55 protein-coding genes and 2 tRNA genes (1 of these 57 cut by a window edge) are annotated in these 57671 nt (G+C 35.9%); 21 read left to right on the top strand and 36 right to left on the bottom strand.

Annotation, left to right across the window (positions count from 1 at the left end):
* Positions 1-113: 113 nt before the first annotated feature.
* On the bottom strand, positions 114-1364 hold the full coding sequence (locus OMO38_RS05785; RefSeq protein WP_264749268.1) for a CinA family nicotinamide mononucleotide deamidase-related protein: 1251 nt from the start codon (positions 1362-1364) through the stop codon (positions 114-116).
* Between the two features lie 113 nt (positions 1365-1477).
* Between OMO38_RS05785 and OMO38_RS05780 the strand changes: the two genes are divergently transcribed.
* Entirely contained in the window at positions 1478-1954 is a 477-nt protein-coding gene (locus OMO38_RS05780) for a DUF7832 domain-containing protein (RefSeq protein ID WP_264749267.1), read from the top strand.
* A 102-nt stretch (positions 1955-2056) separates the two neighbouring features.
* Here the strand turns inward: OMO38_RS05780 and OMO38_RS05775 are convergent, their stop codons facing one another.
* The 3 genes from OMO38_RS05775 to OMO38_RS05765 all read right to left on the bottom strand — a co-directional run bounded on the left by OMO38_RS05775 (position 2057) and on the right by OMO38_RS05765 (position 5258).
* Positions 2057-2596: a lipocalin family protein gene (locus tag OMO38_RS05775; protein WP_264749266.1), complete on the bottom strand. Its 540-nt coding sequence runs from the start codon at positions 2594-2596 to the stop codon at positions 2057-2059.
* Positions 2597-2686: 90 nt separating this feature from the next.
* A complete protein-coding gene (locus OMO38_RS05770) occupies positions 2687-3421 on the bottom strand; it encodes a LytR/AlgR family response regulator transcription factor (RefSeq protein ID WP_264749265.1) in 735 nt (244 codons plus the stop codon).
* A 52-nt stretch (positions 3422-3473) separates the two neighbouring features.
* Positions 3474-5258: a tetratricopeptide repeat-containing sensor histidine kinase gene (locus OMO38_RS05765; protein ID WP_264749264.1), complete on the bottom strand. Its 1785-nt coding sequence runs from the start codon at positions 5256-5258 to the stop codon at positions 3474-3476.
* A gap of 346 nt (positions 5259-5604) precedes the next feature.
* On the opposite strand from OMO38_RS05765, the gene OMO38_RS05760 reads away from it, so the two are divergent.
* The 4 genes from OMO38_RS05760 (at position 5605) to OMO38_RS05745 (ending at position 10410) form a co-directional block, all read left to right on the top strand.
* A complete protein-coding gene (locus tag OMO38_RS05760; protein WP_264749263.1) occupies positions 5605-6561 on the top strand; it encodes an SIMPL domain-containing protein in 957 nt (318 codons plus the stop codon).
* A gap of 98 nt (positions 6562-6659) precedes the next feature.
* Positions 6660-7334, top strand: coding sequence for an SIMPL domain-containing protein (locus OMO38_RS05755; RefSeq protein WP_264749262.1), 675 nt, complete (start codon positions 6660-6662; stop codon positions 7332-7334).
* Between the two features lie 142 nt (positions 7335-7476).
* A complete protein-coding gene (locus OMO38_RS05750) occupies positions 7477-9099 on the top strand; it encodes a DUF4139 domain-containing protein (protein ID WP_264749261.1) in 1623 nt (540 codons plus the stop codon).
* 117 nt (positions 9100-9216) lie between these two features.
* A complete protein-coding gene (locus OMO38_RS05745; RefSeq protein ID WP_264749260.1) occupies positions 9217-10410 on the top strand; it encodes a VWA domain-containing protein in 1194 nt (397 codons plus the stop codon).
* Between the two features lie 329 nt (positions 10411-10739).
* On the opposite strand, the gene OMO38_RS05740 is transcribed toward OMO38_RS05745, so the two are convergent.
* Positions 10740-11945, bottom strand: a complete 1206-nt coding sequence (locus OMO38_RS05740; RefSeq protein ID WP_264749259.1) for an NAD(P)/FAD-dependent oxidoreductase — start codon at positions 11943-11945, stop codon at positions 10740-10742.
* A gap of 111 nt (positions 11946-12056) precedes the next feature.
* On the opposite strand from OMO38_RS05740, the gene OMO38_RS05735 reads away from it, so the two are divergent.
* Positions 12057-12437: a SpoIIAA family protein gene (locus OMO38_RS05735; RefSeq protein ID WP_264749258.1), complete on the top strand. Its 381-nt coding sequence runs from the start codon at positions 12057-12059 to the stop codon at positions 12435-12437.
* A gap of 32 nt (positions 12438-12469) precedes the next feature.
* Here OMO38_RS05735 and OMO38_RS05730 read toward each other — a convergent pair whose 3' ends face one another.
* Positions 12470-13669, bottom strand: a complete 1200-nt coding sequence (locus OMO38_RS05730) for an MFS transporter (protein WP_264749257.1) — start codon at positions 13667-13669, stop codon at positions 12470-12472.
* A gap of 130 nt (positions 13670-13799) precedes the next feature.
* Here OMO38_RS05730 and OMO38_RS05725 point away from each other — a divergent pair, with 130 nt between their 5' ends.
* Positions 13800-14654 carry an AraC family transcriptional regulator gene (locus OMO38_RS05725; RefSeq protein WP_264749256.1) on the top strand — a complete coding sequence of 285 codons (855 nt, stop codon included), beginning with the start codon at positions 13800-13802 and terminating at the stop codon, positions 14652-14654.
* A 183-nt stretch (positions 14655-14837) separates the two neighbouring features.
* Here the strand turns inward: OMO38_RS05725 and lipA are convergent, their stop codons facing one another.
* Positions 14838-15704, bottom strand: a complete 867-nt coding sequence (lipA, locus tag OMO38_RS05720; RefSeq protein ID WP_055983032.1) for a lipoyl synthase — start codon at positions 15702-15704, stop codon at positions 14838-14840.
* Positions 15705-15876: 172 nt separating this feature from the next.
* A complete protein-coding gene (locus OMO38_RS05715) occupies positions 15877-16437 on the bottom strand; it encodes an RNA polymerase sigma factor (protein ID WP_264749255.1) in 561 nt (186 codons plus the stop codon).
* Between the two features lie 150 nt (positions 16438-16587).
* Between OMO38_RS05715 and tyrS the strand changes: the two genes are divergently transcribed.
* Positions 16588-17883, top strand: a complete 1296-nt coding sequence (gene tyrS, locus OMO38_RS05710) for a tyrosine--tRNA ligase (protein ID WP_264749254.1) — start codon at positions 16588-16590, stop codon at positions 17881-17883.
* A 63-nt stretch (positions 17884-17946) separates the two neighbouring features.
* On the opposite strand, the gene OMO38_RS05705 is transcribed toward tyrS, so the two are convergent.
* Positions 17947-18381: a hypothetical protein gene (locus OMO38_RS05705; protein ID WP_264749253.1), complete on the bottom strand. Its 435-nt coding sequence runs from the start codon at positions 18379-18381 to the stop codon at positions 17947-17949.
* 279 nt (positions 18382-18660) lie between these two features.
* Between OMO38_RS05705 and OMO38_RS05700 the strand changes: the two genes are divergently transcribed.
* From OMO38_RS05700 to OMO38_RS05690, 3 genes are all read left to right on the top strand, one after another.
* Entirely contained in the window at positions 18661-19299 is a 639-nt protein-coding gene (locus tag OMO38_RS05700; RefSeq protein ID WP_264749252.1) for an alpha/beta hydrolase, read from the top strand.
* Positions 19300-19433: 134 nt separating this feature from the next.
* On the top strand, positions 19434-20714 hold the full coding sequence (locus OMO38_RS05695; protein ID WP_264749251.1) for a PDZ domain-containing protein: 1281 nt from the start codon (positions 19434-19436) through the stop codon (positions 20712-20714).
* Between the two features lies 1 nt (position 20715).
* Positions 20716-21240, top strand: coding sequence for a hypothetical protein (locus OMO38_RS05690; protein ID WP_264749250.1), 525 nt, complete (start codon positions 20716-20718; stop codon positions 21238-21240).
* On the opposite strand, the gene OMO38_RS05685 is transcribed toward OMO38_RS05690, so the two are convergent.
* The 3 genes from OMO38_RS05685 to OMO38_RS05675 form a co-directional block, all read right to left on the bottom strand.
* On the bottom strand, positions 21237-22268 hold the full coding sequence (locus OMO38_RS05685; RefSeq protein WP_264749249.1) for a L,D-transpeptidase: 1032 nt from the start codon (positions 22266-22268) through the stop codon (positions 21237-21239). The genes OMO38_RS05690 and OMO38_RS05685 overlap by 4 nt on opposite strands.
* A gap of 281 nt (positions 22269-22549) precedes the next feature.
* Positions 22550-23866, bottom strand: a complete 1317-nt coding sequence (locus tag OMO38_RS05680) for a sensor histidine kinase (RefSeq protein WP_264749248.1) — start codon at positions 23864-23866, stop codon at positions 22550-22552.
* A gap of 120 nt (positions 23867-23986) precedes the next feature.
* Positions 23987-25330 (bottom strand): sigma-54-dependent transcriptional regulator, encoded by a 1344-nt coding sequence (locus OMO38_RS05675; RefSeq protein ID WP_264749247.1) that lies wholly within the window; start codon positions 25328-25330, stop codon positions 23987-23989.
* Between the two features lie 258 nt (positions 25331-25588).
* Here OMO38_RS05675 and OMO38_RS05670 point away from each other — a divergent pair, with 258 nt between their 5' ends.
* From OMO38_RS05670 to OMO38_RS05640, 7 genes are all read left to right on the top strand, one after another.
* Positions 25589-26830 carry an efflux RND transporter periplasmic adaptor subunit gene (locus tag OMO38_RS05670; protein ID WP_264749246.1) on the top strand — a complete coding sequence of 414 codons (1242 nt, stop codon included), beginning with the start codon at positions 25589-25591 and terminating at the stop codon, positions 26828-26830.
* Positions 26831-26836: 6 nt separating this feature from the next.
* Positions 26837-27211 carry a hypothetical protein gene (locus tag OMO38_RS05665; protein WP_264749245.1) on the top strand — a complete coding sequence of 125 codons (375 nt, stop codon included), beginning with the start codon at positions 26837-26839 and terminating at the stop codon, positions 27209-27211.
* A gap of 12 nt (positions 27212-27223) precedes the next feature.
* Positions 27224-27946, top strand: a complete 723-nt coding sequence (locus tag OMO38_RS05660; protein WP_264749244.1) for an ABC transporter ATP-binding protein — start codon at positions 27224-27226, stop codon at positions 27944-27946.
* Positions 27947-28037: 91 nt separating this feature from the next.
* The gene (locus OMO38_RS05655; protein WP_264749243.1) at positions 28038-30452 is read left to right on the top strand and encodes an ABC transporter permease; all 2415 of its coding nucleotides are present in this window, start codon (positions 28038-28040) and stop codon (positions 30450-30452) included.
* Between the two features lie 111 nt (positions 30453-30563).
* The gene (locus tag OMO38_RS05650) at positions 30564-33002 is read left to right on the top strand and encodes an ABC transporter permease (protein ID WP_264749242.1); all 2439 of its coding nucleotides are present in this window, start codon (positions 30564-30566) and stop codon (positions 33000-33002) included.
* A 10-nt stretch (positions 33003-33012) separates the two neighbouring features.
* Positions 33013-33825 carry a GLPGLI family protein gene (locus tag OMO38_RS05645; RefSeq protein ID WP_264749241.1) on the top strand — a complete coding sequence of 271 codons (813 nt, stop codon included), beginning with the start codon at positions 33013-33015 and terminating at the stop codon, positions 33823-33825.
* 21 nt (positions 33826-33846) lie between these two features.
* A complete protein-coding gene (locus OMO38_RS05640; RefSeq protein WP_264749240.1) occupies positions 33847-35133 on the top strand; it encodes a TolC family protein in 1287 nt (428 codons plus the stop codon).
* 104 nt (positions 35134-35237) lie between these two features.
* Here the strand turns inward: OMO38_RS05640 and OMO38_RS05635 are convergent.
* From OMO38_RS05635 to OMO38_RS05525, 23 genes are all read right to left on the bottom strand, one after another.
* A tRNA-Asp gene (locus OMO38_RS05635) sits at positions 35238-35311 on the bottom strand.
* 38 nt (positions 35312-35349) lie between these two features.
* Positions 35350-35423 (bottom strand) — tRNA-Asp (locus OMO38_RS05630).
* 131 nt (positions 35424-35554) lie between these two features.
* A complete protein-coding gene (gene trxA / locus OMO38_RS05625) occupies positions 35555-35872 on the bottom strand; it encodes a thioredoxin (RefSeq protein ID WP_047445614.1) in 318 nt (105 codons plus the stop codon).
* A gap of 70 nt (positions 35873-35942) precedes the next feature.
* Positions 35943-37118 (bottom strand): cysteine desulfurase family protein, encoded by a 1176-nt coding sequence (locus tag OMO38_RS05620; protein WP_264749239.1) that lies wholly within the window; start codon positions 37116-37118, stop codon positions 35943-35945.
* A 3-nt stretch (positions 37119-37121) separates the two neighbouring features.
* On the bottom strand, positions 37122-37580 hold the full coding sequence (locus tag OMO38_RS05615) for a hypothetical protein (RefSeq protein ID WP_264749238.1): 459 nt from the start codon (positions 37578-37580) through the stop codon (positions 37122-37124).
* Positions 37581-37602: 22 nt separating this feature from the next.
* On the bottom strand, positions 37603-38190 hold the full coding sequence (locus OMO38_RS05610; protein WP_264749237.1) for an HAD family hydrolase: 588 nt from the start codon (positions 38188-38190) through the stop codon (positions 37603-37605).
* Positions 38191-38295: 105 nt separating this feature from the next.
* On the bottom strand, positions 38296-39021 hold the full coding sequence (locus OMO38_RS05605; protein ID WP_264749236.1) for an SDR family NAD(P)-dependent oxidoreductase: 726 nt from the start codon (positions 39019-39021) through the stop codon (positions 38296-38298).
* 1 nt (position 39022) lies between these two features.
* Positions 39023-40339, bottom strand: a complete 1317-nt coding sequence (locus OMO38_RS05600; RefSeq protein ID WP_264749235.1) for an FAD-binding oxidoreductase — start codon at positions 40337-40339, stop codon at positions 39023-39025.
* A gap of 82 nt (positions 40340-40421) precedes the next feature.
* Positions 40422-41309: a decaprenyl-phosphate phosphoribosyltransferase gene (locus tag OMO38_RS05595; RefSeq protein ID WP_264749234.1), complete on the bottom strand. Its 888-nt coding sequence runs from the start codon at positions 41307-41309 to the stop codon at positions 40422-40424.
* A gap of 113 nt (positions 41310-41422) precedes the next feature.
* Positions 41423-42112 (bottom strand): OmpA family protein, encoded by a 690-nt coding sequence (locus OMO38_RS05590; RefSeq protein WP_264749233.1) that lies wholly within the window; start codon positions 42110-42112, stop codon positions 41423-41425.
* Between the two features lie 23 nt (positions 42113-42135).
* Positions 42136-42627, bottom strand: coding sequence for a lipocalin family protein (locus tag OMO38_RS05585; protein ID WP_264749232.1), 492 nt, complete (start codon positions 42625-42627; stop codon positions 42136-42138).
* Positions 42628-42781: 154 nt separating this feature from the next.
* Positions 42782-44455: a S8 family serine peptidase gene (locus tag OMO38_RS05580; RefSeq protein ID WP_264749231.1), complete on the bottom strand. Its 1674-nt coding sequence runs from the start codon at positions 44453-44455 to the stop codon at positions 42782-42784.
* Positions 44456-44465: 10 nt separating this feature from the next.
* Positions 44466-45074 carry a WbqC family protein gene (locus OMO38_RS05575; protein WP_264749230.1) on the bottom strand — a complete coding sequence of 203 codons (609 nt, stop codon included), beginning with the start codon at positions 45072-45074 and terminating at the stop codon, positions 44466-44468.
* 66 nt (positions 45075-45140) lie between these two features.
* Positions 45141-46784 carry a signal peptidase I gene (lepB, locus tag OMO38_RS05570; RefSeq protein WP_264749229.1) on the bottom strand — a complete coding sequence of 548 codons (1644 nt, stop codon included), beginning with the start codon at positions 46782-46784 and terminating at the stop codon, positions 45141-45143.
* A 97-nt stretch (positions 46785-46881) separates the two neighbouring features.
* The gene (dapB, locus tag OMO38_RS05565) at positions 46882-47583 is read right to left on the bottom strand and encodes a 4-hydroxy-tetrahydrodipicolinate reductase (RefSeq protein ID WP_264749228.1); all 702 of its coding nucleotides are present in this window, start codon (positions 47581-47583) and stop codon (positions 46882-46884) included.
* 26 nt (positions 47584-47609) lie between these two features.
* Positions 47610-48245: a DUF5683 domain-containing protein gene (locus tag OMO38_RS05560; protein WP_264749227.1), complete on the bottom strand. Its 636-nt coding sequence runs from the start codon at positions 48243-48245 to the stop codon at positions 47610-47612.
* On the bottom strand, positions 48246-49136 hold the full coding sequence (locus tag OMO38_RS05555; protein WP_264749226.1) for a ParB/RepB/Spo0J family partition protein: 891 nt from the start codon (positions 49134-49136) through the stop codon (positions 48246-48248).
* A gap of 40 nt (positions 49137-49176) precedes the next feature.
* Positions 49177-49950, bottom strand: a complete 774-nt coding sequence (locus OMO38_RS05550; protein WP_264749225.1) for a ParA family protein — start codon at positions 49948-49950, stop codon at positions 49177-49179.
* A gap of 167 nt (positions 49951-50117) precedes the next feature.
* The gene (locus tag OMO38_RS05545) at positions 50118-50954 is read right to left on the bottom strand and encodes an energy transducer TonB (RefSeq protein ID WP_264749224.1); all 837 of its coding nucleotides are present in this window, start codon (positions 50952-50954) and stop codon (positions 50118-50120) included.
* A 431-nt stretch (positions 50955-51385) separates the two neighbouring features.
* Positions 51386-52669, bottom strand: coding sequence for a glutamate-1-semialdehyde 2,1-aminomutase (hemL, locus tag OMO38_RS05540; protein WP_264749223.1), 1284 nt, complete (start codon positions 52667-52669; stop codon positions 51386-51388).
* A gap of 84 nt (positions 52670-52753) precedes the next feature.
* Positions 52754-53806, bottom strand: coding sequence for a glucosaminidase domain-containing protein (locus OMO38_RS05535; RefSeq protein ID WP_264749222.1), 1053 nt, complete (start codon positions 53804-53806; stop codon positions 52754-52756).
* A gap of 142 nt (positions 53807-53948) precedes the next feature.
* Complete coding sequence (locus tag OMO38_RS05530; RefSeq protein WP_264749221.1) at positions 53949-54851, bottom strand: 1-aminocyclopropane-1-carboxylate deaminase/D-cysteine desulfhydrase; 903 nt, start codon at positions 54849-54851, stop codon at positions 53949-53951.
* A 72-nt stretch (positions 54852-54923) separates the two neighbouring features.
* Positions 54924-55253, bottom strand: coding sequence for a hypothetical protein (locus tag OMO38_RS05525; RefSeq protein ID WP_264749220.1), 330 nt, complete (start codon positions 55251-55253; stop codon positions 54924-54926).
* 31 nt (positions 55254-55284) lie between these two features.
* On the opposite strand from OMO38_RS05525, the gene OMO38_RS05520 reads away from it, so the two are divergent.
* Positions 55285-55467: a DUF5522 domain-containing protein gene (locus OMO38_RS05520; protein ID WP_264749219.1), complete on the top strand. Its 183-nt coding sequence runs from the start codon at positions 55285-55287 to the stop codon at positions 55465-55467.
* A 1-nt stretch (position 55468) separates the two neighbouring features.
* Positions 55469-55996, top strand: a complete 528-nt coding sequence (locus OMO38_RS05515; RefSeq protein WP_264749218.1) for a DUF4136 domain-containing protein — start codon at positions 55469-55471, stop codon at positions 55994-55996.
* Positions 55997-56072: 76 nt separating this feature from the next.
* Here OMO38_RS05515 and OMO38_RS05510 read toward each other — a convergent pair whose 3' ends face one another.
* Positions 56073-56765: a T9SS type A sorting domain-containing protein gene (locus OMO38_RS05510; RefSeq protein ID WP_264749217.1), complete on the bottom strand. Its 693-nt coding sequence runs from the start codon at positions 56763-56765 to the stop codon at positions 56073-56075.
* Between the two features lie 387 nt (positions 56766-57152).
* On the opposite strand from OMO38_RS05510, the gene OMO38_RS05505 reads away from it, so the two are divergent.
* Positions 57153-57671, top strand: partial view of an endonuclease gene (locus tag OMO38_RS05505; protein ID WP_264749216.1) — the beginning only. It continues 1275 nt past the right edge of the window; the window shows 519 of its 1794 coding nt (coding positions 1-519); the start codon lies at positions 57153-57155; its stop codon lies off the right edge, out of view.

Here is a 57671-nt window from a genome sequence, read left to right as displayed (position 1 = left end):
TCCATTTCAAAACACGACGATTTCAGTGTAACAACTATTTATACAATAAGTATATTAAATTTAAATTTTGTTACGGTAAGGTTAATTTATTTTCATTTAAAAACATAGAACCTCTATTTTGAAATTAAAATCCCCACCAAATCCTGAATAATTTTCTGTGAAACAAAATAAATAAAATCCTGTCTGTCAAGATGCGGAAGGTGAAGTTTAAAAGTTTCAGACTGATTATTCACGTTAATTGTATAGTAGACCAACCCCACTTCTTTTCCATCCTCTCCTTTTCCGGGACCGGCAACTCCGGTTGTGGAAAGAGAAATATCAGATTTAAATAAACTCTGACAACCATCAGCCATCTCACGAGAAACTTCTCTGCTCACAACAGTAAATCTTTCGATCGTCCCTTCAGACACGTGAAGAATATCTGTCTTCTTTTGAGTGGCATAAGCAACTACACCACCAATAAAATATTTTGAACTTCCAGGATTTGAGGTCAGCATTTGTGCCAAATAACCGCCAGTACAGCTCTCCGCAGTGGAAATTGTTAAATCTTTCTCATTTAAAATCTCACTTAAAATCTTTTCAATTTTATCTTCAGAAGTTGCGATAATATTCTCTCCGATTATAGGAAACAGCTTTTGAATTTCGTGCTCCAGCTGATTTTGCAATACTTCATCATCAGTTCCGGTTGCAGTCAGTCTTAGTTTTACCCGAGTTCCAACTGGAAGATAAGACAAAGCCAGATTTTCCGGTAAAGCCAATTCCCAATCTTCAATGGTATCCGCCAAAATACTTTCAGGAATTCCTACGACAGAAACAATTCTTGTGGAAATATAATTCAGATTAAATTTATCTTTTAGATAAGGAATAATCTGGTCTTTAATCAAAGGTTTTACTTCGTAAGGAACGCCAGGCAAACTGAAAGACAATTTTCCGTCCTTTTCCATCATCATACACGGAGCAGTACCATAATGATTTTGAAAAACTGTAGATTTTGTCGGCACAAACGCCTGTTCACGGTTTCTTTCCAGAATTTCTATGCGACCGCGCCTTTCCATATATCCTTTCAAATGTTCAAAAGTCACCTCATCCAAAGCAATTTCATCATCAAAAAATTCCGCCAAAGCTTTCTTGGTTTTATCATCTCTTGTTGGTCCCAAACCTCCGGTAGTAATGACTAAATCGCCCAATTCGAAAGCTGATTTCAAAGTATTTTTAATAATTTCAATCTCGTCTGAAATGGTGAAAATCTGTACGACTTTGACTCCAATGTTTTTAAGCTCTGTTGCGATAAAATTTGAATTGGTATCGACCGTATTTCCAGAAAGAATTTCGTCACCTATGGTAATAAGAACTGCGTTTTGCATGTATTTAAGTTTGAATAAATTCCTTACAAATGACGTGAAAATCTCTGTAGCGAGCAAAAGAAAATGATTTTTTATATCTTTGATTTGAACTGTCTACAACTATAATAAAGATTATGACGAAATATGATGATGCATCGTGGCATTATGGCGGAGATTTCCCGGAAGGACTTCCTGAGAAAAACGGCGCCACGCATACAGGAATGTTTTTGAACTGGTGTGTTGCCAATGATTTGGTTTCTGAAGAATTGAAAGAAGATTCTTATGATGAAATTGAAAAGCTAAAACGGAGAGAAATGACGGGAGCCGAATTTATTTTAGAATCTATGGATGGCAAATTTTCTGAGTATGATTTAAATGATATGGGAAACGCGTTCGCCAGAGATTATTATGTTGACGAAACCGATTTTGCAGATAAATTCAGTTCATTTGCCACCGATTATATCAACCTTTTTGATTCCATCGCTGAAGAAAGTGACTTTGAATACGAAACTTTTTATCATATTGAAGACACGTATGAAAACTACGATCTGATGAAACAGATTATCGGCCATCGCTTTATGGAATGGAAAGAGTATAAAAATCTTAATTAAAATTACACTTAAAAAAACCTCACAGGTTTTAAAAACCTGTGAGGTTTGAGTTTTCTTAATCTATTTCTTTTTGGAAATTTTGCCGCTCCACTGTCGCTCTGGCTAATTATGCTTTACCCAAATCAAATCATTGGTATTGTACCCCAGTTTCTCAGCCTTTGCCAAAAACCGCTCTCTGATGCTGTTAGGAATTTCTTTGTTCCGTGATAAAATCCAGATGTATTTTGTACTGTTTCCGACCACCAAGGCATTTTGGTAATCGTCGTCAATATCAATCACATTATAACCTGCCCAAATTGGTTTGAAAAATGAAACTTTCAACCTCGCTTCCGATTTATCATTAACAAATCTTGCTTCACCGACCGACTCTTTCCATTCTTTTTTAACGTAATTATATCCTCTGTTCTGAACTTTAATGGTACCGTCAGGATTTAAAGAATAATTGGCGGTTACATTATCCAAATCTCTTTCAAATTTATAATCGAAGCGGGCAATTTCATACCATTTTCCCAAATATTTATCTGACTTAAAATTGGTAACTGCCGTTGCACCTTTCGTTATCCCGACCGAACAGGAATTGAACAGTAATAATCCGATAATACCTAAAGAAACGGGAATAGCTATTTTCTGAAACGTTTTCATATCTGAAGATTTTGTTGAAATGAAAATTCAAAAATAATGCCCTAATTGGTTTTGGATTACAGCGAATAATTTTTAGCTTAAAGTAGCTATTTACGAAAAAACCTTCAAAAACTGTTCTTTAAAACTACCGGAAACTTCAATTTCAGTTTGATCAGCCAATGTTGCCGTTCCGCTTTTGTGATAAGATCTCACAAATCCGGTGTTGATAATATGCGAACGGTGAACCCTCACAAAAGGATTTTCCAGCAAGTCGTCGAAGTGTTTCAAAAACCGGCAGACCATTTTCTTCGAGCCGTCGGTAAGATAAACCTGAGTGAAATTTCCATCTGCCTGAAGTCGCACAATATCTTCAGTTTTTACCACGTCAAAGCCCTGCAAAGTCGGAAGAATCAACTGTTGCTTTTCAGGTTTTAATTTTAAATTTTCTAAAAGAATTTTATTCCGGTTGAGTTCTTCTTTGTTCTGAATGCTTTCAGCCACTTTATTCACAGCCAAAATCAGTTCCTGAATATCGATGGGTTTTAAAATATAATAACTCGCAGATTTATTCAAAGCCTGAAGCGAATATTGCGAAAATGCCGTGATGAAAATCGTTTCGTAGGAAAATGCTTTGGTCGCTTCCAACACATCAAACGCGTTCCCAAAAGGCATTTCTACATCAAGAAAAACCAGTTGAGGCTGCATTTCAGCAATCAAGGGAACGGCTTCTTTAATATTTTCCGCTTCGCCCAAAATCTCGATTTGCGGACAGTATTTGGTAAGATAGTTTCTGAGAACTTCTCTTGCAATTTTTTCGTCGTCTACGATAACGGATTTTATTTTCATGCTGACAGGTTTTGGGTTTAAGGTTTAAAGTTTAATGGAAAACAATTAAAAATCAACTTAATACTTCATAAGAAATCTCTACGGAAACACCTTGAGAATTTGGCTTGTCCGTGATTTTATATTCGATATTCTGTTTATATAAGTCATTCAATAGAGCAATTCTTTCCAAAGTATTTTTCATGCCACGGCCTTTTCGGGTTTTCTGATGCTCTGTTTTTTGCTTCTTACTTTCTTCGATACCGATGCCGTTGTCTTCGATGGTAATTTTCAGATTTTCGGATGATTTTTCAAATTTTAATTTCAAAAATCCTTTTACAGTGCGGTACCGTAAACCATGCCATACAGCGTTTTCAAGAAATGGCTGCACCAACATTCCGGGAACTTTTAAACTTTGCGTATTGAGACTTTCATCGACTTCAATTTCATAATCAAACTTATCAGCGAAACGGGTTTTTTCTAAAGCTAAATAGTTTTGGAGCAAATCTAATTCCTGCTGAAACGGAATAAAATCATCTGTAGAATTTTCCATTACGCCCCGCATCAGTTTTGAGAATTTGGTTAAATATTGATTGGCTTCCAGTTCGTTATTTGTTGCAATAAAATGATTCACAGAGTTTAAGCTGTTGAAAATAAAATGCGGATTCATCTCACGACGCAGCGACTGCAAAGCGATTTTTTTGTTTTTAATCTGAACTTTCTTTAGAGTTCTGAAAATAAATATTATTAAACCTATTAAAATAACCAAAGCAGCGATGAGGCTGTAGTTGAAAAGGTTTTTCTTCCTGATGAGCTCATCTTTCAGTTTCTTTTCCTGTTCGAGCTGAGAAATTCTCTGTTCGGTATCCTCAAGAATTTTATTGTCGACCAAACTTCGGTCTTTTGAAACCAAATCGGGAAGTTTTCCAAGAAAATCTCTGTATAATTGTACGGAAGCATCTGTGTTTTCAGAAATTGCATATAAACTGTCGAGTCTTTTCACACTTTTCTGTGCTTCTAAAGTATGACCTTTATTTAAAGCAATATCATACGCATTTCTAAGTAGAGAAATTGCTTCCTGAGGATCATTTTTTTTGATGTAAATATCTGCAAGTTCCTGAATCTGTTCAACTTTTTTCTGAGAATTTTCGTTAACAAAATCTTCCTTCAGAACCTTCTTTTTGACTTCAATCGCCTTGTCAAAATCTTTATTAACAACATATAGATCGGTCAGTTTTTGGTTGATCGCCAAAGCCTGCTGTGGAGATTCATCTTTTGAAATTTTGTATGCCGTGGTGAGGTTTTCTTCTGCTTTAGGAATATTTTTAACCTCAAGATTGGCCTCGGCCATTTGAGAATATCCCGCCGCAAGATCTTCCTTATTGTTTTCCTTTTCGCTGTTCTGAATGTTGTTTTGAATGGCTTCCATCCTCACAACCGGTGAATTGGAATTCAGCCTTGAGGCATCATTGGAATTCTGTACCTTTTTCGACCTAGAATAACCAACTTTTGAAGCGACTTCATAATTTTTTGCCGCCGCTGTCAGTTTATTCTGACTTTCCTGAGATTGTGCCAGTTTTCTGGTGACCTTTTCGAGATTCTGTTTGTCATTCAGCTTTTCGTAAATGTTTTTAGATTTTAAAAAGTATTCTTCACTTTTAGAAAAATTGGATGCATTAAAATAAGATTCACCGATTTTAAAATAAGATTCAGCTTCTGCAGATTCATCTTTTTTGTCGACGGCTTTTCGTAAAATTTTACTTTCGCTGGTCACTTCTTCAACTACTTTATTGCTTTGAGAATACATTTTATTCCCAAGAAACGTAAAGACCAGTGTGAAAAAGAAATGATAGAATTTCATAAAACAAAGATATACATATATTCAGTTCGCCAAAAACGATTCACCAAGCGAAAAGCTGTTTTTACCAAGTTGAAAATTTTATGAGCGACAACTTTTAATTAAAAAACAGAATTTTGGATGGTGATTTTTGATTATAGTTTTCCCAAAGATTTTAAGGATTGAGCAGATTAAATATTCCAAAATTTAGCATTAAGTAAAATGTTTGACAATTAATTTTATTTAAACTGACAATTCTTCTTAGTTGTCTCTTTAATTCTACCAAGCGAAAACCTCAATTGACCAAGTTGGCTTTAAATGGTTTCTCTGAGGCGGTTAAGTTTGCAGTATAATCTTAAAATTAATCATTATGAAAAACATTTTATGCCTGGCTTCGGCTGTATTTTTTCAATTCAGTTTTGCACAGGTTTCAGGAAATATTAATTATCAAAATCAGGTACGTTATCAGGAAAACAACATTAGCGTCAGTGTTCCTTTAGAGAATAATTTAGTTATAAGTATCAAAGGAATGGCAAATGTAAAAGCGGATAAGTATGTTGCAATTTTTAGCCTGACACAGGTAGCAGAAACATCAGATGAAGTGAATTCTCTGATGGATAAACGCCTAAAGAGCGCATTAGATCTGATCAGTACTCATAAAGGAATTGAAACTTATGTTGATATGGTTTCTTTTGTTCCGGTTTATCAGTATGCGGTTGAGAAAAAGACTTTCAGCAGAAAAACTTACAATGAAGTTCCTACAGGTTTTGAACTTAAAAAAAATCTGCACATTAAATTCTCAAATCCTTCTCAGTTGAACGAACTCATTACAGTTCTATCAAAAAATGAAATTTATGATCTTGTAAGAGTAGATTATTTTGCAAACAGCCTCGAAATAGTTAAAAAAGAATTGATGAATAAAGCAAAACTTGCACTTCATGAAAAAGTAAAAAACTATGAAATTTTACTTGGAGAAACTTTTGCCAACAGTAGAAAATCGATTAATGACGGCTTTCAAACCAAACTTCCGACAGAAATGTATAAATCTTATGAGGCTTACAACAGTTCTTTTTTAGCCTTGACGAAACTGGCAAATGTAAATCAGACCAATAAATCAACAACCTTGTATTATCAACCGGTTTTAGACAAAGAATTTGATTTTGTTATTAATCCTACGATTATGGAACCCGTTATTCAGGTAATGTACGAAGTAAAATTAGTAATTACTAAAGAGGAAAAGATTGAAAATAAGAACAGCAAATCTTTTATTCTGATCACGCCAAATGGAGAGATGAGAGATTTGAATGTTTCTAACTCAACTAAGTAATACGCTTACCAAGCCAAATCCCCATTTCACCAAGTCTGCAGATTTTCAGTTTTAAATCAGAGTAATTTTACTTTAGAAATTTAAAACAACAGAAACATATGAAACTGAAACACCTTTTATTAGTCGGAATTTTTGCAGCAGGAAGTCTGGTGAATGCGCAGGAAATTAAAAAAAATGCAATCGAGGTAACGGGAGTTGCCGAAATGGAAGTGGAACCGGATGAAATCATCTTCAACATCGGAATCAAAGCTGATAATAAAAATCAACTGGCTAACAACGAAAAACTTTTGTTTGAAATCCTGAAGAACGATGGAGTGAAAAATGAAGATATCAAATTCAAATCGATGTATCAGAATTTATACTCAAAAACCACGAAGTTTACGAAGAGTTTTCAGTTTAAAGTCAATGCGAAAACCAATGTGAGTAAGCTTTTTGAAGATTTGAACCAGAAATGGGTCAGCAATCTGAATATTGCAGAAATTAAAAACACAAAAATTGCAGAGTTCAGAAAAACCGTAAAGATCAATGCATTAAAAGCGGCAAAAGAAAAAGCAGATTATCTTTTGGAAAGCATCGGTAAAAAGACCGGAACGCCTTTGGAAATCACTGAAATTGAAGATTACATGAGCGATTCTGTAATGCCCGTTGCTTACCGAAGCAAAATGGCAAACGTACAGCTGGAAGCAGCCGACCAAAGTTTGGATTACTCTTTTGATAACATCGAAAATATCAAGCTCAAATTCAGCATCAAAACTAGATACGAAATTCTTTAGTGTGTGAAATGGACAGTCAGAAATGGCTGTCTTTTTTTTGATCTGAAAACTTTTACCAAGTGAAAATATGGTTTCACCAAGTCTGCTGAAAGTCAGGTTAAATTCAGGGTAATTTTACTGTAGAACTTTAAAATAATAAACAATGCGACACTCATTTTTAATAGTAATGCTCACGTTTTCTTTATTTAAATCTCAGGAAATTAAAAAAGAAATTGAAGTGAAACAAGCCACTGTATTTCTGCAGGGAGCCAAAGTTTTCGGAAGCACTAATGTCAGTCTTCAAAAAGGGAGAAACGTGGTAAAGATCATCAATCTTCCAAACGATCTGGATGAAAACACCTACAAAATCAATCTTGAAAAAAACACAACACTTTTATCCATCACTCCACAAAGCAATTATCTGAAAAATGATGAGATGTCTGAAGGCGAAAAAAAACTGGATGATGAAAAGAAAAGATTTCAGAGAGAGGTTAACTTACTGAATATTAAAATTAAAAATCTCTCGGGTGAACAGAATATCATCAATGACAATCTTAAAGTATCTACCAACGACAAATCTACTCCACAGGAACAGCTGATCAAACTGACTGAATTTTACAGAAAAAGAATGCTGGAAATCGACAATCAGGTTTTTCTTTTGAATGAACAGAAAACTATTTTGGATGAAAGTATTGCCAAAATCAATAACCAGTTTTCTGAGGAGCAGACACACAAAAATCAGAACAAAAAAGAACTGTTGCTTGAAATTCTCGCTGAAAATGAGATGAATCTGAATTTAGGCGTGAGCTACATCGTTTCCAATGCGGGTTGGGTTCCGTCTTATGATTTGAGAGCGTTGTCAACCAAAAAACCGCTGGAAATTGTGTACAAAGGAAAAATTTATCAGAAGACCGGACAGGACTGGAATAATGTGAAACTTTTAGTTTCGACTTACAGGCCTTCTGACAATCAGAACCGACCGATTTTATCACCACTTTATGTTGCAGAATATACAGCTCACAATTATGATGATGCGAAAATGGGCTACATGAAAAAAGCAGAGATGTCGGCTGTTAATTCTTATCAGATGCGTGAGGAAGTTGCGGCTCCAAGCCAGATTCCTGTGGCAACGGTTTCAGACAGCCAGATGAATGTTTTGTATGAACTGAAATTTCACCAAACCATTGTCAGTCAGGAGAAAGAGCAGTATGTGATTCTGGATAAAAAGGAGGTGGATGCAACCTATAAATACCATACCGTTCCGAAGCTGAACAATCAGGTTTTCCTGATGGCTTTCGTGAAAAACTGGCACAATTTAAATCTGATTTCCGGAGAAGGAAACATTTATTTTGAAGATAATTATATCGGAAAAACCAATATCACAAGCAATTATGTGAAAGAAGAATTCCCGATTTCGCTCGGCGTTGATGAAAGAATTGTGGTGAAAAGAATTAAACTTGAAGATAAGACATCACAGAAAACGCTTAACTCAAATAAATGGGAAACTGAATCTTATCAAATAACTGTGAGAAACAACACCAAAGAAAATATCGAACTGGAAATTCTGGACCAGCTTCCTTTAAGTGAGAATTCAAAAATCACTGTAAAATCTTTAGAAATAGGAAACGGAATTCTGGATGATAAGACCGGCAGTATTCTTTGGAACAGAAACATTTCGAGCGGAGCTTCAGATAAAATCAACTTCTCTTACGAAGTAAAATATCCAAAAGAAATGCAGATTCAGTATTACAGTCGATATGATTCAAATTCAAGATTCAAGGTTTAATATTTAAAATTAAATCAAACACGATAAAGTCCCGAAGGGACGATTTAATATAGGATAGGATGAAGTCCTATCAAAAAAAAAATATAAGATTAAATAAAATCATTAAAAACATACGATATGAACACTTTAAAATTTTTAGCATTAACAACCGGTGCAGTTGCTTTTTTAAGCGCAGGAAAAATGTCAGACATCCGTTGTAGCAGCAAAGCCAACGACAGAGAAGTGGTGGAAAGTAATATTTTTCCAGAACCGCAAATTACTGTTTCAAAGGACAATAAAATTCAGGTTGCATTGCTTTTGGACACGTCAAACAGTATGGATGGACTCATCGATCAGGCAAAATCCAGACTTTGGAATATTGTAAATACGTTGACCACTTTGAAGTACAACGGACAGGCGCCGCAAGTAGAAATTGCCCTTTATGAATACGGAAATGACGGTTTGCAGGATGAAAATTATATAAGACAGGTTACACCGCTCACTCAGGATCTGGATTTGGTTTCAGAAAAACTGTTTGCTTTGAGAACCAATGGCGGAAATGAATATTGCGGTGCAGTCATTCGGGACGCCGCAAGCAATCTGAGTTGGGACGGAAATGAGAAAAGCATGAAGCTGATCTACATTGCCGGAAACGAACCTTTTGATCAGGGAAAAATCAGTTATAAAGAGACCATTTCAGGAGCGAAGAAAAAAAATATTTACACCAACACGATTTTCTGCGGAAGCCGTGATGAGGGAATTCAGACATTCTGGCAAAACGGAGCGAGTCTTGGCGACGGAAAGTTTTTTAACATCGACAGCGACCAAAAAGTGATTTACATTGAAACTCCTTACGATGTGAAAATTGCTCAGTACAATTCGCAGTTAAATGACACCTACATTTCTTACGGCCGTAGAGGAAGCGAGATGAAAATGAAACAGACCACTCAGGATTCCAACGCCGAAATGCAGTCGGCATCAAATGCTGTTGAACGGGCCGTAAGTAAGTCGAAGAAAAACGCGTACAAAAACGATCATTGGGATCTGGTGGATAAAGTTGAAAAAGACAAAAGCTACATTTCATCCATCAGAGAAGAAGAATTACCTTCTGAACTGAAAGGGAAAAGTAAAGCTGAAATCAATAAAATTGTTGCTCAGAAATCTGCAGACCGTGATAAAATTCAGAAAGAAATCGAGGTTTTAGCCAGACAAAGACAAAACTACATCGATTCTGAAATGAAAAAGCGCGGTAATGCTGAAGGCGATGATTTGGGAAAAGCGATTGAAAAATCCATTGTTGAGCTGGCGAAAAAAAATGGGTACAGTTTTTAACTGCAGTTCTTAAGAATCATAATTTGAGATTTGAAATTCGGGAATTCGGTTTTAAGATTTGAGATTTAAGCTGCGAATTGACAAAGTCCCAACGGGACGCTTAACAGAGGACAGGATGAAATCCTATCTGCACAGAAAAAATTTGACAAAGATCACAGCTCAAGCGATAGATGCGCTAGACTCAAACTCCAGTATCGAAATATCCCATTCGGTTCAGGTACTGAGTACAAAATACCAAGTATGAAAATGCTGAGTTTATTATTTTTTGTTTCGGGGCCCGGCTTTGCCGAGCCCCGAAACTTTTAGCTATTTAAGGTTAAGTAGTAGAGTTATCTCCCAAATTTAAAGTATTCAGAAAGTTGATGTTTTTTATTTTTCATAAATGCAGATGCCATCTCCATTCCTGTAACGGAAAAAGTAATTCCATTCCCACCAAAACCTAAAACAAAATAGGAGTTTTTAAAATTATCGTGCGTTCCGATGTAAGGTAGTCCGTCTTTTGTTTCGCCAAAAGTTCCAGCCCAGACAAAATCAGTGTAAAAATGATAATCCGGCTTTATTCTTTTCAAATTCTTCAAGATTTCTTTTTCCTTTTTATTTAAAATAGAATCACGTTTTTCAGGATTGGAAAAATCTTCGTCGCCACCACCAATTAAAAGGCGCTCATCATCGGTCGAGCGCATATAAATGTAGGGATTATCAGTATTCCAGACGAGAGTGTTTTCAATATTTTTAAATGTATCAGTATCAACTTCCGAAACGATCGCATAGGTACTTTTTAAGTCAACAAACTGCTCTTTAATCATTGTTGCACATTCATAACCTACACAGTACACTATTTTTTTAGCTTTAATATTGAAACCGTCAGTGGTCAACGCAAGATTGTGATCTCTCAGATATTTCACCGACTTCATTTCAGTTTTATCAAAAACTTTTAAGCCTTTATTGACATTAAATCTCAGCAGCTCATGCGCAAATTTAAATGCATCAATACTCGCCCCCTGTTTAGACAAAATTCCACCATAAGTATTTTGGAAAGCAAACTTTTCTTCGATATCTTCAGGTCCTAACCAGGCGACATCGAATCCTGCTTTTCGCCTGGCTTCATATTCTTTTTCCAGCCAGATCGCATCTTTCTTTTTCGAAGCAAAATAGAGGGACTGTTTCCTCTTAAAACCCGACCTAGCCTTTATCTCCTTCACTATTTTTTCAAGATCATCGATAGATTTGGAACAGGCTTTATAACTTTCTACCGCACCTTTTTCACCAATCATTTCAATTAATTCATACAACGGAGTGTCGATTTCATACTGCAACATTGATGTCGTCGCCGATGTACTACCGTTGCATATTTCACGTTTATCAATTAAAATGGTTTGGTATCCGTCTTTTATCATTTGATGGGCAATAAGACTTCCTGTGATTCCGCCTCCGATGATGAGAACATCACATTCTTCATCAGATTTTAGGGAGGGATAGGAAGTGATAAGGCCATTTTTTAAAAGCCAGAAAGGTTCGTTAGATTTCAGGTCCATAGATTATTTTTCAAAACACAATCAATAACTGCGCCTTAAACGTGGTACTGCGCTATTTGTGGTTTAATTATTGATAAACTAAAATCACCAAAACCATTTAAAATATACATTATGATATCAATTATTAATGATGCTCCGGAAAATGTGGCTGCATTCAACGCCACAGGCGAAATCACCAAAGAAGATTTTGAAAACTTAGTGATCCCTCACGTAAAAACTAAAGTGGAAGAATTTGGAGAACTGAATTATCTGCTTAACCTCGACACAGATTTAGGAAATTTTACTGCAGGAGCATGGCTTCAGGATGCATTCTTAGGAATAAAAAACATTACCAAATGGAACCGTGCAGCCATTGTCACCGATAAAGAAGGAGTGCAGAATTTCACCGACATTTTCAGTGTGGTTATGCCCGGTGAGTTTAAATCTTTCCCGAAAGAAAACTTGTACAATGCTTTATACTGGTGCCAAAACGGCAATGAAGTGGAAGAGTAAAACAAAAAAGAGAAGCAATTGCTTCTCTTTTTTTATTGATCACAGGTTACACATTCTGCAATAATTTCCTTTTCTGCAACGTTTGATGATCGGTACAGATAAAAATAAATGATGCTGATCACCAAACCTATAACAGTCATACCTACACCAACAAGCGACGGATAATTATATGGTAAACCATGTTCCAGTGGAATTCCTCCTAAGAAAGCGCCCATTGCATTCGCAATATTAAAAGCAGCCTGCATAAAGGCAGCAGCCATCATTTCACTTTTTGGGGCAGCTTTCATCATCATAATATTAATAGGTGCAGCAACCGACATCGATAACGCTCCACAGATAAATGTTAAAACCAACGAAATACTCTGATATTCTGAAAGGAAAAAGACTCCTGACAAAGAGCACATCATCAGAAACAGCAATAGCACACATGTTTTTTCCGGACCTAATTTATCTGAAAGAAAACCTCCCGCTAAATTCCCGACAACCATTCCGCCGCCTGCAAGAATCATCACATACGCCATATAACTGCTTTCGATTTTTGAAACTACAGTCATCAAAGGGGTAATGTAACTGAACCAGGTAAATAATCCGCCAAAGCCGATCGCTGTGATCATTAAAACAAGCCACGACTGTCTGCCTTTCAGAAATTTTAATTCTTCAAGAAAATGACTGTCCTCCTTCTTTTCCATAGCTGGAAGCCAAAGTTTTAAAGCCAATAACGTAGCCAGACCAATCACTCCAACAATCGCAAAATACCAACGCCAGTGAAATTCATGCCCGATGTACGTCACCAAAGGAACCATCGCTAAATTGGCAACCGTCAATCCGGTAAACATCAATGAAATATACAAGGCCTCCTTCCCTTTCCCTGCCATTCTCGAAGCAACTACAGTACCTACTCCGAAAAATGCTCCGTGTGGCAGACCAGACATAAATCTGATAATCAACATCGAATTATAATCTGGAGCAATTGCTGAAAGTGCATTAAAAATGGTAAAAATGACCATGAGAACCAGCAATACTTTTTTAGGTGGAAATTTCACAGAATACCCTATCAAAATAGGCGCTCCTATCACTACTCCCAAAGCATACGCCGCAATCAGATGACCCGCCTGCGGAATGGTAATCTGCAACGTTTTTGCGATGTCGGGAAGCAGTCCCATAATCGTAAATTCCGTTGTCCCAATTGCCAAACCACCGATTGCCAAAGGCAAAATTCTTTTATCAAACATCTCTTCCTAATTTCAAAGTGCAAAATTCGAGAGAAATAATGGGTTTTAATTGTTCTGAAATGATTGATTATTGTTCTATATTGACAATTTTAAATAAATTTGTAATAATTATTAATCAAAATAGAACCTTATGAAAATCCAGAAAGAAATTATTGATTTTGAAGAAGGTAAGTCCTTCAAAATTTTCGAAGCTTCTATGAAACACCGCTTTTTCTGGCATTATCATCCTGAAATAGAATTGGTATATGTAGAAGCGTTAAGCGGAATTCGCCACGTTGGTAAAGATATTTCCGGTTTTATGGAAAGCGATCTTCTTTTGGTAGGGTCAAATGTTCCACATCTCAATTTTGATTATGGAATTAAAACTGAATACAAACAAATTGTTTTACAGCTCAAAGAAAATTTTCTGGATGAAATGATTCTTCCCGTTCCGGAATTTGATGATATTAAAAAACTTTTAGACCGCTCCTATCTCGGATTGTCATTTTCAGGAGAAACGAAAAAGATTGTCGCCAAAAAGCTTCATTTGATAAAACAGAAAAATCCATTCGAATCACTGATTGCCCTGCTGGAGGTGTTACAAATCCTGTCTCAGTCAACAGAAGTGAAAGAACTGAATAAAGAAGATACGCGCGTAAAGTGGTTTTTAAATGATAAAATCAGAATGGGAACCATCTACGATTATATTAACGAAAACTATGATAAAAATCCTAATGTGAACGTGATTGCTGAAACAGTCAGCCTCAGTACACCTGCATTTTGCCGATATTTTAAGAAACAGACGAATATGACCTTCACTGATTTTGTAAACAATTACAGAATCAATCAGGCGAAAATGTTGTTGCTGCAGAATTTATGTATTTCGGAAGTTTCTTTTCAGGTCGGTTTTGAAAGCCTGTCTTATTTCAACAAATTATTTAAAAGCCACATCGGAGAAACCCCGACCGCTTTCAAGAAAAAGCATCTGAATAAAGTCGAAGCCTAATTTTAAACTCTGACAATTCCTCTGCTTTGGAGGGTGGATAAATGTTCAAGAAAAATTTAGACGGGGTGTTTTTTAAGATGCCCAATTTTCCTATCCACCAGAAATAGAAGTTTAGAACAGTCCTGCATCACTTAATTCTAATAACAAAAAAAATCGCTTCAAAATTTGAAGCGATTTATATTTTTAATGAATATGTTTCTCAGCGTGGTAAGAACTTCTCACCAGTGGCGAACTTTCAACATGTCTGAAGCCTAAACTTCTTGCAAAATCTCCAAATTCATCGAACTCTTCGGGAGTTATGAATTTCTTCACGGGTAAATGCTTTTTAGTTGGTTGCAAATACTGTCCCATGGTAATTACATCTACATTCGCATTTCTAATATCTTCAATTGTCTGGAAAACTTCATGTTTCTCTTCTCCCAAACCAAGCATCAATCCTGTTTTGGTTCTGTTCTGTCCTGCTTCCTTTAAATATCTTAAAACTTCAAGACTTCTTTCATACTTCGCCTGAATTCTCACTTCTCTGGTCAGACGTTTTACGGTTTCCATGTTGTGAGAAATCACTTCAGGAGCAACATCCACCATTCTGTCCAAATGTTTTGTCAGTCCCTGGAAATCAGGAATCAAAGTTTCCATTGTGGTTCCCGGAGAAATTCTTCTTACGGCATTTACCGTTTCACCCCAAAGAATTGAGCCCATGTCTTTCAAATCATCACGGTCAACGGACGTTAAAACCGCATGCTTGATTTTCATTAATTTAATTGAACGTGCTACTTTTTCAGGTTCGTCCCAGTTTACATCCATCGGTTTTCCGGTTTTCACCCCGCAAAATCCACAACTTCTGGTACAGATATTTCCCAAAATCATGAATGTGGCTGTTCCTTCACCCCAACATTCTCCCATATTTGGGCAGCTTCCACTTTGGCAAATTGTATTTAATTTATATTTATCAACCAAGGTGCGTAGTTCTCGGTAATTCTTTCCGGTAGGAAGTTTTACACGAATCCATTTTGGTTTTTGAACGGTAGTATCTTGAACTAAATTCTCCATTTATTTCTAAAATTGACTTCAAAGTTAAGGAATTTTTTATCGACTGCGTCTACGATGCAAATTGATGGAAATGATAATTTACTTTCTGCCACAAATACACGAATTATTATTTGCTTCTTGCTTAAATTAAATAATTCATGCATTCGTGGCAATAAACATTGCTTTGTAAAAATTAGTTATCCTCAAACTCATTGTTTTTCAGCAACTCAGCTAAAACTTTTTTCGCACGCATCACTCTTACTTTTGTGTTGGCAACAGAAATCCCCAACTCTTCTGCAATTTCTTTGATGCTCTTTTCTTCAAAAAATCTTAACTTAATAATATCCTGATAATTACCATCCAGAGACTCGATGGTTTTAATGATTTTTTTCTGCTCTTCATCCGAAATCATAAGTTCTTCAGGAGATTTCGCATAATGATTTTTTACTTCATCTAAATTTTCTGTCGGATCTTGATTTTCTCTGCTTTTTCTCCGCCAAAAATCGATAATCGTATTTTGAGCGATCGTCAGAATCCATGTTTTAAACTGAAAATGAGGATCGTACATATCCAGTTTAGATAGCACTTTTGAGAAGACATTAACCGTAATTTCATCCGTATCATTTTCGTCATGCACTTTTTTCATTACAAAAGAGAAAACATCAACCCAGAAAACATTGATCAGTTTTGTCTGAGCTTTCTGGTCTTTTTCCTTTGCCAATTGGATGAGCGAAAATAATTGTTCGTCTTTCATTATTAACAAATTTATTAAAATTTAAAGAGTAAAGAATTAAAAAATTTAAAGAATTTAGGATTAAATAATTTAGACAAGGCTGCAGAACAGTCTTTATTTCACATTCTATATTTTACTTATCTTTGCACCTTAAAATTTAAACAAAATAGAATGAACTCTTTTATTGAAGAACTGAAATGGCGTGGCCTTTTTGCCGACATGATGCCCGGAACCGACGAACAGCTGGATAAGGAGATGACCACTGCCTATATCGGGTTCGATCCTACCGCAGATTCTTTACATATCGGAAGTCTTATTCAGATTAAAATTTTAGCGCATTTTCAGCAGCACGGTCATAAGCCGATTGCTTTGGTTGGTGGTGCGACAGGAATGATCGGTGATCCTTCGGGTAAATCTGCAGAGAGAAATCTACTGGATGAGGAAACGCTTTTGCATTATGTTGACTGTCTGCAAAACCAGCTTTCAAGATTTTTAAATTTTGAAGGAAATGAAAGCAACAAAGCAGAACTGGTGAACAATTACGATTGGATGAAGAAAATTTCATTCTTGGATTTCGCTAAAAATGTTGGAAAGAATATTACTGTCAACTATATGATGGCGAAAGATTCTGTGAAGAAAAGACTTTCAGGTGAAGCGGGTGTTGACGGAATGAGTTTTACAGAATTTACTTACCAATTAATTCAGGGATATGACTTCCTCCATTTATACCAAAACAATGGGGTAAAACTTCAGATGGGAGGCTCTGATCAGTGGGGAAATATCACTACCGGGACAGAATTGATCCGCAGAAAAGCACAGGGAGAAGCATTCGCATTAACAGTTCCTTTGATTACCAAAGCTGACGGTTCGAAGTTTGGAAAGTCTGAGAGCGGGGAAAACTACTGGTTAGATAAAAAGAAAACTTCGCCTTATAAATTCTACCAATTCTGGTTAAATGCAACTGATTCTGATGCAGAAAGATTTATAAAATTCTATACTTTTTTACCAAAAGAAGAAATCGATACTTTAATTGCAGAGCATCAAACGGCACCACACGAAAGAAAATTGCAGAAAAAACTGGCTGAAGAAGTTACCGTTTGGGTTCATGGTAGAGAGGAATATGAAAGAGCTTTGAAAGCTTCTGAAATCCTTTTCGGAAAATCTACGGCTGAAGATTTGGTAAGTCTTGATGAAGAAATTTTCTTAGAAATTTTTGAAGGCGTTCCTCAGAAAGACGTGGTTAAGACAGATGTTTTAGGAGTAAATATCGTTGAATTACTGTCAGATAAATCTGGTTTTCTAAAATCTAAAAGTGAAGCTACAAGAGAACTGAAAGGCAACGCAATTTCTGTAAACAAAGAAAAGGTGAATGAAGTGTATACTGCCAATGAAAACGATTTAATTGACGGTAAATTCTTACTGCTTCAAAAAGGAAAGAAGAATTATTTTATTGTGAAAGCAATCTAATACCAAGAAATATATCAACAAAAAAACCGCCAATCGGCGGTTTTTTTTATTTATTTAAATTTTTTAAAGCTCTAAGAAGCTGTGATCAATAGAAGCATCCTGTGTTCCCGATCCTGTAGCAGTATCTGATTTTGCTACAACTCCATCTACATAAAGAGTAACAATCAATTGAGAGTCTGCATTTGGCAGAACAGCGTTAGCATCCAAATTAAGCTGAGATTGGCTAGAATTTACAAAAAATTCATCACTTGCCCAGATTGCTCCCGGTGGATCGAAAGTAGTATTTTGGCTCACTCCTACCTGCGTAACAATCGTTTTTAAAACCGGATCTCCTGACCCTGTTCCTTTAGTTGCCTTTACTTCAAACTGTACAAGGTGATCCTGAAACTCGTCTTCTTCGTCATCTTTACAAGAATTCATAACAGATACAACTGAAAATAATGCGACTACTAAAAATGAAAGTCTATGTAATTTTTTTGATTTGTAAATTTGCTTCATTTCTCCGAATAGATTTTTAATGTTTCAAATATAGGTTTTTTATCAATATAAAAATAACTTTTATGAAAAATTTCCAATAAAGATTTGCAAACAATATCAAATCAATAAAAGATTCTGAAGTCATCATGAATCACAATTTAAATCTTCCCATATAACATTTTGAAATTAAAATAAGTCATTATTAATTATCTTTGTTCCTCAAAAATCGCTGAAGAAAACAAATCGAAACTCTTTGCAGAAGCGATTGAAAAATAATAAAAAAATTAGATTCCTAATTATATGAATTTAGATTACATCGTAAGAGAACCGGAAAACATCAGTTCAAAAACGCCCATTCTCTTTATGCTTCATGGCTACGGCAGCAATGAGCAGGATCTTTTCAGTTTCAGAGAAAGCCTTCCTGCAGACTGGATTCTGGTAAGTTTCAGAGCTCCCAAACCAACTCAATTTGACGGCTACTCGTGGTTTGATATAGATTTTAATAATCTTGAACAGTTTATAGATATTGATCAGGCAAAAGATGTCCTGAACAGTGTGCTGGAAAATATCATGGCCATCACCAACAAATATGGACTTACAGAAAACAAAACTCACCTCTGTGGATTCAGCCAGGGTGGAATTTTATGCTACAGTCTGGCTTTAAAATACCCTGATCTGTTTAATTACGTTGCCTGCCTGAGTACCTATCCGGAAGAAAAACTATTGACAGATATTGTAAAAGATAAAAAGAAACTTGAAAAACTTCGCTTCTTCGTTTCTCATGGAACTGACGATGCCATCATTCCGATGGAATGGGGACGGAAAGCTGCCGATCTTCTGTATGACCTAAGCTGCTACTTTACCTTTAGAGATTACATGAGCGGTCATGGAGTTAATCAGAAAAACTATATCGATTTAATGGAATTCTTTTCGAAATAATCGCCGTTTCATTTATCATTTTAAAACATTCCCAACCATTTGGGAATGTTTTTTTATTTCTGTATGAATTATTTCACTACTTTCATTATATGAAATCTGTTCTACTTTTATGCATTTTATTCTGCAGCATTGTTATGAATGCTCAGAATAGTTTTGAGATAAAAGATGCAAATAAAGTAGTAATTCCTTTTAAGTTAATTAATAACTTAATTTTCATTCCTATCAATGTAAATGGTGCTGAACTTACTTTCCTGCTGGATACCGGCGTTGCTGAAACTACCATTTTTAGTTTAGAAAACAAAGAACTGAGACTTTCTCCGCTGGAAAAAATGAGATTTTCGGGACTCGGTGGAAGTGCAAGCATTGAGGGTTTTAAATCTGATCATAATTTAGGAAAAATTGGTAAAAACTTTAGGAATGATTCATTCACACTGTTTATTATTCTTGATCAGGATTTTAATATTTCGTCTCATGTAGGCATTCCTGTAAACGGAATTATAGGATACCATTTTTTTAAGAATCATCCTGTTGTAATTGATTATGCTTCAAAAAAAATTACGGTATACAAAGACGGTGAGCTCTTTAGGAAAAAAATAAAAAAATTTACTGAACTCCCGATTTCAATTGAGCGGAACAAGCCTTATATTTTCGCAGATGTTGAAATGACCAACGAAAGAAAAAACTCAAAACTGTTAATAGATCTAGGAAACAGCGACGCAATTTGGCTCTTCCCTACCCTGATCAAAAATTTCGTTTATAACCGCCCCAATATTGAAGACTTTCTTGGAAGAGGTTTTAATGGAGACATCTATGGTAAAAGAAGCAGAATTCATAATTTTTATTTGGGTGATTTTAAATTTGAAAAACCGTTGACGGCAATGCCTGACGAATACTCAATTCAGCATGTAAGTTTAGTGGGAGATAGAAAAGGCTCTATCGGTGGAGATATTTTGAGAAGATTTACTGCGGCATTTGATTATTCTAACCAAAAAATATATTTAAAGAAAAACGGAAATTACAATGATCCCTTTCATTTTAATATGAGTGGTTTAGATTTTCAGCAGGATGGTATGCAGTGGGAAAAAGATATGGTAAATCTTGAAAGCAAGAAGAAAGATAATACTGGAACGGGAGTTGAAGTAATTAACAACAGTTTACAGTATAAATTTGTTTTAAAACCACTGTTTTCAATCGCGGGAGTAAGGAAAGGCTCACCAGCCGAAAAAGCAGGCTTAAAAAAGGGCGATCAGCTGATATCAATTAACGGAAGAAAAACTGCAGATATGACCCTTCAGAAAATTATGGAAATGATGAAATCTGAGGAAGGCAAAATAATAAATATGCTTATTGTGAGAAAAAATCAGGAACTTACGCTCAGTTTTACTTTAGAAGACCCAATCCCATACCAAGAATAATATGCAGACAGAAGAAACCACCTTAGATAAAATAAGAAACCGACCGAGATTCAAAATGTACACTCATTTGAGTAAAGAGACTTACGCTGAGAATCTTAAAAAATATCTCGCAGAGCACAAAGGTGAATTTTCCGGCAATGTTAATAAAGAAATGGCGACCATCTGCGTAGAAACAGAATATGAACAGTATTGGCAGCCTCAACTGGCATTGCGTACAGAGATAGAAGACAACCACACCGTAATCAGAGGTGTTTTCGGCCCCAGCTCATCAGTGTGGACTTTTTTTATGTTCCTGTATTTTCTGTTTTCAATTCTTTGGATGACGTTTTTCACGATGTATTACGTAGAGAAAAAAATAAAGAGTTTTGAATATCCATGGGCACTTAATGCTTCCTTTGTGATGCTTTTCTGTATTGCTGCAACCTATGCTGCAGCAAGAATCGGACAGATCAAAGCTAAAGACGAGATGAAAAAACTCAGAAAGTTTGCAGAAGAATCTACACTTCCGTTTGAAAAGAAAATTTAGTTAGAAGCGTCGGGTTCTGTTAAAGGTTCCTGAACTTCTAATGAAGCCTTCGCCGATTTTATAGAATCGGCAACCTTTTCTCTGTTGGTCTGCTCGGCAACCATCTTTTCAACATGTGGTTTGATCAGATTAGTCATCTCTTCTACAGAAATATTATTGGCATTAGGATCATTCAGAAGATTTCTCCAAGGTTTTCTCTTGCCCCACGGATAATCTCCGAAAACAATAACCGGTGTACCATTGGCTTTTTTCGTTGCTCCTCCCGGATTTAAAATCCACGTATCAGCATAATTATACAGCCAAATCGCATCTTTCATTAACAGTCTTAAACATGAATGTGATGCAGGATAACCCGGAAGATCATATTGATGCCAACCTATTCCTCCTGTATTGTGAATATTAAAATTATAAGGTAATTTCCATTCACTTTTAACAGTAGAAATTGCTAATTTCTTTTTCCAGTTGGCAAACATTAAACCTCTTGTTGTCTGCGCAGTCTTTTTCCCCATACTTGTCGGACCCCACTTTACCAGAGCGCCGTTGGAATAAACCGCATAGGCCTGTATCGGATAAGAGAACACTACAAACTTCTTCACATCACTCAACACATCCAACTGCATTGGAAACGGTGAATAAGCCATCAACGTAGTATCAATTTTTGCCGGAACAACCAGTGTATCAGAATTCCATTTGCTTTTTGAATCTAATCTATTGAGCGCTAATATCGCGTAACGCTCTCTCTCTGTATATTTTTTACTAAAAATCGCATACAGAGAATCTCTTAACTTCTTGTCTTTGGGGATTGGAAAAGCATTGTAAAAACCGTTTTCCTGCATCGCTGGGGGTACAGATTCTTTCACTTCAGCTTTTGTTGCTACTGAATCTGATTTTTTGTCGTCTGATAATGTTCCTGAAGATGTACCTTGCTGTTGATCATCCATTTTTTCGTTATCCTTCTTACATCCGGTAAGTAATAACGCAAAAAGCAAAGTATAAAAGAATGATTGTTTCAAAAATATTTTTTTCATAAATATATATGGGTCATTTGAGTCTGAACTAAAGATACAAATATTAGACCTAAAAACTTTTAAAATGTAAAAAATATTTCCCTACATAATGTATTTAATTGAGATTGAAAATTTTACAAAGGAGACCAATGTTCTAAGCTACCCAAAATGTTGATTTTTCTGCATAGCTAAGCATCAGCATTTTTTGGTCTGAAACTATAGAGAGAACTTTACGGTGAAATGCCACTGAAAATAATTAAAGAAATAACTCTTATTTGAGTAGAAATATTTTTCATTTAAAACTATTCCAAAAACCACATTTCAAATCTGCTTCCTTTTTCCAAAGGTTTATAATTGATATAACCTTTATGAGCCTCAACAATACTTTTGCTCAAAGTTAATCCAATTCCCGAACCGCTGATTCTGGTGGTGAAAAATGGCAGGAAAATCTTATCTTTAATTTCATTAGAGATTCCGATTCCGTTGTCTTCAACGCTTAAAAGAATTCTTTTATTGAATGTTCTTATTTCTGTTTTAATGATTCTTTCTGAATTGTCTGCAACTGCGTAAATTGCGTTTAGATAAAGATTAATCAAACATCTCTCAATCATTTTCTGGTCAGCAAAAATCACCTGGTTTTCCAGAGAATTAATGATTGTAATCTGATTTTTTTCGAATTCTGACTTGAGGAAATTCAATGCAGATTCTACAATTTGCGTCAATGAAATAGTTTTGAATACAGGTTTTGGGAGTTCTGCAACTTGGCGGTAATCGTCCACGAAATTCAACAGTTGTTTGGATTTTGAATTGATAATCATCAGACTTTCCTTCATTTCTTCCTGGTCTTCTTTTTCCACAACTTCCTGATTGGCAATATATTCAAGGTTTTGAATCAAACTGTTGACAGGTGTTAAAGTATTGAGAAGTTCGTGTGAAATGACTTTCATTAAATTATTCCAAGCCAGTTTTTCTTTTTGCTCGATAATTTTCTGAACAGATTCCAAACTGATGATGCAGAAACGGTTTTTGATATTTTGTACTTTTTTGGTACGAAGAGAAAATGACTGTTTCACATTTTCATTAATCGAAATATCAAAGAATTCCTGCGAGTTTTCGTAATTGGTTTGCTTGATGATTTTATAAAATTCTGAGGTTTTAGATTCGTACAATTCCCAGGAATTATATTTCGGAATCTGTAATATTTCCAGGAAAACAGGATTCACATAAAAAACTTCCCACTGATTATTCTTCTCGGTAAGAATCATCAACCCGATTTCCAGTTGATTCAGAATTTCTTCGTACAAAAGTTTATAGGAAGACAAAGATAAATGCTCTTCTTTGCTTTGATAATAGAGCTTTACGGCATTATCCACCAAATTATTCTCTTCAGTTTTTGGAAACAGTGAAAAATCTTTTTTCTGAATCGCCAACAATATTTTCTCACTTTTCTGAACATAACTCAGAGCTGAAATCTGCGCCAAAATAATGCATCCAATACTTACAGCAGTAAACAATCCGAAGTTAATCCACTTGCTTTGTGTGTAAAAATCAAAAGCGAAAATACCACTGACAATCGCCAGAAGAATAAATATTAGCCAGATAATTTGTTGTTTGTTCATCTACAATTCAAATTTTGATTAATAGGATTTCATCCTATTCTTGATTAAATCGTTCCTTCGCAACTGTGCTTGAATTTTAACTTCAGACTTCCTTCCTCCATCTTCCAACTTCCTGCTTTATCATAACTCAAATTTTTCCATTCTTCTGTAAAGCGCGGCACGCGACAATCCTAAATCTTCCGCCGCGAGAGAAATATTTCCTCTGTGTTTTTTCAAAGCTTTTTTGATGAGAATTTCTTCCATTTCCTCGATGTTGAGATTGACGATTGGTTTGTCAGATTCTTCGTCCTGAGGCATTAATAATTTCAAATTTTTCTCATTGGAAAGAATAACACTTCTCTCAATACAATGGTCGAGTTCACGGATATTTCCCGGCCAGGAATACGTTGTGAGTTCATTAGTCAAAGATTCATTTAAAGCTAAATCAGATTTATGATATTTCTGTTTGTACTTCTCCAAAAAATAGTTAGCTAAAGTCGGAATGTCTTCCAATCGTTCTCTCAAACTCGGAATTTGCAATTCAACCGTATTGATTCTATAATACAAATCTTTCCTGAAACGATTTTCTGAAACCGCTTTTTTTAAATTTTCATTCGTCGCAAAAATAAATCTTACGTCCAAAGTTCGTTCTTTATTTTCCCCGATTCTGGTCAATTTTCGATTTTGAATCAAGCTCAACAATTTGGTTTGAAGATGAAGCGGAAGATTTCCAATCTCATCCAAAAATACAGTTCCGTTCTGGGCATTTTCAATTTTCCCGGAATAATCCTGATTCGCATCGGTAAACGCTCCTTTTTTATAACCAAACAATTCAGCTTCAAACAAATTTTCAGACAGACTTCCCAAATCGATGTGAACGAAAGGCTGGTTTTTTCTTTCCGATAATTCGTGAATGTGCTCTGCCAAAACATATTTTCCCGTTCCGTTTTCTCCTAAAAGTAAAACGTTGGCGTCAGTCGGTGCCACTTTCGTGATTTGTTCCATCACTTCCTGCATCGCAAAAGACGCCGTTTCCAGTTGATACTGATTGGTTTTCACGCTCACATTTTCCCACTGATTCAGTTTTTTGTTTTTTCGTGAAATATCGACTGCGAGATTCACAGAAGCATATAATTTTTCATTATTCCAAGGCTTGAGAATGAAATCCGATGCGCCGTTTTTCAACGCTTCAACAGCTAATTCCACCTCGCCGTAAGCGGTCATCAGAATAATTGGAAGCTGAGGTTCCAAAGTTTTGATTTCATTCATCCAATACAATCCATCCTGCCCGTTTTCAAAACCTTTCCGGAAATTCATATCAAGAAGGACCGTGTCAACTTGCTGTTCGGCTAAAAACTTCAGAATGTTCTTTGGCTGACTCAAACAACTTACTTCGGTGAAAAATTTCTTGAGCCAGACTCTCGCCGAAAATAAAATATCCTCGTCGTCATCTACTATTAAAATATGAGCTTCTTTTTTTCGCATTTTTGAATTTAAAAAGTTAAAATGACTTAATTAAAAGGCTTCGACTCCGCTCAGCCTGACAAATCTTAATGAACCATCAACTGACAACTAAAAACCATCAACTAAAATTGTTCATTTTCGCACAAAAAGTGTCCGATAATGAACAGTCTTAAAGTTAAATAAAATATATTTAATCACATTTTCAGAGTGTTACAAACTTATAAATTTCTGGCATCTACATTGTGTAATAGTCTGTAGATAAATAAGTTATCTTAAAATATGGATACGAAAATAGTAAAAAAGAAATCTAAACTAAAATTAATATTGATTATCGTTCTGTCTGTTTTGTCCATTTCAGTTTTTGGCTGGTATTTTTTGAATCAGGAAAGAACTTATAATGTAAAGCTGGAGGATATTCAAACGGATGAAGTGACGAATGGAAAGTTTGAAGATATGTTGATGGTGACGGCGCAGACGCAATCTCTCAATTCTTCTTTGGTAAATGTTCTGGAAGGTGGCGCGGTGAAAGAAATTTTTGCGGAAGATGGTCAAATGGTAACGAAAGGACAGCCCATCGCCAGAGTTTATAATCCGAATACAGAATTCAATTATCTGAATCAGGAAACGGGAATTATGCAACAAATCAGTCAGATGAGAAGTTCGCTTTTGGAATTGAAGAATCAGGAATTCAATCAGGATAAAGAATTGCTTCAGTCTCAAAATGATTACAATACGGCTTTGCAGTCTTTCAACCTTCAAAAAAGATTGTACGATGCAGAAATCGGAAAGAAAACCGATTATGATATCGCTTTGCAAAATCTGAATTATCAAAAACAAAGAAAAGTGATTGTGGAAAAAGGTGCTTCCAGTGAAAAAGCTTCCAGAAATTCTCAGTTTTCCGCCATCAATAGTTCCATCAGTCAGATGGAAAAAAGTCTGAATATTCTTCGTTCCAACAAAAATAATTTCCTGATAATGTCGCCTGTTTCGGGAAGATTATCATCATTTAATATTTCATTAGGACAAAATTTGACGAGTGGAGAAAGCATTGGAAAAGTCGATTTGATGGGAGGTTACAAGCTGATTGCAAAAGTGGATGAGTATTATATCAACAAATTAATCAATGGCATCAAAGGTAGTCTGGAAAGCAATGCGAAACAGTTTGATGTGATTATTACCAAGATTCTTCCAGAAGTGAAAGACGGACAATTTTCTGTGGAACTTAATTTCGTTGATGCAAAACCTGAAAATCTGAAAATCGGAATGACCTTCGGAGTGAAACTGAAATTGTCTGCTGATACGCAAAGTATGATGATTCCAAAAGGAAATTTCTATAAAGACACGAACGGAAAATGGATTTTCGTAGTGAAAGGTAACAAAGCTGAAAAGCGAAGCATTAATCTAGGTAGAGAAAATCAAATGTATTACGAAGTGGTTTCCGGATTGAAACAGGGTGAAACGGTCATTACATCAGATTACACTGAACTGAAGAAATATGAGATTTTAGATATTCAAAAATAATTAATTATGAAAAATATATTCTTAATATTATTATGTTCATTTTCCGCAATGGCGTATTCACAGAAGCCAACAGAGCTGGAATGGACCATTTCATTCAAAAAGAATCACGTTATTTTTGAATGTTCCAAAGGTTGTAATTATAGCTATTTGAGTTTTGACGCTTACAAAAAAGTAGTCCTTAATGAAAATGCAATGGCGAATCTTGAGAAAAATCCCGACGAGGAAAATTCCAATTTCTTGGTTCAATATTCAAAGAAAGGAAATCAAATCAATCTTGAAGGAATCAAAGGCGTGGATTGGAAAAACATCACTTTGACCAGAGATTTAAAATCAAAATATTACATCAATCAAACTGGAGAAATCAGAAAAACAACACTTTAAAAAATTAATAAAATGATAAATATTCAAAACCTTTCAAAAGTCTATAAAACAGAAGATGTTCAAACCAACGCCCTGAACAATGTAAGCCTGCACATCAAAGAAGGCGAATTTGTAGCGATAATGGGACCTTCCGGCTGTGGGAAATCAACTTTCCTCAATATTCTTGGACTTCTGGACAGTGCTTCCTCCGGTTCATATCAATTCGAATCAACGGAAACCATCGGAACTTCTGAGAAGAAAAAATCGGACATTAGAAAGAAAAACATAGGTTTTATTTTTCAGAATTTTAATTTGATTGATGAACTCACGGTTTATGAAAATATCGAACTTCCATTAATCTACAACGGCATTTCTTCCTCAGAAAGAAAAAAACTTGTAGAGGAAATTATGGAGAAAATCAACATCGCACACAGAGCAAAACATTATCCACAGCAACTTTCCGGCGGTCAACAGCAGAGAGCGGCCGTTGCAAGAGCGTTGGTGACAAGACCAAAATTAATCCTTGCCGATGAGCCTACCGGAAACCTCGACAGCTCCAACGGAAACGAGGTGATGAACCTTTTGGCAGAACTTCACAGAGAAGGTTCCACGATTGCGATGGTAACGCACTCGTCTTACGACGCAGGTTACGCCTCAAGAATCGTGAATATGAAGGACGGAGAAATCTTCTCAGAAGAACATTCTACTCAAAGAAAAGATGTCTTCGAAAAAGCAGATGCGAAGAATTTTGAATAATCTTTTAGTGTATTGTATACGGTGCTGAGTTTTTTGCTCAATCAAATATTAAAAACTAAACACAAAATACTAGAAACCAAAAACCACAACTATGCTCAACAACTGGCTCAAAATTGCCTTCATCAATTATAAAAAAAACTGGCTCTCTACTATCATCAATCTGTTTGGATTGACTATTGGACTGACAGGATTTATGCTCATCCTGATGCATTGGAATGACGAAGAATCCTATGAAAAATGGAATCCGAAGAAGGATAATATTTATGCATTTCAGCAACATAACATCAAAGAAAATAAGTACAGCCCAAGTATTTCTTACCCACTTGCAGACCGCGCGGTGAAAATGATTCCGGAAATCAAAGATTATGTTTTGGTGAGTAGCTCTGGGATGGGTTTCAAAATGATAACCAAAAACAAAACGGCCTATCAAAAAGATGGAATGTCTGTTTCGGAAAATTTCTTTAATTTTTTCCCCTTCAAATTGATTTCGGGAAGTTACAAAGACGCTCTGAAGGGAAAAACTTCGATTGCTATTTCTACACTTACCGCGAAAAACTTATTCGGCAAAACGGATGTGGCAGGAGAAAGTATAAAATTTGATGGTGACAATTTTGTAGTCACTGCAGTGTATGAGCTTCCGAAGGGAAACAGCGTCATCAATCCAGAATTTGTAATCCTGGCCTACGAACAATTGAAAAATGACAAAGAAGGCTGGGGCAATTTCAATTATGGTTGCTTTTTTATGCTGGACAAAAATGCGGATACAGAAGTTGTACAGAAAAAACTTTATGACGACGTGTTTCTCTATCGTGCGAAAATGAATGCGAAGGGTGCTGGAGTTACGCCCCAAAAATTCTTAGAATTGTACGGACCTCAAGGAAGTTTGCTCACACCGTTGGACCAGATGAAACTCCACGGAAAGGCCTACTGGTTTGGGACTGGCGATTTGAAAACAATGATGATTCTGTTTACACTTTCTGTGTTGATTTTGATTTTGTCAGCCATTAATTTCATTAATTTAAAAACAGCTCAGGCTTCTCAGAGAGCAAAAGAAATTGGCGTAAGAAAGGCTATTGGAAGCAATAAATCCAAATTGGTTTTGCAGTTTTTATTAGAAACTTTTGTGATTTGTTTTGCCTCGTACATTCTAGCTTTAGCCTTGACTGAAATCCTCTTGCCGAGCTTCAACAAGTTTTTTGACAAGCAGATTGTAATGAACGATTGGCGCATCTACTTTTATTCATTTGCAATGGTTTTGCTAATTGCGCTGATTTCGGGATTAATTCCTGCGATTTACTTGGCCAACTTCAAAGCTATTGAAACGCTGAAAGGAAATTTTGCCAGAAGCAGACACGGGATTTGGCTCAGAAACGGAATTCTGACTTTGCAATTGATAATCTCTTCCTTCTTCATTATTGCGAGCCTGATTGTAAGTTCGCAAGTGAAACATATGATGGATAAAGACCTTGGTTTCAGTGGAAAACAGGTTATGATAGTCACCTTTAATGATAATGCACCTCAGCCTTGGCTAAAATATGAGCGCCTCAAAAACGAAATGCGAAAAATACAGGGTGTGGACGATGTATCATATGGTGAAGCCGTTGCAGGAAGCTATCGCTACAGCAATTCCAATATGGACTATATGGATAAAACAATCTATGCGCAACACGGCTCGATGGATTACAATTACCTCCAGTTTATGGATGTGAAACTGAAAAAAGGTCGTTGGCTGGATTCCAAATTAGCTTCTGACACGATTAATAATGTCTTGGTCAATGAAACATTTGTGAAGCAATTCGGTTGGAATGATGACCAGGCTTTTAAGAACGAATTCCGCCCAGGTTTTGATGAGAAACCTTACAAAATCGTCGGAATTGTAAAGGATTTTAATATTCAAAGTTTGAAAACCGAAGTTGAGCCGATGATTTTCTTCCATTACCGCGCGACCTCTTGGAAACGCTTTAACGTCTATAATATTCAGCTGAAAATAAAACCAGAAGATATGGACGGAACGGTGAAAAGAATCAAAAAATATTGGCAGGCAAATGTAGAACCCGGTTATCCTTTCGAATCTAATTTTATTGATAAGCAATTCGCAAAAACCTTTGTGAAATATCAAAAACAACAAACACTTTTCACCATCCTAAACGCAATGGTTTTAATGGTAGCCTTACTCGGATTATTCGCTTTATCATCATTAATGATAGAACAAAAATTAAAAGACGTCGCCATCAGAAAAACGCTTGGTGCTTCAGATGGAACTTTGATTGTCGGATTGACAAAACAATTCCTCTGGATTACTTTGATTGCGGTTATCATTAGTATTCCAATAAGTTATTACTTGATGAATGAATGGCTTAAAGATTTCGCGTACAGAATTGATATGCCAATTTTCCCGTTCGTTTTGAGTTTGATTTCATTATTGATTTTGACATTCGCAGTAGTTAGCGTCAAAGCATATCAAGCCACAAAAGTAAATCTTGTGAAATATCTGAAATACGAGTAGAATGGAGGTTTGAAGCTGGGAGCTGGAGGTATTTAAACAATATATTAAACTTCCATCTTCCCACACCCAACTTCCAATCCAAAATCATTTATCAATTATCATCCATCAATTATGATTAAGAACTGGCTCAAAATAGCATTCATCAATTACAGAAATAACTGGCTTTCCACCATTATCAATATTTTGGGGTTGAGTGTTGGTCTGTGTGTTTTCCTGTTGATATATATCCATTGGCAGGATGAAAAATCTTACGAACAGCACAATGCTAACAAAGACAATATCTTTCTGGTTGAAAACAAAAATGGAGATTTCGGAACGATGGTGGTTTCCAGTTTTCCGGAACTGTCGGTCTCGAAGGAAAAATTCTCTGAAATAGAAGATTACACCATCGCAAATATTTGGGGTGGTTACAAAGTCCGATTAATGACAGCTGACAAATCTGCTTTTGTAACATCCTGCCGAGCGTCAGACTCTGTATTTGATTTTTTCCCGTTTGAGAAAATAGCAGGAAGTTTTAAAAATGCCATCAGCGACAAATCAAAAATTGCAATTTCGGAAGAGACAGCCAAAACACTCTTCGGAGATGAATATAAGAACTGCGTTGGTAAAACTGTGAGTCTTGATGGTCCTAATACTGAACCAATGGTTGTTACAGCAGTTTACAAAAATCCAGATGCAAACAGCGTTTTCAAAGCGGGATTTATTATGAGAAATCAAGGTTTGGAAGGTAATGGCAATGCCAATACGCAGTGGACTAACTACAGTTATGTCGGTTACTTCAAACTGAAACAGGGAACAGATGTAAAAGATCTGGAAAAGAAATTGTCTGCCCTGATGGCGGAACAGGAAAAAATAGCAGCTGAAGGTTGGGGAGAAAAGTACGATGCGACAAAAAAAGCTGAGGTTTCTCTTACCCCAATCAGCAAGATGAAACTGGACGCAAAAAGTGAAGGCGTCAGCAAAGGAGACAAAAAATCGATAATGATTTTATTGAGTCTGTCTGCGTTGATTTTATTGCTTTCAGGAATTAATTTGATCAACCTCAAAACGGCGCAAGCCTCCCAGAGAGCAAAAGAAGTAGGAGTAAGAAAAGTCGTGGGAAGTACAAGATCGAAATTGATTCTACAGTTTCTGCTGGAAACTTTCATTATTTGCTTCGTCGCTTATATTATAGCTTTTGCAATGGTGGAACTTCTCCTACCGGGATATAACAAATTCCTTAATAAAGAAATCAAACTCAATGATCATAATCTGTTTGTTTACACAGGGTTATTACTGATTGTTTTTTCTCTGATTTCAGGACTGATTCCAGCACTTTATCTCTCAAATTTCAAACCGATCAATACATTGAAAGGTAATTTTGCAAGAAGTAAAAGCGGTGTGTGGCTGAGGAATTCTATACTCACACTGCAGTTGATTATCTCATCATTTTTCATCATCTGTTCATTGATTATCCATTTGCAGGTAAGTTATATGACAAGCAAAGATTTGGGATTCAAAGGTGATCAGGTGATTCATATCCAATTTAAAAAGACCGATTGGCAAAATGATTTTAATTCAAAAAAATACATCCGACTGAAAAATGAAGTTTCGAAGATCGCAGGCGTCGAAGATATTACAGGTTCTGTCAACACGATAGGATGGGGAATGTCGAACACGTCGAGTGTAAAAAATGCTTTGGATACCACGAAGTCTATCCCAAATGTAATAGTAGGAGCAATAGAATATAATTACTTCAAATTTTACAAAATGAGATTTGCTTCTGGCCGCGATATAGATGTTCGCTTCGCATCCGACACAATCAATGGAACGATTGCCAACGAATCATTCATAAAAAAAATGGGCTGGAACAAAGATCAGGCGATTGGGAAAGAGGTTTTTCCGGGTTGGGAAGAGAAAAAGAAATATAAGATCATAGGCGTCGTCAAAGATTTTTACATCAACGGAGTCGATAAGCCGGTGGAACCTATGCTGTTTTTCAATTACGACAGAAACTGGGCAAAGAATAATATGGCAAATCTACAGATCAAACTTTCCAAAGACGATATCAACGGAACCTTGGAGCGCATCAAAGAATTTTGGCTTACCAAAGCAGAACCTGGCTATCCTTATGAATATCAATTTATTGATAAGCAGTTCGCCAAAACATTCGAAAAATTCCAAAAGCAACAGACGCTTTTTACCATCTTAAATATCGTGGTTTTGGTGATTGCACTACTAGGATTATTCGCCTTGTCATCATTATTAATAGAACAAAAACTGAAGGATGTTGCCATTAAAAAAACTTTGGGCGCAGATGAAAGAACGATTGTCTGGGATTTGACCAAAAGATTTTTACTGATTTGTGTAATTGCTGTGGCAATCAGTTTTCCGTTCGGATATTATGCGATGAACGAATGGCTGAAAGATTTTGCCTACAGAATTGATATGCCCGTTTGGCCGTATGCTCTGAGTATGATTTCATTATTGATTTTAACCTTCGTGGTCGTGAGTTTCAAAGCTTACCGAGCCACAAAAATTAACCTTGTCAAATACCTTAAATACGAATAAAATGGAAAGAATGATTATCCTAATATTTACATTGATTATCAATTTGCTTTGCGCACAAACCAATAGATTCATTTACGAAATGCAGATAAAATCTGCCGAGCGACCAATGAAAATAAATATGGTTCTGGACATCGATAAGAATTTTACCAAATTCTACGATTACGATTTCCTCAGAAATGATTCCATCAGCAAGAAAACCGGACAAAACTGGCAGTCCAATACGCAATCTGACCAATTGATTTTAAGAAAAACCAATTCCAATGAGAACAAAGCTTTTCACGACAATATGTTCGACTATTTTGTAATTGAATCAAAAGATGAAATGAATTGGAAAATAGAAAATGAAACCAAAAATAGTGCGGAATATACTTTGCAGAAAGCAACGACTAATTTCGGCGGGAGAAAGTGGACGGCTTGGTTCTGCTCCGCGATTCCTTTTCAGGAAGGACCTTACAAATTCCGGGGTTTGCCCGGATTGATTTTCGAATTGCAGGATGATAAAGGAAATTACAGCTACACTTTGTCAAAAAGCACCAATCTTCCCGAGACTTTCGCAACCACCAATTTCCTGGAAACGCATTATGGAAATCAGCCTGTGAAAGTCAGTTTGAAACAATTTCAAAAAGTAAAACTCGATTTTTATAGCGACCCGACAGCTGAAATGAAAAAAGCGCTCAAAGGTGGCGGGACCGTTATGATTTCTGGAGAGAAAATCACGAGCCACGAACAGCTTGATCAAAAAAGAAAATTTCTGCAGAAAGATATTTTGAATAATTACAACCCGATAGAGCTAGACAAGGCAATTCCTTATCCCAAAAACTAAAATTGTCAACGACAATCTGTTATGAAAAAACTAGTCTTCATATTATTAATCAACCTTTTCCCAGCCCAGCAAACTTGGACGCTGGATGAAAGTCTTGATTACGCAGTTAAAAATCATCCACTGATCAAACAGGCCACGGTAAATATTCAGAAAACCGACCGACAGATATCTGCAGCTAAAGGCATGCTACTACCTTCCGTTGAAGCAGGTGTAAATCATAATTACAGCTTTGGCTCTACTATCGATCAGACCACCAACCAGAGAGGATCTCTTAATACGCAATATGACCAGGTTTATGCACAGGCGAACTGGGAACTGTTAAACTGGCGAAATTATCTTGCTATATCATTATCTAAAATCAATAAGGAAAGCTCAGTTTACAGATTAAAACAGGCTCAAAATGAAGTAAAACTGAATGTGATCAGCCTGTTTTTCAATTATCAGAATAACAAAAGCTGGCTAAATGTATTGGAAACTCAAATTTCAGGAATGGAAGATCAGATAAAACGCACCGAAAAAGAAGTAGAAATAGGAAACCGACCGAAAAGTGACGTTTATGACATTAAAGCCAATCTGGGAACGTTGCAGGAACAGTGGGTTTCCGCAAAAAATTCCAGAGATCTTGCTAAAATCAGTTTACTGAACGCTCTGGCAATCACAGACGATTCGTTGGACTTTAAGATAAGCAATGAAAATCTATCGGAATTTAATTTTAATGATCCAGATTTTACCACTGATCTTTTAGAAAAAAATCCTGCATACAGAACCGTGGTTACAGAAATAAAAGCTGCTGAAAAGAACATCGGCATTGCAAAAGCGACTTACCTGCCAACATTGAACGGATTGTACAACTGGTCGAGCTTTTACAGTAAAACTTTAGGAGAAACTGCAGACCGTTTTTCAGATCAGTTTAGACGGAATAAAAGTCAGCAGGTGGCATTTGGTCTGAATATTCCAGTATTTAATAAGTTTCAGATAAAAAATAACGTCGAAATTGCAAAACTGAATGTGATCAATTATAATTACGAAAAAGAAATAGTGATTAATAATCTGACACAGACAATTAAATCTATCAAAGCTCAGTATCAGAATTCTGAAGAGAAATATACTTTGTTGCAGTCTAATTTCGAAAACCAAAGATTATCGTTTCAAAAATCTGAAGAGAAATATAAAGAAGGGCTGATGGACGCCTACACTTTCTTTGTTGTAAGAAACAACTGGCTTCAGGCAAATTATAATCTGATCAGCAGTAAAAATGAAGTCCTGCAGCAGACAGAATTATTAAGAGTATTGCAATCGGAATTTTAGTGTTGCAATAGCAGAAATAAATATTTTTTGTTTGTAATCTAAATCAACCTTAAAATAAAAAAACTCCTTAAATTACTTAAGGAGTTTTTGATGAAAATCATCTGCGATCCGGACGGGACTCGAACCCGCGACCTCCGCCGTGACAGGGCGGCATTCTAACCAGCTGAACTACCGGATCAATTTTATTTTAAAAGTAAATTGAATAAAAACTTTTTGCGATCCGGACGGGACTCGAACCCGCGACCTCCGCCGTGACAGGGCGGCATTCTAACCAGCTGAACTACCGGATCTCTTACCTTAACTCAGATATTATCTTCTGTTATTGTGGTTGCAAAAATACAACTTTAAAGCGAATCTGCAAGTATTTTAATAAAAAAAATGCTTCCCGATACGGAAAGCATTCATTATCAAAGTGATTTTTTTATAAGTGTGCGCTTAATTTCTCAGCGATGATCTCTTTTGGAGTTACACCAACTAATTTATCAACTACCTCACCGTTCTTAAAAATAAGAACTGTAGGGATATTTCTGATACCGTACTGCATAGAAATTTCCTGATTGTTGTCTACATCTACTTTTCCTACGACAGCTTTTCCTTCAAAATCTGCCGCTACTTCTTCGATGATCGGTCCTAATGTTCTACAAGGTCCGCACCATACTGCCCAAAAATCTACCAAAACTGGTTTATCAGATTTTAAAACTGTTTCCTGGAACGAGCTGTCCGTAATTTCTAAAGCCATTTTTTTATTTTTAATTATTAATATTCTATTTAATTTCTGAGATCAAAATTACAATTTTTAAGCGATAAGACTATCTATGCTCAACATTTGTATTTTCTATGAGTAAGTCTTTAGAAATTTCTTTCAGTGCACTCACAAAGGTATCTATATCATCTTTTGTTGTCATATGGCTGAAAGATACGCGCAAAGGTGTACATTCTTCCATTTCATCTTCAGACAGCACCATCATCATCACCATAGAAGGTTTTGATGCACCGGAAGAGCATGCGCTCCCCTGAGAAACAGCAATTCCTTTCATATCCAGCTGCAGTCCTATCAGAGGATTTTTATAAGGCAGTAAAAGGCTGACAACCGTATATAAACTGTTATCCTTCTCAGAACTTCTTCCGTTGAATTTAACACCCGGAATCGCTTCAGAAACCTGTTCTACTGTGTATTGTTTAATGTCCCGCATGTGTTGCGTGTAGGCATCCATATTTTTTAGAGAAAGCTCCAAGGCTTTACCTAATCCAGCAATCCCGCTCACATTTTCTGTACCTGCTCTAAGACTTCTTTCTTGAGGACCACCGGTAATAATACCTTTTAATCCGCTGGCTTTTCTGATGAAAGCAAATCCAATTCCTTTTGGCCCGTGAAATTTGTGTGCACTGCACGAAGCAAAGTCAACAGGAATTTCAGATAAATCCAAATTCATGTGAGCCATAGTCTGCACAGTATCCGAATGGAATAATGCATTATTTTCTTTGCACAGCTGTGCAACTTTTTTTAGATCTATAATATTTCCGATTTCGTTATTGGCATGCATTAAACTTACCAACGTCTTTTTGTCAGAAGCTTTCAGAAGCTCCTCTAATTTATTTAAATCGATATCTCCTTTTTCATTGGGACGGATGTAAGCAACCTCAACACCTTTCCTTTTCTTCATGTCTAAAATACTCTCCGAAACACACTTATGTTCCATAGGAGAACTGATGATTCTCTCAATACCCAAATGTGATACACTTGATTTGATGATCATATTGTTCGATTCTGTACCGCAAGAAGTAAATATAATTTCTGCAGGACTCACGTGAAGATAATCTGCAACCTGCCTTCTTACATTTTCAATTAAAATTTTAGCATCCTGTCCGAAACTGTGTGTCGACGACGGGTTCCCAAAATTTAATTTCATGGTTTCTACCATGGCATCAATAACTTCTTCTGAAAGTGGCGTTGTAGCAGCGTTATCTAAATATATTTTATTCATTTTTTATTTTGAATATTTTAATTCTACTGAATTGAATTGAAAATTTGAAGGAACCGAGAAAATAAACCACGGATTTGACATCACCTGGATACCCATTCCACCAGACTGATATTCCGGAACTTCAACGTATAACACATTATCTTTAACTGAAATACTCTTAATAGTTGAAACTTTGTGATCACCCGAACTGAAAGTTCCCAAATTGTATAAAACAACTTTTTTATCGTTTGGCATCACCGGAATTTTCATCACCGGTTCCATGCCTGATTTGCTAAAATGATCTGTGATACTTTTTGTAAGCTCCGATTGATCTTTAATTATTTTAAAACCGGCCTCATCTGCTCCACCATGAGATTCAGAAGCAAGTATTTCTCCCTTCATCTGCCTATCTGGTGAGTTTGACGGTACTGCATTTGTACAGCTGATAATGAGCGCCAAAAACAATATAAGAAGTTTATTCATAATCAATATTTATCTTTCAAAATTAGTGAAAAAATTGATAATGTCCTTCATTTGCCCACTTCAGCATATATTTATCTCCGGAAGTATCTCCGAAGGCTATGATTTTATCGTATTTTGAATCTGTAATTTCTGCTTTTATCCTTTCTAATTTCTCTAAACCATTACAGTTTTTACCAATAAAATTTCCTGTAAAAACTCCGTTTTTGAACTCAGCTTTAGTGGCAACAAGATTCATTTGTAATTTTTCTGCAAAAGGCTTTGCCCAAATATCGAGAGAGGCCGTCACCATTAGACTTTCTGTATTTTCTCTGTCTATATGCCCTATAAAATCTAGAGCATTTTCTCTGACAATCTTTGGATATGTTTCCTCAAAAAACTGCTTAGATTTCTCTTCGATTTTCGTCTGAAGCTGACCTTTCAAAATAGAACCGATGAAACTTTTTTTAACCTTTTCAGTTTCAGCCAGTTTAAGTTTCAATAAAATAAATAGTGGAATATGTTTTACAAACTGCACCCGAAATTTTGATGGATTGTAAAATTTAAGATACAAAAACATCGTATCCTTATAAGTTAAAGTGCCGTCAAAATCAAAACAATACAATTTTTTCATAAAATTACAATTCACGGTTTACAATTCTGTACTTCGAATTCAAAATTAACCAATCCCAGTTAAACTCACCTCCAAAATTCCATTTGTCAACTCTCATTAAATAAATTACAGCTTAAGTTTTTTAAAAATAAACTCAGGAATATTTCGGATGATCATCATTATAACGCCCCAAACCGGTAAAACGTATGCCACATTCTTCTGTTTTTTGAATGCTTTATAAATACATTCTGCAGCCTGTTTTGGAGTAGCTGTTAATTTAGGATTTAGAGGTAAACCTTCCGTCATTTTAGTCGCCATAAATCCCGGTTTTACGGTCATGACGTGTACTTTTTTTTCAAAAAGATAGTTTCTCAATCCACTTAAATAAGCTGTGAAAGCTGCTTTTGCACTACCGTAAATAAAATTACTCTGCCTACCTCTGTCACCGGCAACCGACGAAAGCCCGATAATCGTTCCCGACCTTCTGCTTTCAAATTTCTGAGCAAAATAATTCATTACAGGAACAAGTTTCGAGTAATTAATATCAATAATACGCTGTGTATTTTTATGGTCATAAAGACCTTCTTCTGTGCCTTCACCCAAAAATCCTGTCGCACAAAATAGCAGACTGGAATTGACAGAGTCAAAACTCTGATAATTGATCTCTTTGGTAAGATCAAGCTCGATGATTTCGGATTGTTGCAGAAATTTCACGTCGATATGTCTTGCAAATCTTTCGGTGGTTTCTCTATTTGAGGTAAAAAGATAGATTCTTTCAAACTTTTCACCTTCCTGCAGAGCTCTTTCCACGAAAGCCTGCGCTACTTCGGATGTACTTCCAAGAACTATCATTCTACTTATTATTTAATATTCTTTTGTGCTGTAAAGACACAAATTTTGAGCTTTGAGCATTTTTCAGATAATTTGTCAGCGAAGATCTGCTCATGCTATCTTTGGTCAGATAGATTCTTCCACCAAACTCTTGAACGATCTGATCAAGTTGGTCAACTAATTTTTTCAGTTTTGAATTTACCTTAAAGTCTAAAGCTAAGGTATAACCTTCGAAAGGAAAAGAATTATAAGCTTCAGGATTACTTTTACCAAATAGCTTCAAAACCGCCAAAAAAGATCCATTCCCGCTGTTGGCAATGGTTTCAAGGATTTTTTTCATTCCCTCCTTCCCTCTTTCTTTCGGAATAACCATTTGATACTGTATAAATCCGGATTTACCGTAAATTTTATTCCAGTCATTGATCGCGTCCAAAGGATAAAAGAATGTCTCATAATCAGTGAAATTTTTCAGCTCTTTCTTCGCCTGCTTTTTATAATACAGAAGATTAAAAAGCTTTACCGTCAGAGAATTCAGAACGAAACTCGGAAAATAAAAAGGTACAGTAGGAGAAAATTTCTTTTTTAAAACTAAAGGACTTTTCGCGTCATTTCCATTCAGCTCATGACGGTAGGCATGCTCGCCCCGCATCAGGATACTTCTTCCTATATTTTTACCTTTCTGAAGACAGTCGATCCAGGCAACAGTGTACGTCCAGCTTTCACTTTCTTCGAACAGTCTGAAAATTTCATCTAAGTTATCAGCTTTTATACTTTCCTGACGGATGTACGCTGTTTCAATATTTTTAAGCTTAAATTTTGCCGAAAGAATAATTCCGGTCAAGCCCATTCCACCGATCGTTGCCCAAAACTTATCTGAATTTTCCTCACGGGAGCAGATGATAATATCACCATTTTCGGTCATCAGTTTAAATTCAGTGACATATTCTGAAAAACAACCCTCGGCATGATGATTTTTCCCGTGAACATCTGATGCAATCGCGCCACCAACTGAAATAAATTTAGTTCCCGGGGTCACATACAGAAAATATCCCTGAGGGACAGAAATCTCCAGAACCTCAGAAAGCAGAACACCAGATTCGCACTCAATAATACCGTTTAAGCGGTCGAAACTGATAAATTTATTTAATTTTTTAGATGAAAAAATATTTTCGCCCAAAGAAGCATCACCATAACATCTACCGTTACCACGCGCAATTACTTCATTGTGATTGAGCACAAATTCTTTTATTTTTTTAAAGCTGTCTTCAGACCTGATCTCCTTTTCCACTACAGGAAAATTGCCCCAGTTTGTAACTTTTTGTGTGAAATTTGGTTTCATCTGTAATAATTTATGCTTTTGCGTTCAGATGGAGTCACTACAAAATTCTCTTTATCTTTTGTGTTTTTCAGTTTTCGCAGTTTCATTTTTTAAAATAAATTAGAATTAAAAATGCGGCAACCCAAAGTAACAGAGTAATCTGAATGTATCGGTCTCTGTAAACTATTTTTGTGGGAGATTCGGTTCTGTTATAAACCAAAGTCTGCTGTAAATATCTTAAAAATCCGAAAACTACAAATATTACTGTGTAAAATACGGCTTTGTGCAACTTTAACTGAATTTCTGGAGACAAGGTAAACATCAAATAACAAATGATAGCCAACGTAACAGAAATCGATAATGCAATATCCGCAAACTGTACGTTATAACCATCCAGCGCTCTTCGCGTCTTCCCGGAAACCTGTGCATTGATCAGTTCACCACGTCTTTTGCCTATTGCCAAAACCAATGCAAGAACAAATGTCAACAATGTTGCCCACTGTGAAATAAAAATCCCTGTAATATATCCACCGGCTTGAACTCTTAAAACAAATCCTGTCGCAATAATGAAGATATCAATGATCGGAACATGTTTTAATTTAAAAGTGTAAGCGAGATTCATCACAAAATAAATTCCGATAATCGTTGCGAACTTCCAGAGTATTTCATCAAAATAAAACTGTGCGAAGAGTATTAAGGCAATATCGATAACCGCCAAAATGCCTAAGATTGAAAGCGCTTTTGGCTTTGAAATAGCCCCACTGGCCAAAGGTCTTCTCCGTTTTTCAGGATGCTTCCTGTCTGCCTCAATGTCGTTATAATCATTTAAAATATAAACGATACTGGCTGCTAAAGAGAATATAATGAAAGCGAAAACACTTTTACTGAGTAAATCTAAATTTTTGATATTACCTGAAAAAAATAGGGGTACAAAAACAAAAAGATTTTTTACCCATTGTTCTACGCGCAGTAGTTTTAGATATTTTTTCATTTATGTTATTTCGATTGCAAAAATAGTGAATTTAAGGCAAAAAAACATGCCGCATAAAAATACAAAAAAAACCGCCAAAGCGGTCTTTTATGATAATATTTATATGTTAATGATTACTGCCCTTGCTGAGCGTCGTTGATCATTTTTTCGTTTGCAGTAATCGCAAATTCTACTCTTCTGTTTTTTGCTCTACCCGCGTCTGTGTCGTTTGTAGCTACAGGCATTGATTCACCTTCACCTAATGCAAAGAGTCTGTTTGAAGAAATTCCCTTAGACATTAGATAAGATCTTACAGAATTTGCTCTTCTCTCAGAAAGCTTTTGATTGTAGTCATCAGCACCCTTGCTATCTGTATGTCCGTAAATATTGATGTTGGTATCCGGATTGTTGATTAAAACCTGAGTTAATTTATCTAAGTTAGTTTTTGCCAGTGATGTAAGATCAGAAGAGTCAAACGCAAAAGTTACAATACTTTCATTCATTGTAATTTTAATACCGTCTCCTACTCTTTCTACTTCCGCACCAGGTAAAGTTTCTTTAATATCTTTAGCCTGCTTATCCATTTTGTTACCGATAACGTTACCAGCAACTCCACCAATAATACCACCTAAAACTGCACCTAATGCTGCATTTTTACCTTTACCTACATTATTTCCTAAAACTCCACCAATTACCGCTCCAGAAGCAACACCTACCGCGGTACCTCTTTGCTGATGATTAGAATTCTGCACAGCCTCACAACTTGTAAGTAATAATGCTGATGATAGGAAAAATGCTGCTATATATGTTTTATTAAATTTCATTATGTTTATTTTAAGTATTTAAATTATTTCATTCCTGCTCTTTCAAAGTTGTAAACAACTCTTACTGTGCTACCATCGAATGGTACATTTTGCTCTAATGAAAATTGATCTGTTGACATGTTCACTACGTTAAGCTCGTAGCCTACTGTATTTTGCTTTGCTTTTGTTCCGTCCTGGATTTTTTTGAATAAAAATGTATTTCCTCCTTTTACCTCAAATTTAATAGGCTGAGTTAGAGATGGACATTTACCACCTCCATTTAAAGTATAAGCTCCAGTATAATTATTTGGAATAAATCTCCAGTGACTTCCTACGAAACACTGTGCATCTGCTCCTTCGTCAAAAGGTTTGATTTTATATTGCTTGTCGTAATCTATGCTTACAATTTGGAAATCTCCTTTCATTTTAAGAAATTCAGATCTATTGCTTTGTGCATCTGCGCCTTTTTTAACGGTGGAACAAGAAACTGCAAAAAGCGATGTTCCTAAAATCCCCGCAAGTAATAACTTTTTCATATGTTTTTTTTTCGTCAGATCAACCGTAAAACGCCTGATCAATTTATTATTCATAGACATAATATAAAAAACCGTGCCAAAACAAATTATTAAAAAAAAAAAAAGCCCGACGAATTCGGGCTTTTAAAACTATTTCAAAATAAGTATTTGATTATTATTTCTTTACGGTTTTTTTAGACTTCACCGGTTTTTTCACGGCAGAAGTCTTTCCATTATAGTAGTTTGTAAATGCATATTCTGCAGCCTTTCTCACATCGATTACTCCACCAGCCTGAGATTTGTCTCCAAACTCATTTTCTTTGCTGGCGTTGCTTGTTTTCACAAGAGCTTCAATGATCTGAGCAGGTTTTAGATTAGGCATATAAGCCAATAAAACTGCAGCAGCACCGGCAACTACAGGTGAAGCCATTGATGTTCCCTGCTGATAACTGTACTCATTATTTGGTACGGTAGAATAAATTTCTTCACCGGGAGCGAATACATTGACCATCGTTTTATTGTAGTTCGAGAAACTTGCTCTCAACTCATTGTTTCTGTTAGTACTTGCGCCTACAACCAAAACATTGTTTACAAAAGGTGCAGGATCTGTAATATTTTTAAAGTTGGTAGGATAAGCCAAATGTTCAGCTACATCTTCGTTTTCATTCCCTGCAGCCTTTACCAGAAGAACACCTTTATCTTCAGCATATTTGAAAGCATCCCATACAATATTTTTCCCAGGAGAAACCGGTTTTCCAAAGCTCATATTTAAAACCTTGGCTCCGTTATCAACTGCGTATCTAATTGCGTTTGCAACATCCTTGTCTCTTTCATCACCGTTTGGAACCGTTCTTACAACCATGATCTTTGCAACTTTAGAAGCCACTCCGTACTGAACTTCCTTGCCTTGAGGCAAACCTGCTATAATACCTGAAACGTGAGTTCCGTGTTCTGCATCAGGGCCTTGGTAATGGTTGTTCCCATAATTTTTCTGCGAATAATCATCGTAATTATCACCAACGATTTCAGCTCTTGGATCGTACGCCAAATCATACTGTTTTGCCATCGGCCCAAAATGATCCAGTGCAGGCTTAATTTCTTCTTTAATTTTATTACCTACCTCTGCAGCAGATTTTCCGGCAAACTCTGGATTTTTAACCAGGTTATTCAGGATTTCTAAAGCAATTGCTTCTTCCTGTTTTGTGGGTTTAATACCTTTTATATTTTCGGCAGTTAATGGCTTCCCGTTCAGTATAGTAGCAATGGTAGGGATAGATTCATTAATCGTATTATACCTCATGAAGCTTTGTCTTGCATCAATACTTTTTTTAGTAAAAAGCTCTTTAGACTTCATATACATTGCAAATTCCTCCAGCATTTTTGCCTGATTTGCTTTGTTTTTTGCAGAGTCGTCTCCTTCAAAAACAGACTTATATTTAGCTACCACTCTGGTAACTTCCATATTATCGATATCAGTATCGCCGTTTTTACCTCCGATAAAATTCCAGCCGTGAACGTCGTCAATATATCCGTTTCCATCATCATCTTTTCCGTTGTTTGGAACTTCATTTGGGTTTGACCAAATATTTTTAACCAAACCTGGATGGTCAACCTGAACACCGCTATCCAGAACCCCAACCACAACAGTTTTAGGTTTAAGACCTTTAGACTCAAGATATTTATAGGCATTTTCGGTATTGACCCCATAAACCTTTGACGTAGCAAAATCTTTATGATACCACGTCATTAAATCTTTATCTTCCTTTGGATCAACAGCAGCTTTTGTAGACTGTGCATGAGAATAACTGAATCCTGCTAAAAAGACAGCAGCTAATACTATTTTCTTCATTTTACTAGAATTATTTAATATTTTTAAGATAAGTCACAGATTCCGGTCCTTTGTTACATATAAGATCTAAAATCGATAAATCTTTTAAAAAACCAAATTTATCTGTGAATGTTTGATAATATTCTTCCATTTCAAATTCTGTTTCAATTTTTGTAGAAAATTTTTCACGAAAATTAATCTCAGATGGAATTTTGATATACTCTTCATTCAAAGACTGTGCCTTTTCTGTCTTCAGTATTTTCTGAATAATGTCTATACTTTTTAAATTAAAATCTAATAAAAACTTCTCTTTCTTCTCATAAAGTACCTGAAATTTGTCCTCATAGTACTCAAAGTATGCTGATCCCTGATAAACATTTTTTATTGATTTCCAGTGAATTTTCAACCAGTCTTCTCTGTATGAAATTTCGATATCTTTCATTTCTCTTCTTCCTGTATGATTGATTGGAATAATCAGTGAAAGCTTCCCGTTTGCTCCGTAAATATTGGTCCTGTTTCTAAATGTCTGTTTAGGAAAACTTTCGTACTGCTCAAACGTAACTTCATTTTCAGGATCTAAAAACACTGAAAACCATGAAATAGGTGGTAAGTAAAATACCGGTAATAATATATTTTGCATTATGATTATATATAAAAATGAAGTATTTTTTCAAATACTTCATCTTAATTTAGTTTACAAATTTAGTTATTCTTCTTCAGTTTTTTTCTTTCCGAAAAGTTTTACAAAATATTCCCAACCGAAGAAAAGAACAAGAATCAAAACAGCAATCCACCAGTATGAAGTCTTGTTGGCTTCGCCTGTATTGGTAGCTTTAAACATTCTGTCCCAACGGATTCTCCATCCGTCTGCCTGATATGAAGATTGGGAATCTTTAAATGCTCCTTCTACACTCATCCATGTAAACATTGGTTTTCCAACAATATTTGCTTCAGGTACAAAACCAAAGAATCTTGCATCAAGAGAAGCATCTCTATTATCTCCAACCATCATATAGTAATCCTGCTGAATGGTATATTGGTTGGTTTCCTTTCCGTTGATAAAGATTTTACCGTTTTTATTTTCTAAAGTATTGTGCTCATAATTCTTGATGATCCACTGATATTCCGGTAAAGTCTTATCATTAATGACTACAACATCCCCTTTCTTTGGGATTTTTAGTGGACCGTACTGATCCTGATTCCAACCGCTGTTGATCGGGAAAATTGAATTGGTAGTATCAATTTTCTGTCTAACCTCATCACGATAAGCCACTGCAGATTCACCTTTCGGCTGAATGTGTTCCTGCATATCAATCACCTGTGGAAGTTTTTTAATTTCAGCAGCTGTTTTTTTAGTCAGACCCTGGAAGTAATACACAAATCCACCCTGTTGGTTTTGACCTTCCTGAACTGGTAAAAATCCAAAAATTTTATACAAACCAGGAATATCAAGTTGGCTTCCCGTGTTTACAATATATCTGTGCTGAACCTCCTGATCACCTAAAAATACTTCAGGCTTTCCGTTAACAAACATTTTACCTTCACGCATTTCAAAAGTATCACCTGCAACTGCCACACATCTTTTCACGTAAGGATCGGCACGATCAAGAGAAACATGCACAGAATCTCTTGGATAATTGAAAACTACAATATCAGTTTTTTGAGGTTTGTTAAACGGGAAAATTCTTTCGTAAGGCAGCTTTACAGCTTCTACATATGATTTCGGATCATCTTTCGGGTTTCCTTTTACGCCGGTATCCAAAATTGTTCCCTGTAAAAAAGGTATTGCCAGAGGACGCATCGGTAGTCTATAACCATAGCTCCACTTATTGACGAAAAGGAAATCTCCCACTAAAAGTGTTCTTTCCATTGAACCAGTCGGAATACCAAATGGCTGTGTGAAAAATACGTGAATAATCGTGGCGAAAACCACTGCAAAAGTAATAGAACCTACAAATGTATCTTTCTTTTGAGATGCTTTTTCTTCTTCTGTAAGGTAAAGCTCATTTTCATCTTCCAACTCAACATCTTTAGAATAGTTGACTGTTGCCATGTAGATGAAAGGCAGGATCACCGTCAAAACCTGATGCTGAATGAGGCTTTTGCCAAATTTTTTCATTAAATAAATATGAAAAACAGACATCATAATCGGCCCCACAATCGGAAGGTAAGATAAGATCGCCCACCATTTCGGATGATTTGTTTCTTTTAAAACAATGAAATAATTGTAGAAAGGTACAAAGGCCAATAACGGACTATACCCCATTTTCTTGAACAGCTTCCATGTTGAAATACCCATCAATACAGATAAAATCAGAACATAAACTGTGTACGTTAAAAAATAATTCATAAATTTTCAATATGAGTAATGAGCAATTTGCAATCAATCATTGATGATGAATACAAATCTCTATGATTAGTTTACGAAAGTTCGCTTTTGTTACAAATTAAAGTCCCAAAACGTCTTTCATTGTAAAATTTCCTTTTTTATCTTTGATCCATTCTGCCGCTACAACTGCGCCTAAAGCAAAACCATTTCTGTTAAATGCAGTGTGTTTGATTTCGATCTCATCAACTTCACTTCTGTAATACACACTGTGAGTTCCCGGAACTTCATCTTTACGAATCGCAAAAATACCTAACTGCTTATTCTGAGTTTCCTCAAGTTTCCAGGCATCATATTTTGAATTGTTTTTGAATATTCCTTCTGCTAAAGAAATCGCAGTACCACTCGGCGCATCTAATTTATGAATGTGATGAATTTCCTCCAACTGGCAAGAATATTCGTCGACACTTTTCATCAAATCAGCTAATTTTTCATTTAAGGCAAAAAATAAATTCACCCCTAAGCTGAAGTTTGAGCCATATAAAAATGCTGTTCCGTTTTGAACAGCAAGATTTTCAATTTCAGATTTTTTTTCGAGCCAGCCGGTAGTTCCGCAGATGACAGGAACTTTATTTTCCAGACACGCCCTAATATTGTCATAAGCAACTTCCGGAAGAGAAAATTCGATAACCACATCCGGATTGTTCAGATTTTCAGCAGTTGGAGTTTCTTTTAGTCGGGCAACAACCTCATGGCCTCTTTTTGTGGCAATCTCATCAATGATTTTGCCCATTTTTCCATATCCAACCAGTGCTATTTTCATATTAGCTATGTATTATTATCAAAAAATTAAAATTTGAAACTTAAACTCAATCCCGTTTTTGGAGGATTGCTTCCGAAGTCATCATAGATTACCGCTGGTGCAAATGTCAAATCAGGATCCTTACGACCTTCATACAAATGCGCATCTACAACAGCATCTACAATATTTAAAATATAAATAAGTCCGGTAACTGCAATGGCATAATCTCTCTGTCTTTTAGATCTGTCCTGAGCATTCCCCAAGGCAATCTTATCTAAATAAGGTCTTTGATCCACAAACTCATTAGGAGTTCCATTGAGTTTCGCAATGTAGTATTCTCTGTATTTTTTATACTGATTCTGATTCCACACCGCAATTCCAACTCCTGCTCCTACCGCTCCCCAAACAACAGGAATTTTCCAGTATTTTTTGTTATAAAACTGTCCTAAACCGGGCAGTACAGCAGAATAAAGACCTGCTTTTGTAGGATTTAATTTGGTCACAACAACTTTAGCGGGTGCGTTTGCTTTTTCAATCGTTTCTACGATCGATGTTTCAGGAATCTTCTTCAGGATTGCACTGTCGCTCGCTACCGTTTCCACCTTTACAGAGTCATTTGGAATCACCTGCGAAAAGGCAATCGCAGATATGAATATGAAAAATGTAAAAAAGATTTTTTTCATTTATTTAATATGAGATAAAATATATTCTAGCTCATCTTCATTTTTGAAATCTAAAACAATCTTACCTTTTTTGCCGGTTCCAATTGTCTTTATTTCAACTTTTACATCAAGAATATCGGCAATTGTTTTCTGCGCTCTTTTATAATTATTAGAAAGTTCAACTTTTGCTTTTTTAGCGGCAGGAGATTTTGGATTTTTAAATGCAATTGCTGCCTGCTCTGTCTGGCGGACATTCAGTTTTTCTTTTATGATCAATTCAAACAAAGCCTGCTGATGTTCTTCATTTTCAAGACTGATAATTGCTCGGCCGTGTCCCGCAGAAATTTCACCGCTTCTGATAGCGTTTTGAATATCCGGATTTAGTCTTAACAATCTGATCGAGTTGGTAATGGTACTTCTGTCTTTTCCTACTCTTTGGCTTAAATTTTCCTGAGTCATTCCTATCTCTTCCATCAACCTTTGGTAGGTCAGTGCAATTTCTATAGAATCTAGATCCTCACGCTGAATATTTTCAACAAGAGCCATCTCCAGCAATTCCTGATCATTTACCAAACGGATGTAAGCAGGAACTGACGTTAAACCGGCAATTTTACTCGCTCTGAAACGTCTTTCCCCAGATATAATTTCAAACTTTTCACCATCTTTTCTTAAAGTAATAGGCTGTATTACCCCAAGATTTTTAATCGACTGTGCAAGTTCATTTAATGCTTTTTCATCAAAATAAGTTCGTGGCTGAGTGGGATTGGGATAAATATCGTCAATAGAAACTTCCATGATATTTCCCACAAAATTTTCTGCTCCCTCATCAGTTGCAGAATTTACCGTAGCTTTTGACTCAGCGCTCAAAATAGCACCCAAACCACGTCCCATCGCTCTTTTTTTATCTCTCATATCATGCATACAGCTATTGGCTTTTCGCTTTTAACTTTTTTTAATTTTTTACTAAATTTTCGTTTTTCAACAGCACTTCTTCAGCTAACTGAAGATATTGAATTGCTCCTTTACTCTCGGCATCGTAGTTTAAGATACTTTCACCAAAACTTGGCGCCTCACTTAATCTTACGTTTCTGCTGATAATCGTTTCAAAAACCATTTCCGGGAAATGAGCGTTTACTTCTTCCACTACCTGATTAGACAATCTCAATCTGCTGTCGTACATCGTTAACAGTAAACCTTCGATATCTAAATCTTTGTTGTGAATTTTCTGAACATTTTTGATGGTATTCAAAAGTTTTCCCAAACCTTCCAAGGCAAAATACTCGCATTGAATGGGAATAATTACAGAATCGGCTGCAGTAAGTGCATTCACGGTAATCAAACCTAAGCTCGGTGCACAGTCAATGATAATATAATCGTAATCATCTCTTACACTTTCCAATGCTTTTTTTAGCATGTACTCACGATTTACTTTGTCTACCAATTCAATCTCGGCGGCTACCAAATCAATGTGAGAAGGCACAATATCTAAGTTTGGTGTTGTTGTTTTCTGAATACAGGTTCTTGTTTCAACACTGTGTTCCAACAAGTTGTAGGTAGAATACTGCACTTCTTCAACTCCAAGACCAGATGTCGCATTAGCCTGCGGATCTGCGTCTATGATAAGTATTTTTTTCTCTAATACCCCTAATGCTGCGGCTAAGTTTACAGCGGTTGTAGTTTTTCCCACTCCCCCTTTTTGATTAGCGATACCTATGATTTTTGCCATTGCTTGAACTTTAAGTTTCAAAAATACACTTTTTTCTCTGCTTTCAAGGAATGGGTAAAACGAAAGTTGAGTTAAAATATTGTTAATAAGGATTTTAGACATTAAAAAAATTATCCACAAAAAATAGTATTTTGTGGATAAGTGTCAAGATTTGAATTTGAATATATTTAATTATCGAACTTCATTGAAATTGGAAATTTGAAATAACTTCTTACGGCATCACCATTTTTATTTTTACCTGGAATCCACTTTCCTTTTACGGCTTTAATCGTTCTCAGTGCTTCTGCGTTAAAATCTGAATCTCGCCCTTCCGCTTTTATTCCTGAGATTGTACCATCTTTTTCAACGATAAAAGTCACAGTAGTTTTCATCACGTCATCTGAAGAAAAACCGGAACCGTCAAATTTGCTCATCACCTTATTTCTGAAAGATTCGATTCCTCCTTCGAAATTTGCAGAAACGCTTAATTCTCCCGGAGTTCTAACAGAATTATCCGGACCCTGAGGCAGTGCTGGAGGATTAATTGTTGGAGGCGCAACAGTTCCAGGTCCAATATTAGGATTTACAGGAATGTACGTTGGCTTATCAATAATTTCACCATCGTGATTTTGTGTACCCGCGATAGCGCCCGTTCTGTCAATTACTGCAGGCTCAACTGCATTTCTGGTAGGTTCAGGAATCCGCGCATCGTATGTTTTCACGTCAGGTACGTCAGTTTGTGGAATAACCTTTACCGGCGGAGTTACTTCCACATAGGGATCAACAGGATCTACCATCTCGATAATGACACCCTCGGGCGGAGTAACCACATCGGTCGTTTTAAACGCTGAAATCAGCATTGGAGTCATCGAAATTGCAGCCAATAAACTTACACCCACGAAGAGTGCTTTGGTTAGAATTCTGTCTGATTCATTTCTTAAAACGTAGGCACCATATTGTTTGTTGCGGCCTTCGAAAAGGATTTCATTAAATCGGAAATCCTGGTTGGTTTGTAGGTGTTTCATCACGATAAAAATTAAAATTGTTAATATATTGCAATTATTAGTTTTCTATACTGTTTGAATTAATCTTTAAACATTATCAAAATATTTGCCAAAAATTTATCAAAACTGAAGCTTTTATCTAGAAACCATGTTAAAATAAAAATTTAACTATGTATGAAATAACATTGTCATGAACATATTAAAACAAAAAAGATGAAGCTTACACTTCATCTTTTAAACTTATCTGTCTGTCTTAGTTTTAGAAAATGCATTTTTGAAAATTGATCAAATGAAAATTCCACGCAGTCATATGGTTTACCTGACCTTAATTAAAAACTTCAGATACATCTTGCATTGAAGACTATTATTTTCAAATACATTTTTAAGTAACGGCAATACAATAAACACTATTAATTTTAGGAATAGTAGTATATATCTACACCTACTTTGCTTTAAGAATAATCAAAATTTCTTACGGCTTCCAAAGTCATATCAATTTCTCTTTCTTTAATAGCATCACTAATAAAATAGGTTTCATAACCACTTGGCGGAAGATAAATTCCGTTGGTGAGCATTTGATGGAAGAAGTTATTAAAGAGTGAATGATTTGCCTGCTGCGCCTCATCAAAATTAGAAACTCTGTTGATATGGAAGAATACAGACATCATCGAGCCTTTTCTGTTGATTTTATGAGCAATTCCTTTTTCGTTTAAAATCTTTCCGATTTCAAAATCCAAAGTTTCGGTTGTTTTATTCAGATTGCTGAAGAAATTCTCATCATACTTAATAAGTTGCAGAGTTTTCAAGCCAGCTCTCATAGCCAAAGGATTTCCACTAAGAGTACCTGCCTGATACACTGCGCCTTTCGGAGCAAGACAGTCCATAATTTCGTTTCTTCCGGCAAAAGCACCCACTGGCAAACCTCCGCCAATTACTTTTCCATAGGTTACCAAATCAGCTTTTACACTGTACAATTCCTGTGCACCACCAAACGCCAGTCTGAAACCTGTCATCACTTCATCGAAAATCAACAGAGCTCCGTTCTCATCACAGATTTTTCTTAAATTCTGCAGGAAATTATTTTCAGGTAACACACACCCCATATTTCCGGCAACCGGCTCAATAATAACGGCTGCAATTTCACCCTGGTTGTGTCTGAACAAATCCTGAACCTGCTCAAAATCATTATACCTTGCCAGCAAAGTATCTTTTGCGGTTCCTGCTGTAACACCCGGAGAATTCGGATTTCCAAAAGTAGCCGCACCACTTCCCGCTTTAATTAAAAAAGAATCTGAGTGACCATGGTAACAGCCTTCAAACTTCACAATCTTGTCTCTTCCTGTAAAACCTCTTGCCAATCTTACAGCACTCATACAGGCTTCCGTTCCTGAAGAAACCATTCTGATCTGATCAATATTCGGAACGTTTTCTGTGATGAATTTTGCAATTTCAGTTTCCAACTCTGTAGGTGCACCAAAAGAAAAACCTTTCTCAGCCTGAATTTTTAATTCTTCTAAAACCTCAGGATGCGTGTGACCTAAAATTGCCGGTCCCCAAGAATTGATGTAGTCGATGTAGGTATTGTCATCAGCATCTGTTAGATATGCTCCTTTTGCAGATTTCATAAATACGGGCACTCCGCCTACAGACTTAAATGCACGCACAGGAGAATTTACTCCTCCCGGAATATATTTGTAAGCTTCTTCAAATAAAGCTGAACTTCTTTGGTATTTCATTATCGTAAATAGTTGATGGCTGACAGTTTTTTGCTGATCATTCTTGGAAAGGCAGGATTCTCAACTAAAACCTAACAGCCAATTTTAGTTTCTTGGTTTTTTGTCGATCAGATAGATGAGCTGTCCTGCAGCTGGCTTTTGCCCTTCATCCATTCTGTTTTTTGCGTATAACTTATTGAGTTTTACTCCGAATTTCTGAGCGATGTCATGCATATCTTCACCAAATTCGGCTTTGTAAGTCGGCGTATTTCCTTCAGAATTTTTTGCTTCCAGGAAAACAATATCATCTTTTCTAAGAATATCAGACTGCAGATCATTCCACTTGGTCAGTTTGCTGTCACTTATTTTGAATTTATTGGCGATAAACTGAACGTTGGTATCTTCTGGAATTACAACATATTTTAAACCACCATTCGGATGACTTTTAATTAAAATAGAGTTCAGAACTTCTGCTTTAGATTTTATTCTCTCCACTCTTTTTTGCTGCTGAGCATAAGAGGTAGCTTTGTAAGGAACTTTCACCGTTACCGGCTCAGCTTTCTTTTTCTTGGCTGGTTCTAATTGAGCCATAAATGAGCGGTCATCTTTCAGATCCGGATATTTTTTCAGAACTGCGTAAAGAACTTCTTTAGAGTTAACCTCATCAAATTCGTATAATTTATATCTTTCAATTTTACCAATCAGAATGGAAGCATAACGTGGATTGGTTGCATAACCGGCTTTTTTAAGACCATGAGCCCAGGCCTTATAATCTTTCATATCCAGATTAAAAAGATTGGTGTAGTATTTTCTGGTCGCTAAAAATATCGAGTGATCTTCATAAGACTGTTTGGGATCATCATATACACGAAAACACTCATTGGGAGCATCATCAGTGTGCTTCATAGTTTTTCCCGTCCAGTCTTCCTTACATTTTATTCCGAAATGATTTTTTCCTTCCTGCGCCAAACGACTCTGCCCGCCACCGGTTTCCAAAAGTCCCTGCGCAAGCGTAATCGAAGCCGGAATCTTGTACTTTTCCATTTCTTCAACTGCATACTGTGCAAATTTCTGGATGTATTGATCTTCAGTAGCCCAGGTCTGAGCTGAGAATTTTGATAAAACTAAAAGGCTAACGAGTAAGAATAGTCTTTTCATGTTTTTTTTGATTTTATAAAATGATAAAAAATGTGAATAAGATTAGTGTATTAATTAATAATCCTATTGTCTATAAATAAAAATATAACTTTTAAAATATTGCTGATGTCATCTGATGATTCTTTATATCCATATAAATAGATCAGATAATTAACTGCCTTTTCTGTTTGTCAAGTAAAATATTGGCGCCATTAATTCCCTGCAGTCCCCCTGTATGAAAACAGAGAATTTTACTTCCCTCAGGAAAATAATTTTCATCGATCATCTCAAAAACCTTCTGCATCATTTTCCCAGTGTAAATCGGCTCCAGAGGAATATTATATTTCGCTTTAAAATCATTAATAAAACGAACGTTGACATCATTTATTTTCCCGTAACCTCCAAAAGCAGCATCAGTTAGATGAAAATTTCTTTTTGAGGTTAATTCTGAAATCCTGTTGAGTAAAGAATTATCGTCAACGACTTTAAAACCTATAACTTTCTGATTTTCTTCACAAAACTCTGAAATCCCAGCAACTGTACCTCCGGTTCCAACTGCGGAGCAAAGATAATCAAAATCTTTTGTATCGTTATTCAGCATCATTTTGATCCCCTGAATGGCATTTTCATTTGTTCCGCCTTCCGGAATGATCAAAGAATCAGGAAATTCCTGTTGCAGAAACTGGGTCAGCTTTTCTTTGTGACGATATTCTTCACGCGTGACGAACTTCAGATTCATCCCGTTATTTTTAGCGAAAACCAATGTTGCATTTTCACTCCACTTCTTTTCAAGTTCTTCACCTCTGATAATTCCCAAAGTCTGAATATCAGATAATTTCCCAAGTGCAGAAACTGCGGAAATATGATTAGAGTAAGCCCCGCCAAATGTAATAATTAAAGGTTTTTCTGGTCTGCTTTTAAGATAATTATTGATATTAAAAAAAAGTTTCCAGTATTTATTCCCGGAGATTTCGGGATGAATAAGATCTTCTCTTTTGATAAAAAGTTTTACATTTCTTTTTATTGGAATTTCTACAATCGGAATATGAATTTCTGGAATTTTCATTAGTGCAAATTTCCTGAATTTATTTTTAAACCCATTCAGCTGGAAACAAATAATAAGAATTTTAAGAATAAATTATTTTAAATACTTCCAAAAACCCCACATCTTTCTTTTTTTCAGGTATTCTAAATCAAGTTCATGGGCAAAAGCTTCTCTTTCAAAGGAGATTGCGAGATAGGCTTGATGACCATTTTTTAATTTTATTAAATGATAATAATATTCTATTACATATGCGAGGTAAAAAAAGATAATCAACAACTCCAACTGTTGCTTCAGATGAATTTTTTCGTGGTTAATGAGCACGCTATTATTCTTATCTTCAGGATTTTTGATGAAAATAAAAGGATAAAGCGTAATGCCGTTTATTTTTGTATTTTTGAGGAGATTTTGGCACACAATTATCATAATAACAAATATAAAAGTTTTGATTTAACTTATGGCGCATTTTGACATCAAAGAGCATGAAGACTTTTACTACAACGAGCAAGGCTACAAGGTTTTTACAGAAAAATTCCATCTCAAACGTGGATACTGCTGCAAAAGCGGATGCAGACACTGCCCGTACGGATATGATAAAAAGACAGATACATTTATAAAAATCACTAAAAAAAATAAATAAAATGAAGAAATATATTTTTATTTTGCTGGCAGCAACTTTAGGTTTATCTTCCTGCAGTCCCTTTAAAGTTAGGTCAGATTATGCAGAAACGGCGAACTTCACTTCTTATAAAACATATAAAATAAGAATAGATGATTTGAAACTGAATGACATTGATAAAGACAGAGTATTAAACGAATTATCAAGACAGTTGCAGTCAAAAGGCTTACAGTCTGGCGAAAACCCAGATTTGATCGTGAATGTGAAAGCTAACCATAAGAAAGTAACAGATATCACTACCTCTAATCCTGGCGGAATGTGGGGATGGGGCGGCGGTTTTGGCTGGGGAATCGGCATGAACAGAACGTGGTCTAGCAACTATAACGAAGGAGCAATCATTGTCGATCTAATTGATTCTAAAACAAACAAGTTAGTTTGGCAGGGTATCGGAAGCGGAATTTCTGTGGACAGACCACAAGCTAAACAAAAACAGATCCCTCAGATTGTAGCCGAAATTATGGCAAACTATCCTCCGGGAATGAAAAAATAAAAATCTCTCCAGATTTAAAATAAAAAAGATCAATACAGCTGTATTGATCTTTTTTTATCGATTTGCTAATGATTATTTACTCCTTAATAACTTTTAATGCCTGCACTTTCCCGTCTTTAGCTTCAATTGTCATCATGTAGACGCCGGATTTCAAATCGTTTAAATTTACTTCCGACGTAGGTTTTACAAGAGTTTTCAGAATTCGCCCTGAAACATCGCTTACATTTAATCGTTCTGCATTTTTTATACCTGAAATATGAATGACATCTTTAAAAGGATTTGGATAAATCTTGAATTCTTTTCTTTTGTTACTTTCATCTGTTCCCAGTATTGACTTTGATTCCCAGACAGCATCATCCCAGTAATGCCCTGCCCAGGTTGTTCCCGGGTTTCTTATGGCCAATCTTGCGTTTGCAGGAATGGTTGTAGGAACATCTAAAGTTCTTTCTGCTGTGCTGTCATACGTACTGTTAGTAATTGTTATTGGTTGCAACACGACAAAAGTAGCCATATCACTGATGTCGGTCATATATCCGAATTCTAAAAGTCCCGGCCCGGAATTGGCTCTCGCCTTGAATCTGAAATGATGCGTTCCTGCATTAACATTGTTGAGCGGCGGCAGAATAACAATTGAAACTTTTTGATAACCGTTTTGATACACGTTACTTACTCCAGATGCAGGAGTTGTAGAGGAGATAATCTGATTACCGCCTAGAGTAACAATACTGTTCCAACATGTTGGAACAACGCCCATATTACAACACGACAACGTGTCGAAATTTTCTGAAAACTCACTGACTGGAGTACACTGTCCAGAGATTGAAATACACCCTGCGATTGATAAGCCTAAAAAAAACCTAGTTGATAAATTTTTAATCATTCTAAATAAAAATAATAATCCTCAAAAGTAAAGCTTTCGGACATTATTATTTCATAAATATTTATGACATTTATCAATTAATTATTATTTAATAATCTATCTAATTTGAATTTAAATTAAAAATAAGTAAATAAAATTATTGATTCATTGTTTCAAAATAAATCATTGAGAATGCTTTTTTGTTTTAATAAAAATTCATACAAGATTTTGAAATTTTTGATGATCATGTTATTTTATATTCTTAAAATTGTAATCACCATACATCAATTTATTTTTATGAAAAAACTATTCCTATTCACAGTATTGGCACAACTTGCCCATGCACAGGCGCCGTCAGGATATTATTCGTCGGCAAACGGACTTACTGGTGCACCTCTGAAAACTGCGCTCAGCAATATTATTACCAGCGGACATCAGGACAAAGGCTATGGCGGACTTTGGACCGCCTACCAAACGACAGACATCGATAAAAATTACGAAAACGATGGCAGTATTTTAGATATTTATTCTGAAAGACCCACATCATCTGACCCTTATAATTACACGCCCGGGGGCAACCAGTGTGGCACGTATTCTACTGAGGGAAACTGCTACAACCGTGAGCATATCGTTCCTCAAAGTTTTTTTAATGAAGCTTCACCGATGAAAAATGACATCCATTTCATCAGAGCAACCGACGGAAAGGTAAATGGAATGCGCTCTAACTATCCGTTCGGAAAAGTGGGCAGTACGAGTTTCACTTCACAAAACGGATCGAAACTGGGGAGTTCATCTTCTTCCGGATTCTCAGGAACG

It is taken from the genome of Chryseobacterium kimseyorum, assembly GCF_025971945.1.
Lineage (GTDB): Bacteria > Bacteroidota > Bacteroidia > Flavobacteriales > Weeksellaceae > Chryseobacterium > Chryseobacterium kimseyorum.
This window is presented reverse-complemented; position numbering and strand designations above follow the sequence as displayed.

What these genes read in the sequence shown, in the direction of transcription:
- lipA (WP_055983032.1), bottom strand. Translation starts at nt 15,704, where the DNA reads ATGGAGAATTTAGTTCAAGATACTACCGTTCAAAAACCAAAATGGATT.
- OMO38_RS05605 (WP_264749236.1), bottom strand. Translation starts at nt 39,021, where the DNA reads ATGATAGTTCTTGGAAGTACATCCGAAGTAGCGCAGGCTTTCGTGGAA.
- OMO38_RS05645 (WP_264749241.1), top strand. Translation starts at nt 33,013, where the DNA reads ATGATTATCCTAATATTTACATTGATTATCAATTTGCTTTGCGCACAA.
- OMO38_RS05730 (WP_264749257.1), bottom strand. Translation starts at nt 13,669, where the DNA reads ATGTTTGATAAAAGAATTTTGCCTTTGGCAATCGGTGGTTTGGCAATT.
- OMO38_RS05735 (WP_264749258.1), top strand. Translation starts at nt 12,057, where the DNA reads ATGATATCAATTATTAATGATGCTCCGGAAAATGTGGCTGCATTCAAC.
- OMO38_RS05650 (WP_264749242.1), top strand. Translation starts at nt 30,564, where the DNA reads ATGATTAAGAACTGGCTCAAAATAGCATTCATCAATTACAGAAATAAC.
- OMO38_RS05685 (WP_264749249.1), bottom strand. Translation starts at nt 22,268, where the DNA reads ATGAAAAAAATATTTTTGAAACAATCATTCTTTTATACTTTGCTTTTT.
- OMO38_RS05550 (WP_264749225.1), bottom strand. Translation starts at nt 49,950, where the DNA reads ATGGCAAAAATCATAGGTATCGCTAATCAAAAAGGGGGAGTGGGAAAA.
- OMO38_RS05715 (WP_264749255.1), bottom strand. Translation starts at nt 16,437, where the DNA reads ATGAAAGACGAACAATTATTTTCGCTCATCCAATTGGCAAAGGAAAAA.
- OMO38_RS05665 (WP_264749245.1), top strand. Translation starts at nt 26,837, where the DNA reads ATGAAAAATATATTCTTAATATTATTATGTTCATTTTCCGCAATGGCG.
- OMO38_RS05525 (WP_264749220.1), bottom strand. Translation starts at nt 55,253, where the DNA reads ATGATAATTGTGTGCCAAAATCTCCTCAAAAATACAAAAATAAACGGC.
- OMO38_RS05760 (WP_264749263.1), top strand. Translation starts at nt 5,605, where the DNA reads ATGAAAAACATTTTATGCCTGGCTTCGGCTGTATTTTTTCAATTCAGT.
- OMO38_RS05520 (WP_264749219.1), top strand. Translation starts at nt 55,285, where the DNA reads ATGGCGCATTTTGACATCAAAGAGCATGAAGACTTTTACTACAACGAG.
- OMO38_RS05770 (WP_264749265.1), bottom strand. Translation starts at nt 3,421, where the DNA reads ATGAAAATAAAATCCGTTATCGTAGACGACGAAAAAATTGCAAGAGAA.
- OMO38_RS05670 (WP_264749246.1), top strand. Translation starts at nt 25,589, where the DNA reads ATGGATACGAAAATAGTAAAAAAGAAATCTAAACTAAAATTAATATTG.
- OMO38_RS05695 (WP_264749251.1), top strand. Translation starts at nt 19,434, where the DNA reads ATGAATGCTCAGAATAGTTTTGAGATAAAAGATGCAAATAAAGTAGTA.
- OMO38_RS05640 (WP_264749240.1), top strand. Translation starts at nt 33,847, where the DNA reads ATGAAAAAACTAGTCTTCATATTATTAATCAACCTTTTCCCAGCCCAG.
- OMO38_RS05595 (WP_264749234.1), bottom strand. Translation starts at nt 41,309, where the DNA reads ATGAAAAAATATCTAAAACTACTGCGCGTAGAACAATGGGTAAAAAAT.
- OMO38_RS05690 (WP_264749250.1), top strand. Translation starts at nt 20,716, where the DNA reads ATGCAGACAGAAGAAACCACCTTAGATAAAATAAGAAACCGACCGAGA.
- OMO38_RS05785 (WP_264749268.1), bottom strand. Translation starts at nt 1,364, where the DNA reads ATGCAAAACGCAGTTCTTATTACCATAGGTGACGAAATTCTTTCTGGA.
- OMO38_RS05660 (WP_264749244.1), top strand. Translation starts at nt 27,224, where the DNA reads ATGATAAATATTCAAAACCTTTCAAAAGTCTATAAAACAGAAGATGTT.
- OMO38_RS05530 (WP_264749221.1), bottom strand. Translation starts at nt 54,851, where the DNA reads ATGAAAATTCCAGAAATTCATATTCCGATTGTAGAAATTCCAATAAAA.
- OMO38_RS05775 (WP_264749266.1), bottom strand. Translation starts at nt 2,596, where the DNA reads ATGAAAACGTTTCAGAAAATAGCTATTCCCGTTTCTTTAGGTATTATC.
- OMO38_RS05560 (WP_264749227.1), bottom strand. Translation starts at nt 48,245, where the DNA reads ATGAAAAAAATCTTTTTTACATTTTTCATATTCATATCTGCGATTGCC.
- OMO38_RS05680 (WP_264749248.1), bottom strand. Translation starts at nt 23,866, where the DNA reads ATGAACAAACAACAAATTATCTGGCTAATATTTATTCTTCTGGCGATT.
- OMO38_RS05765 (WP_264749264.1), bottom strand. Translation starts at nt 5,258, where the DNA reads ATGAAATTCTATCATTTCTTTTTCACACTGGTCTTTACGTTTCTTGGG.
- OMO38_RS05745 (WP_264749260.1), top strand. Translation starts at nt 9,217, where the DNA reads ATGAACACTTTAAAATTTTTAGCATTAACAACCGGTGCAGTTGCTTTT.
- OMO38_RS05555 (WP_264749226.1), bottom strand. Translation starts at nt 49,136, where the DNA reads ATGAGAGATAAAAAAAGAGCGATGGGACGTGGTTTGGGTGCTATTTTG.
- tyrS (WP_264749254.1), top strand. Translation starts at nt 16,588, where the DNA reads ATGAACTCTTTTATTGAAGAACTGAAATGGCGTGGCCTTTTTGCCGAC.
- OMO38_RS05755 (WP_264749262.1), top strand. Translation starts at nt 6,660, where the DNA reads ATGAAACTGAAACACCTTTTATTAGTCGGAATTTTTGCAGCAGGAAGT.
- OMO38_RS05610 (WP_264749237.1), bottom strand. Translation starts at nt 38,190, where the DNA reads ATGAAAAAATTGTATTGTTTTGATTTTGACGGCACTTTAACTTATAAG.
- OMO38_RS05545 (WP_264749224.1), bottom strand. Translation starts at nt 50,954, where the DNA reads ATGAAACACCTACAAACCAACCAGGATTTCCGATTTAATGAAATCCTT.
- OMO38_RS05750 (WP_264749261.1), top strand. Translation starts at nt 7,477, where the DNA reads ATGCGACACTCATTTTTAATAGTAATGCTCACGTTTTCTTTATTTAAA.
- OMO38_RS05600 (WP_264749235.1), bottom strand. Translation starts at nt 40,339, where the DNA reads ATGAAACCAAATTTCACACAAAAAGTTACAAACTGGGGCAATTTTCCT.
- OMO38_RS05620 (WP_264749239.1), bottom strand. Translation starts at nt 37,118, where the DNA reads ATGAATAAAATATATTTAGATAACGCTGCTACAACGCCACTTTCAGAA.
- OMO38_RS05700 (WP_264749252.1), top strand. Translation starts at nt 18,661, where the DNA reads ATGAATTTAGATTACATCGTAAGAGAACCGGAAAACATCAGTTCAAAA.
- OMO38_RS05580 (WP_264749231.1), bottom strand. Translation starts at nt 44,455, where the DNA reads ATGAAGAAAATAGTATTAGCTGCTGTCTTTTTAGCAGGATTCAGTTAT.
- OMO38_RS05780 (WP_264749267.1), top strand. Translation starts at nt 1,478, where the DNA reads ATGACGAAATATGATGATGCATCGTGGCATTATGGCGGAGATTTCCCG.
- OMO38_RS05725 (WP_264749256.1), top strand. Translation starts at nt 13,800, where the DNA reads ATGAAAATCCAGAAAGAAATTATTGATTTTGAAGAAGGTAAGTCCTTC.
- hemL (WP_264749223.1), bottom strand. Translation starts at nt 52,669, where the DNA reads ATGAAATACCAAAGAAGTTCAGCTTTATTTGAAGAAGCTTACAAATAT.
- OMO38_RS05655 (WP_264749243.1), top strand. Translation starts at nt 28,038, where the DNA reads ATGCTCAACAACTGGCTCAAAATTGCCTTCATCAATTATAAAAAAAAC.
- OMO38_RS05585 (WP_264749232.1), bottom strand. Translation starts at nt 42,627, where the DNA reads ATGAAAAAGTTATTACTTGCGGGGATTTTAGGAACATCGCTTTTTGCA.
- OMO38_RS05590 (WP_264749233.1), bottom strand. Translation starts at nt 42,112, where the DNA reads ATGAAATTTAATAAAACATATATAGCAGCATTTTTCCTATCATCAGCA.
- OMO38_RS05515 (WP_264749218.1), top strand. Translation starts at nt 55,469, where the DNA reads ATGAAGAAATATATTTTTATTTTGCTGGCAGCAACTTTAGGTTTATCT.
- trxA (WP_047445614.1), bottom strand. Translation starts at nt 35,872, where the DNA reads ATGGCTTTAGAAATTACGGACAGCTCGTTCCAGGAAACAGTTTTAAAA.
- OMO38_RS05575 (WP_264749230.1), bottom strand. Translation starts at nt 45,074, where the DNA reads ATGCAAAATATATTATTACCGGTATTTTACTTACCACCTATTTCATGG.
- dapB (WP_264749228.1), bottom strand. Translation starts at nt 47,583, where the DNA reads ATGAAAATAGCACTGGTTGGATATGGAAAAATGGGCAAAATCATTGAT.
- OMO38_RS05705 (WP_264749253.1), bottom strand. Translation starts at nt 18,381, where the DNA reads ATGAAGCAAATTTACAAATCAAAAAAATTACATAGACTTTCATTTTTA.
- OMO38_RS05740 (WP_264749259.1), bottom strand. Translation starts at nt 11,945, where the DNA reads ATGGACCTGAAATCTAACGAACCTTTCTGGCTTTTAAAAAATGGCCTT.
- OMO38_RS05615 (WP_264749238.1), bottom strand. Translation starts at nt 37,580, where the DNA reads ATGAATAAACTTCTTATATTGTTTTTGGCGCTCATTATCAGCTGTACA.
- lepB (WP_264749229.1), bottom strand. Translation starts at nt 46,784, where the DNA reads ATGAATTATTTTTTAACGTACACAGTTTATGTTCTGATTTTATCTGTA.
- OMO38_RS05535 (WP_264749222.1), bottom strand. Translation starts at nt 53,806, where the DNA reads ATGAAAAGACTATTCTTACTCGTTAGCCTTTTAGTTTTATCAAAATTC.
- OMO38_RS05675 (WP_264749247.1), bottom strand. Translation starts at nt 25,330, where the DNA reads ATGCGAAAAAAAGAAGCTCATATTTTAATAGTAGATGACGACGAGGAT.